Consider the following 57,671-nt stretch of genomic DNA (forward strand, 5'->3'; position numbering starts at 1 on the left):
ACCATGAAATTGACTGATTTTTATCGATATCTGAGTAGTAATCACTATGAAGTCCATTAATTATAGTATAAATATTCCTAAAAAGGAGGTGCCTTGTGGCAAAACATAAACAAGAAGAACATCCAGAAGATGTAGAAGTAAAAGAGGAAGCTGTAGAAACAGCTGAGCAGGTTGAATCAGTAAGTCCTGAAAAAACAGAATTAGAACTAGCCAATGAGCGGGCAGAAGATTTTGAAAATAAATATCTCCGTGCTCATGCAGAAATGCAGAATATCCAGCGTCGGGCGAGTGAAGAACGCCAGCAGCTGCAAAAGTACCGCAGTCAGGATCTGGCAAAAGCAATCTTGCCATCGTTGGACAATTTAGAGCGAGCTCTGGCTGTCGAAGGGTTGACGGATGATGTCAAAAAAGGCTTAGAGATGGTGCAGGAAAGCTTGATTCATGCTCTCAAAGAAGAAGGAATTGAAGAAATCGCAGCGGACGGAACGTTTGATCATAACTATCACATGGCCATTCAAACAGTTCCAGCTGACGACGAGCACCCAGCAGATACCATCGCACAGGTCTTCCAAAAAGGCTACAAACTTCACGATCGTATTCTTCGACCAGCAATGGTGGTTGTTTATAATTAGGCGGTAAGTCAGAAATCTGTGATTTCGTTGACGCAGCCCCGCAAGGGTGATTAGGCTGGTCACGAGCGTTTGCGAAGTGAACTGCCAATCAGCTACTGCGTAAAGCTTGTCCGAAACGACAATAAACTATGAAGGAAGAAAACATTCGTTTAGCTTTGCTTCTGATGAGCGAAGCGAACCAAAGACGATACTCTTTGTCGTGGCGCTACTTACGCAAACTTTGAGACTTTAGGCTCAAAGTTTAGTCAAAGAGATTGACGAAGTCAAGCTCTGACGGCGTCGCCACCTAAGAAGAGTATCAAAAAGAAAATTAAAGTAAAAATAGGAAATAAGAAAGGATTTGAACCCGAACGAAATGCTCGGAAAATAGATAAACCGTCTGGCATTCATCGAATGCTTCGTTGGTTCCCTAATTTTCAGTCGCATTGTCGGCGTTCTTGGTATCATTATTATGTCTAAAATTATCGGTATTGACTTAGGTACAACAAACTCAGCAGTTGCAGTTCTTGAAGGAACTGAAAGCAAAATTATCGCAAATCCAGAAGGAAATCGCACAACTCCGTCTGTCGTATCATTTAAAAATGGTGAAATCATCGTTGGTGATGCCGCAAAACGTCAAGCAGTGACAAACCCAGATACAGTGATTTCTATCAAATCAAAAATGGGAACTTCTGAAAAAGTTTCTGCTAACGGAAAAGAGTACACTCCACAAGAAATTTCAGCCATGATTCTGCAATACTTGAAAGGTTATGCAGAAGATTATCTTGGCGAAAAAGTAACTAAGGCAGTTATCACTGTGCCAGCTTACTTTAACGATGCACAACGTCAAGCGACCAAAGACGCTGGTAAAATCGCTGGTCTTGAAGTAGAACGGATTGTCAACGAACCAACAGCTGCAGCTCTTGCTTACGGTTTGGACAAGACTGAAAAAGAAGAAAAAATCTTGGTATTCGACCTTGGTGGTGGTACATTTGACGTCTCTATCCTTGAATTGGGTGATGGTGTCTTCGACGTATTAGCAACTGCAGGGGACAACAAACTCGGTGGTGACGACTTTGACCAAAAGATTATTGACCATATGGTAGCTGAGTTTAAGAAAGAAAACGGCATTGACTTATCAACTGACAAGATGGCGCTTCAACGTTTGAAAGACGCAGCTGAAAAAGCAAAGAAGGATCTTTCAGGTGTGACTTCAACGCAAATCAGCCTGCCATTTATCACAGCTGGTGAAGCTGGACCGCTCCACTTGGAAATGACCCTGACTCGTGCTAAATTTGATGATTTAACACGTGATCTTGTAGAACGTACAAAAGGTCCTGTTCGTCGTGCTTTATCTGACGCTGGACTTTCTCTGTCAGAAATCGATGAAGTTATCCTAGTTGGTGGATCAACTCGTATCCCTGCCGTTGTGGAAGCTGTTAAGGCTGAAACTGGTAAAGAACCAAACAAATCAGTAAACCCTGACGAAGTAGTTGCTATGGGTGCAGCTATTCAAGGTGGTGTCATCACTGGTGATGTCAAAGACGTTGTCCTTCTTGACGTAACACCATTGTCACTTGGTATCGAAACAATGGGTGGTGTCTTCACTAAACTGATTGACCGCAACACAACGATTCCAACATCTAAATCACAAGTCTTCTCAACTGCAGCAGACAACCAACCAGCTGTTGATATCCACGTTCTTCAAGGGGAACGCCCAATGGCAGCAGATAACAAGACTCTTGGACGTTTCCAATTGACAGATATCCCAGCTGCTCCTCGCGGAATCCCTCAAATCGAAGTAACATTTGACATTGATAAGAACGGTATCGTGTCTGTTAAAGCCAAAGACCTTGGAACTCAAAAAGAACAACACATTGTCATCCAATCTAACAGCGGCCTGACTGACGAAGAAATCGACCGTATGATGAAGGATGCAGAAGCGAACGCTGAAGCAGATAAGAAACGTAAAGAAGAGGTTGACCTTCGTAATGAAGTTGACCAAGCTATCTTTGCGACTGAAAAGACTATCAAGGAAACAGAAGGCAAAGGCTTCGACGCAGAGCGTGACGCTGCCCAAGCTGCTCTTGATGAACTTAAGAAAGCGCAAGAAGATAATAACTTGGACGACATGAAAGCGAAATTGGAAGCTCTTAACGAAAAAGCTCAAGCACTAGCAATGAAACTTTACGAACAAGCTGCTGCTGCTCAGCAAGCCCAAGCAGGAGCAGAAAGCGCACAAGCAACAGGAAACGCAGGCGATGACGTCGTAGACGGAGAGTTTACTGAAAAATAAGATGCAAAGCCCGTTAAAACCTCACAGTGAAAATAGGAAATCTGACGCAGAAACTTTAGTTTCTAGAAAGATTTATCTTTTTCACCAAGAGGTTAGGGCGTGCTCGATTCAATAAGATGTTGAGGCGTTAGGAAAACGAAAGAAAAATAGGAAGCCATCGCCTTGTGCGATGCACAAAAGATAGCTTATCTTTTTTCCGAAGTTTTTAGCCGAAACTCAATTCAGCCTAACTCGTTAAGAATGATTAATCACTAAAGTGCTTGTCATTCTACGGCAATCGCTATGGCGCCTTGCCTAAACGCCGTACTACTTCTAAAACAAAGTGTAATCGACTTTGTTGTAGAACGTCGTAATGATAAGAAGAAATCCAGAGGTTGCAGCCCAGCCTCTGTTTTTCGGTAAGAAAGAAATTGGAATGGAAACTTCCGGTTCTTTCTTATACTAAATTAGAAAGGAACTGAACCCGACCTAAATTCTCAGAAAAAAGAGAAATCAGCCTAGGAGCATCGCTCCGTCGCTTGATTTCCTATTTTTCAGTCGAATTTTACGGTCTTGGTATCTTAAATGAATAATACAGAATATTATGACCGTCTAGGTGTCTCTAAAAATGCATCTCAGGATGAGATCAAGAAAGCCTATCGGAAATTATCAAAGAAATATCACCCAGACATCAATAAAGAACCGGGTGCTGAAGAGAAATACAAGGAAGTCCAAGAGGCTTATGAAACCTTGAGTGATGAGCAAAAACGGGCAGCCTATGACCAATATGGTGCTGCGGGTGCCAATGGAGGATTCGGTGGTGGAGCTGGCGGTTTCGGTGGCTTTGATGGTTCTAGCTTTGGTGGCTTTGAAGATATTTTCTCTAGCTTCTTTGGTGGAGGCGGTGCAAGTCGCAATCCAAACGCACCTCGTCAAGGAGATGATCTGCAATATCGAGTCAACCTTAAGTTTGAAGAAGCGATTTTTGGTACAGACAAAGAAATTAAATACAATCGTGAGGCGACCTGTCATACTTGTCATGGCTCTGGTGCGAAACCAGGAACCAATCCAGTCACTTGTGGCCGCTGTCATGGGGCAGGCGTGATCAATGTGGATACACAAACACCTCTTGGAATGATGCGCCGTCAGGTGACCTGTGATGTCTGTCATGGACGTGGACAAGAAATCAAAGACCCTTGCCAAACTTGTCACGGAACAGGGCATGAAAAGCAAGCTCATAGTGTTCATGTTAAAATTCCAGCAGGTGTTGAAACTGGTCAACAAGTTCGCTTATCTGGGCAAGGTGAAGCTGGTTTCAATGGTGGACCTTATGGTGATTTGTATGTCGTCGTTCAGGTGGAATCAAGTGACAAGTTTGAACGGGATGGATCAACCATTTATTATAAGCTCAATCTCAATTTTGTTCAAGCAGCTTTAGGTGACAGCGTGGAAATACCAACCGTTCACGGTGATGTGGAATTAACCATTCCAGAAGGAACACAAACTGGCAAACGCTTCCGCCTGCGTGGAAAGGGAGCACCGAGCCTTCGTGGCGGCAGTATGGGAGACCAGTATGTCACAGTCAATGTTGTAACACCGACAGGACTTAACGACAAACAAAAAGCAGCGTTGAAAGAGTTCGCAGAAGCTGGTGATATGAAAATCAATCCAAAGAAAAAAGGTTTCTTTGATAAAATGAAAGATGCCTTTGAGCAATAAGAAAAGAGCAGTTTGACGCTGCTCTTTTATATTATAAGGATAAAATTGTGTGTTTTTCATCTTTGGTGATGACGCGCTTGATACCAGTTGGTTGTGTGGAAACAAGTTTTGCTAGAAAATTTGGGTAGGCTTGATACTCATCCATTCGATCTAGTGGAATCCATTCAACTGTTTCGGCAGCAGAAAAGCTTGGGAACTGCTGGCCTTTTGACTTCATCAAGTAATAAAAGGAAATTTCATGGCAATTCAGACCGGCTAATTTGCCAGAACTTTGTTGGAAAAAATTTTCGTGAATGAACAGCAATCGATCGATTTCGTAGTCCTGTCCAGTTTCTTCCTTAATTTCTCGAAGAATAGCTTCTTCTGAAGTTTCTCCTAGCTGAACAGCTCCACCTAAAGGATAAAAATAATCCTCGTTTGGATTGGTCATAAAAGCAAGCGCGCCTTCTTCAATAATGACGGCAGCAGCTTTGTAACGAAATCGAAATTTCTTTTCGCAAAAAGTAATATCAGTCATTTATCTTTCCTCCGTATTCTAGTGTAGCATATTTTTAATGAAAATCTGTCCCCGGACAGTTGGGTTTTTAGTTTCTTGTTTTCCAATTTATTTCTTGTTACAATAAACACATGACACGATATAAAGCGATTATTTCTTACGATGGTCATGACTTTGCTGGTTTTCAGCGGCAACCTCATGCTCGCAGCGTTCAAGAAGAGATTGAAAAGACTTTAACTAAAATCAATAGAGGAAAGCCTGTCATCGTTCATGGAGCTGGACGCACAGACAGTGGCGTTCATGCTTTGGGGCAGGTAATTCATTTTAATTTACCACAAAAAAGGGATGAAGAAAAACTACGTTTCGCACTTGATACGCAGACACCAGAAGACATTGATTTTATTAGCGTAGAAGAGGTGAATGAAGATTTTCATTCAAGATATTGTAAACACAGCAAGACCTATGAATTTATAGTGGATATCGGGCGTCCTAAAAATCCTATGATGCGCCATTATGCAACCCATTACCCTTATCCGCTTGATTTGAGTTTGATTGAAGAAGCTATTGAAAAGTTAGAAGGAACTCATGATTTTACGGGTTTTACAGCTTCAGGGACTAGTGTGGAAAATAAAGTTCGGACGATTACAAAAGCATACTTAGACTTTGATGAGAAACGCAACTTTCTGATTTTTACTTTCTCTGGCAATGGCTTCTTGTATAAGCAAATTCGCAATATGGTCGGTACTTTATTGAAAATTGGAAATAAACGAATGCCAGTTGAGCAAATTGATAGAATTTTAACAGAGAAAAATCGTCATTTGGCTGGACCAACAGCAGCACCAAACGGACTTTATCTAAAGGAGATACGATATGAGGAATAATCTTATTCTGGCAATTTCAGGGAATGATATCTTTAGCGGTGGCGGATTGCACGCTGATTTAGCCACTTATACAGTCAATCAACTACATGGTTTTGTGGCAGTGACTTGCCTGACAGCCATGACAGAGCAAGGTTTTGAAGTCATTCCTGTTGATTCTACTGTTTTTTCTCAGCAGCTTCATTCTCTCAAGAATGTGCCTTTCTCAGCCATCAAACTAGGACTCTTACCAAATGTTGAAATAGCAGATTTGGCCTTGGATTTTGTGAAAGCTCATGCAGGCATTCCTGTCGTATTAGATCCTGTCTTGGTTTGCAAGGAAACTCATGATGTCGAGGTCTCAGCACTTCGAGAGGAACTGATTAAATTTTTCCCTTATGCAAGTATTATCACGCCTAATTTACCAGAAGCCGAACTATTGGCTCAAAAAGAGTTGCGAACACTGGAGGATGTAAAAGAAGCGGCTAGAATTTTCCATTTCTTAGGTGCTAAATCCGTTGTTATCAAAGGAGGGAATCGTCTAGATTCTCAAAAAGCAGTTGATGTTTTTTATAATGGAGAGCAGTTTCAATTTCTGGAATCACCTGTTTTAGACAACAATAACACGGGCGCTGGCTGTACCTTTGCTTCTAGCATTGCCAGTCAGTTAGTGTTAGGAAAATCAATTGTTGAAGCTGTTCAAATTTCAAAAAAATTTGTTTATCAAGCTATCCAACATTCAGATCAATATGGGGTTGTTCAATATGAAAAAAAATCAGACATATAAACTTGTCCTTTTGTCCATGATTGCTGCGTTGACAGTTGTTTTGGGCTACTATTTAAAAATTCCAACACCAACGGGGATTTTAACGTTCCTTGATGCAGGTATTTTCTTTACCGCCTTTTATTTTGGCAGAAAAGAAGGAGCCATCGTCGGTGGTTTAGCTGGGTTTCTCATTGATTTGCTTTCGGGTTATCCACAGTGGATGTTCTTTAGCTTGATTTTTCATAGTTTACAAGGATATTTTGCAGGTTTTAAAGGAAGAAGTCGTTATCTCGGTTTGGTGTTGGCTACGCTTGTTATGGTAGGAGGTTATGCTGTTGCTTCCACTATCATGCATGGTTGGGGAGCGGCTTTTCCAGAAATATTTCCTAACTTTTGCCAAAATACCTTAGGGATAATTGTCGGATCTATTTTGAATAAACTGTTGACAGATGTTTTGAAAAAGTCAAACAAATAAGGGCGGTGTCCTCTTGGGCTTCTAAAAGCTCTATTTGTAAATATATTCAGAAGTATTTATGACAAAATGAAACGAGGTAAAATGATGAATTTACAAGAATTGAAAAAACAAACTCAAACCATTTTAGCAGATGTTTTAGAGAAATCAGCACTATCTTCCGGTGATATTTTTGTACTGGGCTTGTCTTCCAGTGAGGTGATTGGAGGGCATATTGGAAAAAATTCCAATCAAGAAGCGGGAGAGGCTATTGTCAAAACTATGTTGGATATGTTGTCACTTCGCGGAATTTACTTGGCAGTTCAGGGATGTGAACATGTCAATCGTGCTTTGGTCGTGGAGAAAGAATTGGCGCAGAAACAAAATCTGGAAATTGTCAATGTGTTGCCAACTCTTCATGCTGGTGGAAGTGGTCAATTAGCAGCTTTTAAATATATGAACAACCCAGTTGAAGTGGAATTTATTACGGCTCAAGCAGGGATGGATATCGGAGATACAGCAATTGGTATGCATATTAAGCACGTCCAAATTCCAGTACGACCAATTTTGAGAGAACTCGGAGAAGCGCATGTGACTGCGCTTGCCAGTCGTCCAAAGCTAATCGGTGGAGCGCGAGCTGCTTACCAAAAAGATAAAATTCGAAAAGCATAAAGAGCAAAATCAGCAAATGGACGGAAAAATCGTTAAATTTTTCATTAGAAAATTTGTGAAATAACGTGTATTTATGGTATAATTGATTGTATTCAATAAATTTTAAGGAGAAATGACAGAATGTCTGTATCATTTGAAAGCAAAGAAACAAATCGCGGAGTTTTGACATTTACAATTAGTCAAGAACAAATCAAGCCAGAATTGGATCGTGTATTTAACTCAGTTAAGAAAAATCTGAATGTACCAGGTTTCCGTAAAGGTCATCTTCCTCGTCCAGTGTTTAATCAAAGATTTGGTGAAGAAGCTCTTTACCAAGATACATTAAATGCTCTTCTCCCAGCTGCTTATGAAGCTGCTGTTAAAGAAGCAGAGATCGAAGTTGTTGCTCAACCACAATTTGATGTGGCGTCTATGGAAAAAGGTCAAGATTGGACCATTACTGCGGAAGTGGTTACAAAACCCGAAGTAAAATTAGGTGAGTATAAAAACTTAGAAGTATCTGTTGATGTCTCTAAAGAAGTATCTGATGCAGATGTAGATGCAAGAATTGAACGCGAACGCAATAATTTAGCAGAACTTGTATTGAAAGAAGATAAGGCTGCTAATGGTGATACAGTTGTGATTGATTTTGTTGGAACAGTTGACGGCGTTGAATTTGATGGTGGTAAAGGAGATAACTTCTCACTTGAACTTGGAAGCGGTCAATTCATTCCAGGTTTTGAAGACCAATTAGTTGGACATGCTGCTGGTGAAACAGTAGAAGTAAACGTGACATTCCCAGAAGACTATCAAGCAACAGATCTTGCAGGTAAAGATGCTAAATTTGTGACTACGATTCATGAAGTCAAAGAAAAAGAAGTTCCAGAAGTAGATGACGAACTTGCCAAAGACATTGATGAAGATGTTGAAACACTGGATGAATTAAAAGAAAAATACCGCAAAGAATTGGCTGAATCAAAAGAAATTGCGTTTGATGATGCAGTTGAATCTGCGGCACTTGACCTTGCAGTAGAAAATGCAGAAATCGTTGAATTGCCAGAAGAAATGGTTCACGAAGAAGTTCATCGCTCTGTAAATGAATTTCTTGGGAACATGCAACGTCAAGGTATTTCACCAGACATGTACTTCCAAATCACTGGTACAACTCAAGAAGATCTTCATAAACAACATGAAGCTGACGCTGAAAAACGTACTAAGACTAATCTTGTGATTGAAGCTGTTGCAAAAGCAGAAGGATTTGAAGCGAGCGATGAAGACATCGAAGCAGAAATTTCTTCACTTGCAACTGACTACAATATGGAAGTGGAGCGTGTTCGTCAACTTCTTTCAACAGATATGTTGAAACATGATATTGTTATTAAAAAAGCCGTTGAATTGATTACAAGTACTGCAAAAGTAAAATAATCTAATGATACATAAGGCAAATTCAGTCGGAGATTCGGCTGAATTGCCTTTTTGCTTCTTTTATATAAAAGTAGAAGTCATTTTGATGAAAAAGAGTGATTTTCTTGATTGGAAAATAAAATTCTTTTTGACGAAAGAAGATTTTTATCGTACAATAAAAAGTAGCGAAAATTCAACAAATTAATTTTTAAGAGCAAGTCTAAAAAAGCTCTTAAACCTTAAAAGGAGATCAATTTTGGAATTAGAAGTATTTGCTGGACAAGAAAAAAGTGAACTTTCTATGATTGAAGTGGCGCGTGCTATTTTAGAGACACGTGGTCGCAATCATGAAATGTATTTTAATGACCTTGTCAATGAAATTCAAAATTACCTTGAAAAATCAAATAGTGATATTCGTGAAGCCTTGCCGCTTTTTTATACAGAGTTAAATGTAGACGGCAGTTTCATTCCTCTAGGAGATAACAAATGGGGCTTGCGTTCATGGTATGCGATTGACGAGGTGGATGAGGAAATTATCGCCCTTGAAGATAACGATGAAGAAACTCCTAAGAAACGGAAGAAAAAACGTGTGAATGCCTTTATGGACGGAGATGAAAATGCCATTGATTACAATGACGATGATCCAGAAGATGAAGACTCATATGAAGCAGATCCTGCCCTTAATTATGACGAGGATAATCCGGACGACGAAAAGAGTGAAGTAGAAGCGTATGATGCTGAAATCAATGAAATTGCACCTGATGATTTAGGTGAAGAAGTCGAACTCAATGAAGAGGATGAAGACTATTCAGATGATGAGGTGGATTCAGAGGATGAAGAATAGTTAAGTCCGCTAACGTTTGCTTCTGTTCTTATTTGACAAAAAATTTATTCTGCGATATTATAATATCGGGCACTTCTTTTAAGAAGTCAAAAGCTCCCTAGCTCTAGGGAGCTGTTTTTGTTTTTGCTATTAGAAGTGAACACGCCTGAAAACATCGAAAAAGCAAAGGTTGATTTATGAATAGTCGTTTCCCATTTTCGTGTGTTTTCTAAATGAGTTTTGTATCTTAGATAAGGAGAATGTATGGCAACAAAATATATTTTTGTTACAGGTGGTGTAGTTAGTTCGATCGGTAAAGGGATTGTGGCAGCAAGTCTTGGTCGTCTTTTGAAAAATCGTGGTCTTAAGGTAACCATTCAAAAGTTTGACCCCTATATCAATATTGACCCAGGAACGATGAGTCCTTACCAACACGGGGAAGTATTTGTGACGGATGATGGTGCAGAAACTGACTTAGACCTCGGGCATTATGAACGCTTTATTGATATCAACTTAAATAAATATTCAAATGTGACAACGGGTAAGATTTATAGTGAAGTTCTTCGTAAAGAACGTAAAGGTGAGTACCTTGGAGCAACTGTTCAAGTCATTCCACACATTACAGATGCTCTAAAAGAAAAAATTAAACGCGCTGCAACGACAACAGACTCTGACGTGATTATCACAGAAGTAGGAGGAACTGTTGGAGATATTGAAAGTTTGCCATTCTTAGAAGCACTTCGTCAAATGAAGGCAGATGTTGGTGCAGATAATGTGATGTATATCCACACGACATTGCTTCCTTATCTGAAAGCTGCTGGGGAAATGAAAACGAAGCCCACTCAGCATTCTGTAAAAGAATTGCGTGGTCTTGGAATTCAACCGAACATGCTTGTTATTCGTACTGAAAAACCGGCTGGCCAAAATATTAAGAACAAATTGGCACAATTTTGTGATGTAGCACCAGAAGCAGTGATTGAGTCCTTAGATGTGGAACATTTGTACCAAATTCCGCTCAATCTGCAAGCGCAAAACATGGATCAGATCGTTTGTGATCACTTGAAGTTGGATGTGCCAGAAGCAGATATGACGGATTGGTCTGCTATGGTTGATAAAGTCATGAACTTGAAGAAACAAGTAAAAATTGCACTGGTTGGGAAATATGTGGAATTACCAGATGCTTACATTTCTGTTGTGGAAGCTCTCAAACATTCTGGTTACGCCAATGATGCAGAAATTAAACTGAGCTGGATCAATGCGAATGATGTCACAACTGAAAATGTCGCCGAGTTGCTGAATGATGCGGACGGGATTATTGTGCCGGGTGGATTTGGTCATCGTGGAACGGAAGGAAAGATTGCGACGATTCAATATGCGCGTGAAAATGATGTGCCAATGCTTGGAATTTGCCTTGGTATGCAGTTGACTTGTGTTGAGTTTGCTCGCCATGTGCTAGGATTTAATGACGCTAATTCTTCAGAATTGAACCCTGATACGCAACATCCTGTTATTGATTTGATGCGTGATCAGATTGATGTGGAAGATATGGGAGGGACACTTCGCTTAGGACTTTATCCGTCTAAACTAAAACGTGGATCCAAAGCCGCTGCAGCTTATGATAATCAAGAAGTTGTTCAGCGTCGCCACCGCCACCGTTACGAATTTAATAATGAATTCCGTCAACAATTTGAAGATACCGGTTTTGTATTCTCAGGAGTTTCACCGGACAATCGCTTGGTGGAAATTGTTGAAATTCCAGAAAATAAATTCTTTGTGGCTTGTCAATACCACCCAGAATTATCTAGCCGTCCTAATCGTCCAGAAGGACTTTATACAGCTTTTGTTACAGCAGCAGTTGAAAATAGTGAGAAATAAGATTGGAAGCAATTCCAGTCTTTTTAGCATTTCTCATAGGAGAAAAATTTGTCAATATGAATGAAAGACAGCATTTTAAAACTAAAGTAAGAAATTTTCTCCTAAAAATGATACAATTTGAATAGTTGATGAGCTCAATAAATAATGAAACGGAGGTGGATCATGATGAAATTTATACTGAATGAAAGTCTCGCAATGCTTGGGATTAAAAATGTGGTTATTGGCATCGCTAAAAATGTAGACCCACATGCACCTTTACCTGCTTCATTTTTGAAAAAGCAAAAAGAGATGGAAAAGTGGGCATTGAATTGCGATATCGATGAGGTGTCTGATACTCCAGTCATTCAAGGCTACAAGGATTTGTTGCAAAGTGTCGGACGTAGTGTCAAGAAGAATCCTCCTACCGTTTTGGCGCTTATTCGGAATATTCGACATCGTGGCTCCTTCCCGAATATTAATAGTATTATTGATATTTATAATGTTGAATCTTTACATTCTTTATTAGCCATCGGTGGGCATGATTTGGATAAAATAGCGGGGCAAATTGAATTTACGGTTAGTCAAAAAGAAGATGTTTTTCTACCTATTTTATCTACGGAAAAACACGTTTCACAGACTGATTATGTTTATCGTGATCAAAAAGGAATTTTAGCATGGCTAGATGTTCGTGACGGAGAAAACTATAAATTTGATGACGAGACAAAGAATGCTATTTTTATCATTCAAGGAAATGCTCATACATCTGTTGAAATGCGTTTAGAAGCACTGAAGCGCATTGAGAACGATTTAGCAGAATGTATGCCGAATCTGGAGTTTGAAACGTATGTCATTTGTTCAGAGAAAAAGACATAAAAACAGTGTATTCACTGATAAGATACGAGAAGCAAATCTATTTTTTGAAGGCATTTGGAATACAATCACATTTTTTAGTAAAAGATTTGTTTGAAAATTCTTTACTTTTTAGTAAGATATAGTATAATTAGAATATATCATAGTTTTCGGAGGTACCTATGAAAAAAAGTAAAATTATTGCAGTAGCAGGGGTAGCCCTACTAACTGCTGGTTTTTTAACAGCTTGCTCGGGTTCGAAATCGAACTCGGCTGAAACAAAATTTGGTTATGTGTATTCTGGTGATCCAGAAACTTTGGATTATGTAACGTCAGGAAAAGCAACCACTAGCGATCTTGTGACAAATGGAGTTGACGGATTGTTAGAAAATGACAAATATGGAAATCTTGTACCATCAATGGCTAAGTCATGGACTGTATCAAAAGATGGTTTAACCTATACTTATAAACTTCGTAAGGGTGCCAAATGGTACACATCAGAAGGTGAAGAATATGCTGAAGTCAAGGCGCAAGATTTTGTAACTGGACTGAAACATGCTGCCGATAAAAAATCTGAGGCTCTTTATTTGGTTCAAAACTCAATTAAAGGTTTAGATGCTTACGTGAATGGTCAAACAAAAGACTTTTCAACGGTAGGTGTGAAAGCGGTTGATGACTATACTGTTCAGTATACATTGAACAAGCCAGAACCATATTGGAATTCTAAGACAACCTCTGCCATTATGTGGCCAATCAATGCCGAATTTTTGAAATCTAAAGGAAATAAATTTGGCCAATCAACAGACCCTAACTCAATCCTTTATAATGGACCATTCTTGATGAAAGCTATCACAGCAAAATCTGCGGTAGAGTATGTTAAAAACAAACATTATTGGGATAAAGATAAAGTAAAAGTTGATAGCATTAAACTTGCTTACTATGATGGTCAAGACCAAGACTCATTGGCTCGTAATTTCAAAGATGGGGCATACTCATACGCACGCCTCTTCCCAACAAGTTCAAACTTTGCAACTTTTGAAAAACAATTCAAGGACAATATCTATACAGCAGAAGCAGGCTCTGGAACGGCTGCTTTAGCCCTTAATATTGACCGTCAATCTTACAACCATACGGCTAAGAAAACAGATGAAGAAAAAAATTCAACGAAAAAGGCATTGTTGAACAAAGACTTCCGTCAAGCTTTGAACTTTGCACTTGACCGCGAATCTTATGCAGCACAAGTAAATGGTAAAGATGGTGCTGCCACAGCAATCCGTAATATGTTTGTACCATCTAATTTTGTTCAAGTTGGTGAAAAATCATTTAGTGATGTTGTAGAAGAAAAATTAGCAAGCTATGGCGATGACTGGAAGGGTGTCAAACTAGCTGATTCACAAAATGGCTTGTACAATCCAACAAAAGCAAAAGCAAAATTTGCAAAAGCAAAAGAAGCTTTGCAAGCTCAAGGTGTGAAATTCCCAATCCACTTAGACGTTCCTGTTGTAGAAACTTCTAAGAACTACGTTGCTCGGATGCAGTCTTTAAAACAATCTGTTGAAAAAGTACTCGGCAAAGAAAATGTTGTCATGGACTTGAATATGATGTCAGAAGACGACTTTAATAACGTCACTTACTATGCTCCAAATGCAGCTGGAGAAGACTGGGATATTTCAGGTGCTGTTGGTTGGAGTCCTGATTATCAAGATCCATCTACTTATCTTGATATTTTGAAATCAACGGCTTCTGACAATACGAAGACTTGGTTTGGTTTTGACTCTGGTAGTGAAAATGCCGGTGCTAAAGCAGTAGGCTTGGACGAATATAATAAATTAGTCGATGAAGCAGGTGCAGAAACAACAGACATTGCAAAACGTTATGAAAAATATGCAGCAGCACAAGCTTGGTTAACAGACAGTTCGCTTGTCTTGCCAACAATGGCTTCAACAGGTGCCGGAACTTTTGTGTCACGCATTCAACCGTTCTCAGGTGCATTTGCGCAAACAGGTAGTAAAGGTAGCTCAACCTACTATAAATACATTAAAGTCGGTAAAGATGCTGTCACGAAGAAAGACTATGAAGCAGCTAAGAAGAAATGGCAAAAAGAAAAAGCCGAGTCTAATAAAAAAGCGCAAGATGAATTAGCTGATCATGTAAAATAATACAATGATAAAAGCAGGTAAAACTCACTAAAAGGTGAGGAAAACCTGCTTTTTTAATTTCTAAAGGTTAATAGATTAATATAAACCTTATTAAATCAGCTTTCAAAATATGTCATAAAATTTAGAAAATTCTATTTACTTTTTACTGTTTGTGTGCTAGAATGTATAAAAATAATGAATTTGGGAGGAATATTCATGAAGAAAAGTAAAATCATTGCTTTAGCGGCTGTTACCCTACTTACAGCAGGAGCCTTAACGGCTTGTTCTGGCTCTAAAACAAGTTCTAGCAACAAAACATTTTCATATGTTTATGAGCAAGATCCAGATAATTTGGATTATTTGACAACTGGGAAGGCTTCTACTTCAAATATTACAAGTAATGTCATTGATGGACTTTTAGAAAATGACCGTTACGGAAATTTAATCCCTTCTGTGGCAAAGGATTGGACGGTTTCCAAAGATGGCTTGACTTACACTTATAAACTTCGTAAAGGTGTCAAATGGTATACATCCGAAGGTGAAGAGTATGCCGAAGTCAAAGCGCAAGACTTTGTGGCTGGTTTGAAACACGCTGCAGATAAGAAATCCGATGCTATTTATTTGGTACAAGATTCAATCAAAGGCCTGGATGCTTACATGAAGGGTGAAAATAAAGATTTCTCTTCTGTCGGTATCAAAGCGGTTGATGATTATACGGTTCAATATACTCTGAATCGACCAGAAAGCTTTTGGAACTCAAAAACAACAATGGGCGTTTTAGCGCCAGTTAATGCAGAATTTTTGAAATCAAAAGGAAATAAATTTGCACAAGCAACAGACCCATCTAGTCTTCTTTATAATGGACCATACTTGCTAAAATCTATCACTGCAAAATCATCTGTTGAATTGGCTAAAAATCCAAACTATTGGGATAAGAAAAATGTACACATTGATAACATCAAATTGTCTTACTATGATGGTCAAGACCAAGATAAACTTGCTAAAGGATTTAGTGACGGTTCATTTACCAATGCAAAAGTATTTCCAACTAGTCCAAGTTATGCTTCCGTCAGCAAGAAATACAAAAACAACATCGTTTATACTCCACAAGATGCAACCACTTATCTAGTGGCTACAAACATCGATCGTCAATCTTACAATCATACATCAAAGACAACGGATGCTCAAAAGATATCTACTAAGAAAGCATTATTGAATAAAGATTTCCGTCAAGCAATTACCTTTGCATTTGACCGTACTGCTTATGCTTCACAGGTGAATGGTAAAGATGGTGCGACAAAGATGCTTCGTAATCTCTTTGTACCACCAACTTTTGTTCAAACAGATGATAAGAACTTTGGAGAATTGGTCAAAGAAAAATTAGTCAGCTACGATGAAAGTTGGAAAGATGTCAACTTAAATGATGCGCAAGACGGTCTTTACAATCCAACGAAAGCCAAGGAAAAATTAGCCAAAGCGAAAGCAGTGCTTCAAGCAGACGGTGTTCAATTCCCGATTCACATTGATATGCCAGTTGACCAAACGGCAACGAATAAAGTTCAACGTGTACAATCATTGAAACAATCGATTGAAAAAAATCTTGGCAAAGAAAATGTTGTGATTGACATTCAACAAATGTCTAAAGACGATGTAAATAATATCACTTACTTTGCTGAATCTGCAGCTGCAGAAGATTGGGATCTTTCTGATAATGTTGGTTGGAGTCCAGACTTCCAAGATCCATCTACCTATCTTGATATCATCAAACCTTCAAGCGGTGAAAGCACAAAGACCTATCTAGGATTTGATGCAGGTACGAATAACGCTGCAGCAGCACAAGTTGGTATGAACGAATATGAAAAGCTGTTGAACGAGGCTGAAAAAGAAACCACTAATACGAATGCACGCTATGAAAAATATGCGGCAGCCCAAGCTTGGTTGACTGATAATGCATTAGTTATTCCAACAACAACGCTAACGGGTCGCCCAATTCTTTCTCGCACAGTGCCATTTACTAATCCATTTGCTTGGTCAGGAAACAAAGGGAATAGTGAAATCATTCTATATAAATATCTTGAACTCCAAGATGAGCCTGTTACACAAGATCAGTACAAGAAAGCTATGACTAAATGGAATAAAGAGCGATCAAAATCTAATAAAAAAGCTCAAGAAGAACTTGCAGATCATGTTAAATAATTGAAAAAAATTTAACAGAAAAACAAAAAAGGTTCATTTATGATAAAAATATTCTGACAATTGATTTTACAATTGACTAGAATTGTGGTATAATTTTAAACAATCAGTTTAAAATTGAAGGTATTCTAAAATCGAAAATAGGTATTTGTCGTAACGCGTGACATTTTTCTATCCCTTCCTTCGGTCTTGACTGACAGGTTAGGTTTAATAACTTAATCATAGTGATTGAAGTAGAATATCTGATGTGACTCATGCTAAATCAGTAAATACCAAAGAATTAGCAGATCATGTAAAATAAACTTCTCATCAGAACTTTCTCTAACAGGGGAGAAAGTTCTTTTGGGATTTTAAAGGAAACGGTAAATGAAGAAATATATTTTTATGCGTATCTTACGCTCTTTAGTATCTATTTTCATGGTAACAACATTGACTTACACCATTATCTATACTATGGTGCCAAGAAAGTTGATTTTCAAGCAGGATCCAAACTATAATAAAATAGCTACAACTCCTGATAAAAAGACTAATTATGAAAATACAATTTTTGAGCGTATGGGTTACATTGACTACTATGATACGAAGGAATTACAAGAAAAAGCTAGTAAAGAGAATCCTTCTGTAACAGTAGAACCTACTAATGCAAATAAAAAAATCTATGAAGCTTACATCAAAAAGTTGGGGCGTGGTTGGAAATTGCAGCAATTCAAAGAAAGTAAGCAATTTTATGCAACTCGAGAGGTTCCAGTTTATGAACGCGTTCTTGGTTTCTATGGCAATTTGATTCAAATTGACCATACAGGTGCTGTGAAAGATGCTTCTAATCCAAACTTGAAGCGTTATCTTCGTATTGAAAATGATCCTGCTATTGGTTGGTCTGTTGTTGGTTCTGGAACGAAACATAAATACTTGTTATATTTCAACAGTCAATTTCCATTTATCCATCAAAATTTTGTAAGATTAAATCTAGGTATTTCTTATCCAACTTATGCGAATCTTCCTGTTTTACAAGTTATTTCGCAAGGGCAAGGACAAACGAAAACTTCTGAAGTTCAATTCCCGACAGGTAAGAAAACTTCGTCTGTCAACATTTATACAAGAACTTATAAATCTCCAAAACAAGCCGATGCGCGTGATGTTGCTAATTATGGAAAAGATGATCCATATACGGCAACAGAAAGTAACTACCAATATCCATCAATGATTGTAAGTTCTTCAATTGTTGGTTTGATTGGTCTGGCTTTATCTTACTTAATTGCTGTTCCGCTTGGATCTTACATGGCTCGCTTTAAGAATACATTGTTTGATAGTATTTCAACAGGAGCCTTGACATTCTTGATGTCATTGCCAACCATCGCTTTGGTTTATATCATTCGGTTGATTGGTTCGGCTCTTGGATTGCCGGATTCCTTCCCTATTTTGGGAGCGGGAGATTGGCGTTCCTATGTTCTTCCGGCAGTTATTCTTGGGCTTTTGAGTGCGCCTTGGACAGCTGTTTGGATTCGTCGTTATATGATTGACCTGCAATCACAAGACTTTGTTCGTTTTGCACGGGCAAAAGGTCTCTCTGAACAAGAAATTTCAAATAAACATATTTTTAAAAACGCCATGGTACCACTTGTATCCAGTATACCTGGTGCTATTATCGGAGTTATCACAGGTGCGACTTTGACCGAAACAATCTTTGCTTTCCCTGGAATGGGTAAAATGCTGATTGACTCTGTTAAAGCATCTAATAATTCTATGGTCGTTGGTCTTGTATTTATCTTTACATGTCTTTCTATTTTCGCTCTTCTATTGGGTGATATTCTGATGACCATGCTTGACCCACGTATTAAATTAACATCAAAAGGAGGTAAATAATGGCTACAATTGATAAAAGTAAGTTCACATTTGTAAAACGCGATGATTTTGCCTCTGAAATAATTGATGCGCCAGCTTATTCTTACTGGAAATCTGTTATGCGTCAATTCTTAAGGAAAAAATCAACAATTGCTATGTTGGGTATTCTTGTTGCAATTGTTTTGATGAGTTTCATCTATCCGATTTTTTCAAATTTCGATTTTAATGATGTAAGTAAAGTAAATGATTTTAGTGCTCGTTATATCAAACCGAATTCCCAATATTGGTTTGGTACAGATAGTAACGGAAAATCCCTCTTTGACGGAGTGTGGTTTGGAGCACGTAACTCTATTCTTATTTCAGTTATTGCAACCATGATTAACCTTGTGATTGGTATTGTTATTGGTGGTATCTGGGGAATTTCAAAGACTGTCGATCGTGTGATGATTGAGATTTATAATATCATTTCTAACATTCCACCGCTTTTGATTGTCATTGTCTTGACTTACTCAATCGGTGCAGGTTTCTGGAATTTGATTTTTGCTATGACCATCACTGGTTGGATTGGGATTGCTTACAATATTCGTATCCAAATTCTACGTTATCGTGATTTAGAGTATAACCTTGCCAGTCGCACTTTGGGAACACCGACTGTTAAAATCATTGTAAAAAATATTATGCCACAGTTGGTTTCTGTGATTGTGACAACTGCTTCACAATTACTTCCAAGTTTCATTTCATACGAAGCCTTTCTGTCTTTCTTTGGTTTGGGACTTCCTGTGACGGTGCCAAGTTTAGGGCGTTTGATTTCGGATTATTCACAAAATGTTACAACAAATGCATATCTTTTCTGGATTCCATTAACAACGTTGATTTTGGTTTCCCTTTCCCTATTCGTTGTCGGTCAGAACTTAGCGGATGCTAGTGATCCACGTACACATAGATAGGAGTAAATATGACACAAGAAAAAAATGTAATATTGACTGCCCGCGATATTGTCGTGGAATTTGACGTTCGTGATAAAGTCTTAACCGCCATTCGTGGTGTATCACTTGACCTCATCGAAGGTGAAGTTCTTGCTCTCGTAGGAGAGTCAGGTTCTGGTAAATCTGTTTTAACAAAGACTTTTACTGGAATGTTAGAGGATAATGGTCGAGTAGCGCAAGGATCGATTAACTATCGTGGACAAGATTTGACAAAATTGAAATCCAATAAAGATTGGGAACCTATTCGTGGTGTTAAAATTGCGACTATTTTCCAAGACCCAATGACAAGTTTAGACCCAATTAATACGATTGGTAGCCAGATTACAGAAGTTATTGTAAAACATCAAAAGAAAACGGCAAAAGAAGCGAAGGAAATGGCTATTGACTATATGAATAAAGTCGGTATTCCTGATGCTGAAAAGCGTTTTAGTGAGTATCCTTTCCAATATTCAGGAGGAATGCGTCAACGGATCGTTATTGCCATTGCGCTTGCTTGTCGTCCTGATATTCTAATCTGTGATGAACCTACAACAGCACTTGATGTTACCATTCAAGCACAAATCATTGATTTGTTGAAATCATTGCAACAAGAGTATCAATTCACTACTATTTTTATCACCCACGACCTTGGAGTGGTAGCAAGTATTGCGGATAAAGTTGCCGTTATGTATGCTGGAGAAATCGTCGAGTATGGTACAGTAGAAGACGTCTTTTATGATCCACGTCATCCTTATACTTGGAGCTTGTTATCAAGCTTGCCACAGTTGGCAGATGATAAAGGAGAGCTTTACTCTATTCCTGGCACACCGCCGTCTCTTTATTCACACTTGCAAGGAGATGCTTTCGCTCTTCGTTCAGATTATGCGATGGAAATTGATTTTGAGGAAAAACCACCTCAAATCTATGTATCAGATACACATTGGGCAAAAACATGGTTGCTTCATGAAAATGCTCCAAAAGTGAATAAACCTGCTGTTATTGATGATTTACATGAAAAAATTAGCTCAAAAATGGGTTTTGCTCATTTAGACGCTTAGGAGGAAGGAAATGCCTGAAAAATTAGTAGAAGTTAAAGATTTGGAAATTTCCTTCGGTGAAGGAAGCAAGAAATTTGTTGCTGTAAAAAATGCTAATTTCTTTATCAATAAAGGAGAAACGTTTTCACTTGTAGGAGAATCCGGCTCTGGTAAGACAACAATCGGTCGTGCCATTATTGGTTTGAACGATACTAGCAAGGGAGATATCTTCTTTGATGGAAAGAGAATCAATGGTAAGAAATCAAAAGAGGAAGAATCAGAAGTGATTCGCAAGATTCAAATGATTTTCCAAGACCCTGCTGCTAGTTTGAATGAACGTGCGACGGTTGATTATATTATTTCAGAGGGTCTGTATAATTTCCATCTGTTTAAAGATGAAGAAGAACGTCAGAAAAAGGTGAAAGATATTATTCATGAGGTAGGGTTGTTATCAGAGCATTTGACCCGCTATCCGCATGAATTTTCTGGTGGTCAGCGTCAACGGATTGGGATTGCTCGTGCGCTTGTTATGGAGCCAGATTTTGTGATTGCAGATGAGCCGATTTCAGCACTTGACGTTTCTGTGCGCGCACAAGTTTTGAATCTTCTTAAGAAATTCCAAAAAGATCTAGGCTTGACTTATCTTTTCATTGCCCATGATTTATCAGTTGTACGTTTTATCTCAGACCGTATTGCTGTTATTTATAAGGGTGTGATTGTAGAAGTGGCTGAAACAGAAGAACTCTTCAATAATCCAATCCATCCTTATACGCAGTCATTGCTATCTGCTGTCCCAATTCCAGACCCAATATTGGAGCGGAAGAAAGTATTGAAGGTTTATGATGCTGCTCAACATGATTATTCAGTAGATAAGCCAGAAATGGTTGAAATTCGTCCAGGACACTTTGTCTGGGCTAATAAAGCAGAAGTTGAAAAGTATAAAAAAGAATTGTAAATAGATCTTCAACTTTGTTGACAATTAAAGAGGTTAAATAAGAACTTAGTCTCTAGTTAAAATTAAGGAATGAACGACAATAAAAAAGCTTAAAACCAACGTTTTTGATAACATGGTTTTAAGCTTTTTTACTATTTTTGAGCTTTTATGCTATACTAATTTTAGTAAAAAAAGGAGAAATGTTATGTATCAATTGATTGCATTTGACATGGATGGAACGCTTTTAACCAGTCAAAAGACGATTGCTAAAAGTAGTATTGCAGCTATTGACAGAGCGCATTCAGCTGGAAAACAAGTTGCACTTTCAACAGGGCGCTCTCTGTCAGAACTAGGTCTTTATAAAAAAGATTTGCAAGGGATTCGCTATGCCGTTCTTGCTAGTGGTGCATTGATTTATGATTTGGAAATGAAGCAAACTTTAGCGGAGCAAACATTACCTGCTGTTGTGGTGGATAAAGTGAAGGCGTTGGCAGAAGCTCACGATTTAATGGTGGTCGGTATGATCAATGGACAAGGCTATCTTCAGCGCTCTCATTTTGAGAACATTGCGAACTACTATATGGAAATTTATACTGAACTGTATGATGAAACAGCGGTATTAGTAGATAATATCTGTGATTTGTTAGCAAAGGAAAGAGAAAATTTTGGTAAGATCAACATCTATCACTTAACAGCTGATGAACGAGATCAATCGTATGGAACTTTGTTATCTGAGGATATTGCCATGATAAAATCAGAAGTAAGTGGTCTTGAACTAACAGCGCGGGGTGTTGAAAAAGGGCAAGGTTTAGCTCACCTGGCTCAATATTTGCAACTTCCTATGGAACAAATCATTGCTGTTGGTGACGCAGATAACGATGAAAGTATGATTCGTGAAGCAGGCTTGGGCATTGCTATGGGAAATGCTAATGAGAGTATTAAAGGATTGGCGGATGTCATCGTAGCTGATAATGATCATGATGGCTGCGCGCAGGCAATTGATAAGTTTCTTCTTGAAGAAAAATATAAGAACAAGGAATAAATGCTAAACCCACTTAAGTATGGAGAAATTAAGTGGGTTTTCACTATTTACAGTATTAAATACTTTTTCCTGAAGAAAGGTGAACAGGTAAGAAGTAGCCCGTTGTTGGAACTTTTTCTCCTTCAATTTTTCGCAGCAATAAATCGACCAGTAAGCAAGCTATATCTTTTAATGGTTGCTGAATAGTGGCGAGCTGTGGATAGTAATTTTCCACAAAATAAGTTCCGTCATAACCAATAACTTTTAGTTCCTCTGGGATGTTGACCCCTAGTTCTTGAGCGACTTTCATGATTAAAATGGCAGTTAAATCATCTGAAGCAAAAATAGCATCAGGCTTCTTATCTTTTAAGATATTTTTGATTTCCATTTCTTTGCGAATGGGGGAGAAGTCGCTAGATACATTAATAATAGGAGCGGTTGGTAGGACAGAGGCAAAGCCTGCATGGCGGAGACCTGTTGGTGAATTGGAATTATCATTTCCGGTAATCATAATGATCTTTTTAGCTCCAGATTTGACCAACGTTTCTGCGGCTAGGGTTCCACCAGCATAGTTGTCAGAAGATACAACAGGGATAGAAGGAGACAAGTTGCGGTCAAAAGAGATAATAGGGGCTGTTACGCGGTCATAATCCGAAATTCCCAAGTTATGGCTGCCAGAGATAATGCCATCGACTTGATTGGCTTCTAGCATCTCCAGATATTCTTTTTCTTTGTTCGAATTGTGTTCGCTGTTGCAGATAATTGTTTTGTAACCTCTATTAAATAACTCGTGTTCTAATTTATCAATGAGTTCAGCATAAAATATATGACTAATATTTGGAAAGATCAATCCAATTAATTTAGCGGATTTTCCTTGTAAGCTGCGAGCGAGATTATTAGGTTTGTAGCCTAATTCTCGCATAGCTTCAGTTACTTTTGTGATTGTTTTTTCTGAGAGGTAGCCTTTTTTGTTAATCACACGGGAAACGGTTGTGGGGCTGACCCCTGCCAGTTTTGCTACATCAGTTAGTTTTGCGACCATAATCTAATTCATAATAAGTTCCGGTTGGATTTCCCTCAGTGATAAAAATGCCGTTTTGGTCATTATGTGGGAAAATGCGACCTGAAAATACTTTCTCTCCTTTGTTAATAAAAATTTCAAAAACTGACTTATCAATGAAAATTGAGGCAGTTGTAGTTTGGTTTTCAATCATACAGCGGCGAACTGTCCCAAATTCAAGAGCATATTGTTCGCCAACTTCACTACGGTCAATTGTTACTTGACCATTTTTGATGTCGAAGCGAATACGGAGGCCTTTGTGTTTTTGATCTGCAAAGAGGACGATTTCAGTTTGTGAACCACTTGCAAATTCTAATTCCAGTTCATAGCTATTTTTTGTTTTTGCTTGGTTGGTGAATACTTTATTCTCTTTCCGCAGGTTTTGGATTGCTTGAACAGGATATTGATAGAGTTTTCCTTTTTTTAGTGTTAATTCCTTGACAAGCGAGAAAATTCCTTGATGATCAAAACGATCAGATGGGTAAGCAATATCCGGCAAACCTAACCAGCTGACTGCTAAGACACGGCCATCTGGAGCATTGAAAGCTTGGGTTGCATAGCAATCAAATCCATAATCTAAATTTTGCAGAGGACTAGGATCGACAATTGCTGTCTTTGCTATGTCAAACGATTGACCTATCTTATACATGTTTGGGAAAATATTGTCGTAAGGAGCAACTTTTTTTGATAAACCTTGAGGGCAGTAGAGCAAAACAGGTGTTTCATCAATAAAGACAAGATTGGGGCATTCCATCATATAGGCTGTATTGTCATTTTCAAAGTCTAAATCGCCGACTTCTTCCCAGTTTATATAGTCGTTTTCAACTGCTTTATAAAGCTTGATAAACCCTTTTTTGTCCAGAGTTTGTCCGCCGACAATGGCATAGTTCTGGCCTTTATAATTGAAAATCTGTGGATCGCGAAAGTGATCCGTAGCTTCTTTTGGTTGCTCAATCAAGACTTTATCAATCTTCTCGAGTTTCCCTTCTTTATCCAGCAATGCTCCAATTTGGTATGGGTGGCGTACCCAATTTTCATCGCGAACATTTCCGGTATAAAAAAGGAAAAGCTTGTCATTAAACTGCATAGCAGAGCCAGAGTAGGCGCCGTGGCTATCCAATTTCGTATCTGGTAGAACTCGTACACCAGTTTCTGTGAAATGGACTAAATCATCACTTTCGAGCTGTACCCAGCATTTTAGACCGTGGGTTGCTCCAAAAGGGAAGTTCTGATAGAACACAATCCATTTACCATTAAAATAAGAGAAGCCGTTTGGATCATTGAGTAATCCTGTCTGAGGTTCTACATGGTAACTAGTATGCCAAGGGGATTTTTCAATATTTTCTTTTATTTGATTGATTTCATCTGTTGTCCAGTTTTCATAACGTTTGTAGCGTTGTTCGGTTGTCCAAGCCAATCTTTTATCCTCCAATATAGTTTTCTTACTTATATAGTAAACGTTTTCTTTAGAAAAATCAACTTTTTAGCAGAAAAAAATAAAATTTCTGTAAAACGCTTGACATATTTTTAAATCATGTTAAAATAATAGTCGTAGGAGCGATTAAATCGCTTTCATAAAAGTTAATTATTTTCAATAAGGAGATGCAAATGGAAAATAAAGACATTGCAAAAGCGGTCATTGAAGCCATCGGTGGACGAGACAATGTAAGTAGTGTTGCTCACTGTGCAACCCGTCTGCGTATTATGGTCAAGGATGAAGCTAAAATTGCTAAAGACAGGGTTGAGAATCTTGAGAAGGTTCAAGGAGCATTCTTTAATTCAGGTCAGTATCAAATTATTTTTGGGACTGGTACCGTTAATAAAATATATGATGAAGTGGTTGCACTTGGCTTACCAACTTCTTCAACTGGTGAACAAAAAGCAGAAGCTGCTAAAAAAGGAAATTGGTTCCAACGTGCTGTTCGTACATTTGGTGATGTATTTGTACCTATCTTACCAGCCATTGTAGCAACAGGTCTTTTCATGGGGATTCGTGGTGCGATTAATAATGATACGATTCTTGGATTATTTGGAACAACCTCAAAAGCTTTTGCTGCATCAGATTTCTATACTTATACAGTCGTTTTGACAGATACAGCTTTTGCTTTCTTCCCTGCTTTGATTTCTTGGTCGGCTTTCCGTGTATTTGGTGGGAATCCGGTTATTGGTATTGTACTTGGCTTGATGCTGGTAAATACAGCTCTTCCAAATGCTTGGGCTGTTGCTTCTGGTGATGCCAAGCCGATCATGTTCTTTGGTTTTATTCCGGTCGTTGGTTATCAAAATTCAGTTTTGCCAGCCTTCTTCATTGGTCTACTTGGTGCGAAGCTTGAAAAATGGTTGCATAAGAAAATTCCAGATGTGCTTGATTTGCTTGTTGTGCCATTCTTGACTTTCCTTGTGATGTCAGTTCTGGGTCTCTTTATCATTGGTCCAATTTTCCATTCACTTGAAAATGTCATTCTTGCTGCAACAAAAGCTATTCTTGCCTTACCGTTTGGCTTAGCAGGTTTGATTCTTGGGGGTATTCATCAACTAATTGTGGTAACAGGTGTGCACCATATCTTCAACTTATTAGAAGCGCAATTGATTGCCAATGAAGGAAAAGATGCCTTTAATGCGATTATTACAGCTGCTATGACAGCCCAAGCCGGTGCAACTCTTGCAGTTGGTGTAAAAACAAAATCTAAAAAATTAAAAGCTCTTGCATTTCCAGCAGCTCTTTCTGCAGGTCTTGGAATCACTGAGCCAGCTATTTTCGGGGTGAACTTGCGTTATGGTAAACCATTCGTTCTGGGTCTTGCTGCCGGTGCTATTGGTGGTTGGTTAGCCTCTATTCTTGGACTTGCTGGGACTGGATTTGGGATTACCATCATCCCAGGTACGCTTCTCTATCTGAATGGTCAAGTTCTTCAATATATCTTTATGGTACTTGTAACAACTGGTCTTGGATTTGGTTTGACTTATGCATTTGGTTATAAAGATGCTGAAGAAGAAGCTACTGAAGCAAAAGAAGTAGTCGAAGCGAATGAAGCTGCTGCGCCAGTTCTTACTGACGAAACAATCCTTTCTCCAATCGTTGGTTCAATCGTTGATTTGAAAGATGTTAATGATCCAGTGTTCTCAAGTGGTGCTATGGGACAAGGAATCGCAGTAAAACCTAGCGAAGGTGTGGTATATGCTCCTGCTGATGCAGAAGTGACAATCGCATTTGCAACTGGTCATGCTTACGGATTGAAAACGACAAATGGAGCTGAGATTTTGATTCATATTGGTATCGACACAGTTTCTATGAACGGTGATGGATTTGATCAAAAAGTTGCTCAAGGTATTAAAGTCAAAGCAGGTGATGTTCTTGGTACATTTGACGTTGCCAAAATTGCAGCCGCTGGTCTTGATGACACAACCATGGTGATTGTTACCAACACGGCTGATTACGCTTCTGTCACTCCTGTTGCAGAGGGTGCAGTAACTAAGGGAGAGGCTGTCATTGAGTTGAAAGTCTAATGTAAGATAAAGCGAGCAAATGAATGTTTGTTCGCTTTTCTTTGAAAAAGAGAAGAATAACTGAAATTTGTACTCAGAAGTGACATGAAGATATGCTATAATGAATAGAGAATAAAACAAAATATAAAGAGGTTTTGAAATGACAAAATTGTATGGAAGCTTAGAGGCTGGTGGTACAAAATTTGTTTGTGCAGTTGGTGGCGACAATTTTGAAGTGGTTGAGAAAACACAATTTCCAACGACTACACCGATTGAAACATTGGATAAAACAATTGCATTTTTCTCACGCTTTGAGAATTTGACGGGATTGGCAATTGGTTCTTTTGGACCGATTGATATTGATCCAAATTCAAAAACGTATGGTTTTATTACAACTACACCCAAGCCACACTGGGCAAATGTTGATATTGTTGGTGCTTTGCGGCGTGCATTGAATGTGCCGATTTTCTTTACGACAGATGTTAATAGCTCTGCGTACGGTGAAATAGTAGCACGAAACAATGCTGGTGGTCGTATTGAAAATTTGGTTTATTATACGATTGGAACAGGTATTGGTGCTGGTGCTATTCAACGTGGTGAATTTGTTGGTGGAACAGGTCATCCTGAAATGGGGCATTATTATGTTGCGAAACACCCGATGGATGTAGAGAAAGAATTTAATGGTGTTTGTCCATTCCATAATGGTTGTTTGGAGGGATTGGCTGCTGGACCTAGCTTAGAGGCTCGTACTGGCATTCGAGGAGAAAATATAGAACTCAACAGCTCTGTCTGGGATATTCAAGCTTATTACATTGCGCAAGCAGCGATTCAAGCGACAGTGACTTTCCGTCCTGATGTGGTTGTCTTTGGTGGAGGGGTCATGGCGCAACAACATATGCTGGATCGAGTTCGTGAAAAATTCACTGTTCTTTTGAATGGTTATCTGCCAGTACCTGATGTGCGTGACTATATTGTGACACCAGCTGTTGCTGGAAATGGCTCAGCAACACTTGGAAATTTTGTTTTAGCTAAAAAAGTCAGTGAAAAAGTCAAAGGATAATTAAGTGAATTGAGAGCAAGTAAAAGGATATTGAATGAACTTGCTTTTTTCTTATGAGGAGGAAAATGCTTAAACCAATTGTAAAAGATCTATTATTTTTACAACAGAAAGCGCAATTAGCGACCGAAAAAGATATCGAAATTGGGCAGGATTTATTAGATACTTTAAAAGCAAATCAAGATAGGTGTGTCGGAATGGCGGCCAATATGATTGGGGTGCAAAAACGAGCGATTATTTTCATGTATGGTATAGTGCCTGTTATCATGTTCAATCCTATTTTGAAAAGGAAGTCCTCTCCTTATCAAGCAGAAGAATCGTGTTTATCACTTTCGGGAAGTTGCTTGACGACTCGTTATAAGGAAATTATGGTTGAATATTTGGACCAGAATTGGCAAAAACAAACGCTAACTTTGAAAGATTTTCCAGCACAAATTTGCCAGCATGAATTGGATCACTTGGAAGGTATTTTGATATAGAAAAACGTGTAATATATGCTATGTCGGAGAAAATCGACTAATAGTGAAGAAATGCTAGAATTTTGTAAGTTTTGTCGAATGAATCTTGATGAACAATGTTTATAGTTTAAAAAAGCGTAGGGAATGGTTGATTTGTGATGCAAAAAGTGGATTTGCTGGAAATGAAGTCTGGGGAATATGCTTAGCTAAATGAGTTATTATCTGCGATGATGGTTTTAATAAAATAATAGTGGAATCAAAAATTTAAATTTTAAGGAGGATTTGTCATGTCAAAGAGTCTTATAGATACGGTTCAATTCCGTCATGGTGCTCAGCTCTCTAGTCGTTTGGTTATGCCACCAATGCTAACCTTTAGTGGTTTGAAAGGTGGTTTCGTTTCTGATGATACCTTGCGCTATTATCATGCTCGTTCACAGGCGGCAGGATTATTGATTGCTGAGTACCATTATGTGAGTGAGTCAGGTGGACCTTGCTCTAGACCAGGTTATCCTGAACAATTAGGAATTTACTCCGATGAGCATCTAGAGGGAGCTAAAAAGATTGCGGCAGCCTTGCAGAAAAATGGCAACAAAGCTATTTTGCAGATTCATCATGGTGGGCGCGAAGCTTCTGGTCGCGCTGTTAAAGGTGAGGAGGTTTTGGCACCCAGTGCTCTTGATTTTTCATTTTTGTCTTATCCAGTTCGTGAAATGACGAATGCTGAGATTGAAGGAATTATTAAAGATTTTGGACGTGCCACTAAGCGTGCTATTGAGGCTGGTTTTTCAGGAGTGGAAATTCATGGTGCAAATCATTATCTCTTGCAGCAATTTTTTTCAAGTTTCTCAAATGTGCGTGAGGATAAATGGGGCGGTTCTTTAGAAAAACGTATGGCTTTTCCTCTTGCGGTCGTAAAAGAAGTGAAACGAGTAGTGGAAAAATATGCACCAAAAGATTTTATCGTAGGCTATCGGATCAGTCCTGAAGAAATTCACGGAGATGAGGCCGGTTATAGTTATAGAGAAGCCCAAGCCTTGATTCGAGAGGTCATCAAATATGAGTTGGATTACATTCATCTGTCGCTCTGGGAAGGATATGCGTCAAAACCTGTTGGCTCTGATCGGACTTATGCTGAGCATTTTAAATCCATTCTAGATAATCAAACTAAGCTAATTATTGTTGGCGGTGTCTTTAGTGAGGAAGATGCGCAGGATGCGATTGCACAGAATCCGACTGATTTGATTGCAGTTGGTCGCGGAACATTGATTGATCCGTTGTTTGGGCAAAAGATAAAAGAAGGTCGTGGTGATGAAATTGTACACCAAATTAGTCCAGAACAACTAGAGCAAACCGCCTGGACATCTGGTTTGCGTGAAGCCTTTACTCGTGAGGATTCTTTAGGTTTACCAGAGTTGCCGGGACATGATAGTATCACAGAGTTTCATACTGGAAAATATGACAGTGCTGAAAAGTAAACGTCTTATATAAAAAATAGGGATAGCTGGCTGAATTTTTGGTCAGCTATTTTATTTTAATAAAAATAGTTCTCATAGAAACTTATTACTTGACATTCATTTGAATTATAGTAAAATAGTTCTCATGAAAACTAACTGGTTCTCTAGAGAACTATTTGAAAGGAAATCAAATGGAAAAACCATTATTGGAATTCAAGCGATTTGGACGGAAGACACATCTGATGATTCAAAAAATTGCCAAAGAGCGAGGGATTGAATTTATGGCGGGTCCACAAGGGCAAGTATTGCATTTTGTGAATCATCGAGAAGATTGTGGCAAGATGACCTTTATTAAAGATATTGAGCAGGAGTTGGGAATTACCAAGTCAGTTGCTAGTAATTTAATGAAGCGAATGGTTAAAAATGGCTTGATTTATCTGGAAGTGAGTGAAGCAGATAAACGCGCTAAGATTATTCGTTTGACATCGGAATCAAAAGAGCGCATGAATAAAATTCGGGATTTCTTTGATGAGATGGATCGCTGCTTATTGACTGGCATTTCAGAAGAAGATTTGGTGACTTTTTTTCAAATAATGGGGCGATTTTATCAGAATATTGAAAAATTAGAAAAAGGAGAAGCGAATGGTTAAATTGTTTAAACGTTTAACTGTCAAAGAAGTAGGGTTGATTATCATCAGTATCTTATTTACTTGTTTGGCAGTTTATTTGGACTTAGAGGTTCCAACCTATATTTCAAAAATTACGGAACTCCTACAGACGAAAGGAACAGTTATTTCTGATTTGTGGAATCCGGGCTTGAAAATGATTGGATTGTCATTTGCTAGTTTTCTCAGTGCTGTGGTAGTTGGTTTTATTGCGGCTAGATTGGCAGCTAGCTTTACAACGAGCTTGCGCTCAGATATTTTCAATCGTGTACTGGATTATTCAAATGCTGAGATTAAGAGATTTTCTATTCCAAGTCTTTTAACGCGGACAACCAATGATCTTACGCAAATTCAGCTTATGATTACTATGGGCTTGCAAGTCGTGACTCGTGGGCCGATTATGGCGATTTGGGCGATTACAAAAATCATTGGGAAATCAGAATACTGGTTGTGGGCAGTTATTGTCGCAGTTATTGTGAATATGATTATGACGACAGTTTTGATGACGTTGGCCTTTCCAAAGCAATCTGTTATTCAACGGTTGACTGATAAGTTAAATAGTATTACGCGTGAAAGTCTAACAGGGATTCGTGTTGTTCGGGCTTACAATGCTGAAGACTATCAAGATGATAAATTTGCAGGGGCAAATGCTGAAGTGACTCGGTTGAATCTCTTTGTTAGTCGGCTCATGGCTATTTTAAATCCGATTATGATGGGGATTTCGAGTGGTTTGACCTTGGCAATATACTGGATTGGTGCTTACTTGATTCAAGATGCAGCTTTACCAGGACGTTTGCCAATCTTTAGTGACATGGTTGTCTTTATGTCCTATGCTATGCAGGTCGTAATGGGCTTCATGCTCATGGCTGCTCTGTTTATCGTTCTTCCTCGTACCTTGGTGTCTGCGGGGCGGATTAATGAGGTACTTGATTTGCATTCCACGATTGAATCTCCAATGCAACCCAAAACAGCTAAAGATGTCAAAGGTGAAGTGGTATTTGACAATGTTTCTTTCCGCTATACTAAAAACTCTGAGGCTGTCATTGAACATGTTAGCTTTACAGCTAAAGCGGGCGAAACGGTAGCTTTCATCGGATCAACTGGTTCCGGGAAATCAACCTTAATTAGTTTAATTCCTCGTTTCTATGATGTGACAGAAGGAAGAATTTTAGTAGATGGCGTGAATGTAAAAGATTATCAGTTGGAAGATTTGCATAATAAAATTGGCTACATTCCACAAAAAGCTATTCTCTTTTCTGGTGATATAAAGAGTAATTTAGATTTTGGACAAAGCAATGAAAGTCCATTGGATGATGAAAAAATGTGGTCTGCGTTGGACTTGGCACAAGCGAAATCATTTGTTGAAGAAAAAGAAGATGGTCTGCACTCAGAGGTCGCACAAAGCGGAACCAATTTCTCTGGTGGTCAAAAGCAGCGGCTGGCGATTGCGCGTGCACTTGCTAGGAAACCTGAAATTCTGATTTTTGACGATTCATTTTCAGCACTGGACTATAAGACAGACCGTATTTTGCGAGAAGAATTGGCGAAAAAAGTGAAAGCTACAACCAGATTGATCGTAGCTCAGCGGATTTCAACGATCATGGATGCCGATCAGATCTTGGTGTTGGATAAAGGGAAAGTTGTTGGGCAAGGAACTCACAAAGAGCTGCTAGCGACAAACGAAGTTTATCAAGAAATTGCTTACTCACAATTATCAAAGGAGGAATTGGAAAATGGAAAATAAAAAATCATCTTTATTTAGCCAAGTGAAACCTTATCTCAAAGGTTTTCAGCTTCCATTGCTCATTGCATTTGTGGGAGCGGCAGTGTCTAGTATTATTACAGTTTATGGACCGGACAAATTAAAAGAAATTACCAACCTTATCACAGAGGGGATGCGAAGTCAGATTGATTTGAAATCAATCTCCAACATTGCTCTTTTCTTAGCGATGTTGTACGCAGCAGGTGCTTTGTTAAATTACGTTCAATCTTTTATCATTTCATCTGTTATTCAGCATTTTGCCAAGCGCTTGCGGACAGCTATTGCTGAAAAAATCAATAAATTACCTCTACGCTATTTTGATAGCCATTCCCAAGGGGACACTCTTTCACGGGTCACAAATGACGTGGATACTGTCGGACAATCTTTGAACCAAAGTTTAGGAACGGTGATTTCATCAAGTTTGCTTCTTATTGCGGTTCTCTTTATGATGTTTTACAATAATGTGGTCTTGTCCTTTGTAACGATTGGTTCAGTCTTGATTGGCTTTGTCTTTGTTGCGTTGATTATGGGTAAATCACAACGGTTTTTCCGCGCACAACAAGAGAATCTTGCTAGTGTCAATGGATATGTGGAAGAGATGTATTCTGGTCACAATGTCATTGTCAGCTATAATGCTACCGAGGAATCAAAAAAAGCCTTTCAAATGCTTAATACGAATCTTTATAGTAGTATGTGGAAGTCCCAATTTATTTCTGGAATTATGATGCCGTTAATGATATTTACAGGGAACTTTGGTTATGTGATGGTCGTATTGGTTGGAGCGAGCATGGCATTGAATGGTGATGTCACGATGGGGACGATTGTTGCCTTTATGGTATATGTACGGATTTTTTCTCAACCCTTGTCCCAAATTGCACAAGGGATTACTACTCTTCAACAAGCTAGCGCTGCTATGGGACGCGTATTTGAATTTTTAGCAGAGCCTGAAATGGAAAATGATGAACACAAAGCGCAACAACTCACGACCCTAAAAGGAGATGTTGCCTTTGATAAGGTATTCTTTGGTTATAATCCAGATCGAACGATTATTCATGATTTCTCTGCCAATGCCAAAGCAGGGCAAAAGATTGCCATTGTCGGTCCGACCGGTGCTGGGAAAACGACGATTGTCAATCTGTTGATGAAATTTTATGAAATTGAGAAAGGGCGGATTACTATTGATGGTGTTGATACCAAGCAAATGAAACGCTCTGAAGTGCATGATGCTTTCTCAATGGTCCTTCAAGACACTTGGTTATTTGAGGGAACGATTAAAGAAAATTTGATTTACAATCAGAAGAATATTTCTGATGAAGCGGTTGTGGCAGCGACTAAAGCTGTCGGGGTTCATCACTTTATCAAGACTTTGCCAAAAGGATACGATACAGTGTTGGATGACACAGTCAGTCTTTCTGTTGGGCAAAAGCAATTGCTGACTATCGCGCGTGCACTTCTTAAGGATGCTCCCTTACTTATCTTGGATGAAGCGACTTCATCTGTTGATACGCGGACAGAAGAATTGATCCAAAAAGCGATGGATAAGTTGATGGAAGGAAGGACTTCTTTCGTCATTGCTCACCGCTTGTCGACCATTCGTAATGCTGATTTGATTTTGGTCATGCGAGATGGCAATATCATTGAACAAGGAAATCATGATCAATTGATGGAAGAAAATGGCTTCTATGCTGATCTTTACAATAGTCAATTCGATGAAGATGCAGAGTATGCGTAAAGGAAATGACAAACGATAAATTACAATAGGGACTCTTTCTAGTCAAACTTTGACCGGAAAGAGTTTTTGATGCGGAGGAAAATAATGGAACAAGAAATTGAAATCAGAAGCAGTAAAGAAGCTCTTTCTCGAGTTAAGAAAAATGGAACAGAAGTCCAATATTTTTTATACCCAGAATTTGAAGTACATACAAACAAGATCCTACCAGGGAGTATTCAAGATTGGCATCGCCACCAACAGGTTGAAGAAGTGATTGTTGTTACTAGTGGAAAAATATCTATAGAGACAATAGAAAATGCGACATTAGAAAGAGCAGAAGTGAAACAAGGCGATGTCCTACGTGTTAAAAATAGCATTCATCGACTGGTGAATAGAAATCGCACATCAGCCTCTTTTATAGTGTTTCGATTTGTTCCTCAAGGGGTTAGCCAAGCTGATATCATAAAGAATGATAAATGCGATTGTGAAGAATTCGTTAAAAAAATATTGGGAGATTGAGTAGAATGCTCTCTCCGTAGATAGTTGTGATAGGAATTTTAACCATTAAATTTCCTGTTTCAAAGATCATAACTTTGTCAGTCAGGTAAAAAATAGCAAAAGAAGCTGAGTACATTTTGTACCAGCTTCTTCTGCTATTATCAACTCGTTAGTCCTCAAAACCATTTTTGTCAGACAACTCTTTAAAGAAATAACCTGATTTTTTAATCGTTCGTTTTCCTTTCTTATCAAGGTCAACGGCAATGAGACCATAGCGATTTTTGTAGGCATTGCACCAGGACCAATTGTCCATACAAGTCCAAAGATGATAGCCGATGCAGTTAGCTCCTTCTTCAATGGCTTGGTGTAGGTAACGGAGGTGATCTTTGATGAAGTCAATACGGTAGTCGTCCTCAATTTGACCATTGGCGTTGATATAGCGCTCCTCACCTTCGACGCCCATGCCGTTTTCTGAGATATAGTAAGGAAGATTTCCATAGTTATCACGGACATTCATCATAATATCATAAATTCCTTTTTCATAGATTTCCCAACCGCGATAAGGGTTCATTTTTTTACCTGGCATATCGTAGTAGTCAAAGAAATCATCTGGCATAGGATTCTGCGGGTCTTTATCGGCAGGGTTTTCCTTTGCTTTAACTCGGCGTGGCTGGTAATAATTGACACCAAGCAAGTCAATGGTATTTTCTTTAATGGTCTGCAAATCTTCAGCTGTGTATTCTGGCATCATATCCAATTCTTTAATGATAGCAATTAAATCAGCAGTGTATTCGCCTTTGATGGCAGGATCTAAGAAAGAGCGATTAAAGAAAGCATCTGCAATTTGAGCAGCTTTGACGTCTTCAGGATTATTCTCATCACGCGGATAGCTTGGGGTTAAGTTGAGGATAATCCCAATTTTACCATCTTGCTTTTCGTGATAGGCTTTGACAGCTAAGCTGCTGGCGAGCATTTCGTGAAAAGCCACCTGTACAGCGTGTTTCATGTTGATTTCATTTGGATAGTGGAAATTGTAGAGGTAACCACCTTCGACGGGGACAATGGGTTCATTGTGAGTGAACCAATATTTGACGCGGTCACCAAATAGGTTAAAGCAGGTTTTTGCAAAGTTTACATAAGCATCAACCGTTTCCCGATTAAGCCAACCACCTTTTGCTTGTAGTGCCATTGGCATGTCAAAATGGTATAAGTTAATAAATGGTTCAATTCCATTTGTAATCAGTTCATCAATGAATGAATTGTAAAAATCTACGGCTTGTGGATTAACAGCACCAACGCCTTCTGGGATTAGACGACTCCATTGGATAGAAGTGCGGAAAGAATTGTGTCCAGTTGCTTTCATTAGTTGCACATCTTCTTTGTAATACTGATAATTATAGGAAGCTTTATCAGGTCCAATATGGTTGAAGAATTTTTCAGGTTCTTTGTTGTACCAATAGTCCCAGATATTCTCTCCTTTTCCATCGCCGTCAAATCGACCTTCTGTTTGCGGTCCACTGGAAGCAGTTCCCCAAAAGAAGCCTTTTGGAAATGTTAAAAATGTCATATATTTTCTCCTTTTTAAAAATAGTCTACAATATAATACTATACTTGTTTCAAAAAAAGTCAATCTTTTATATAAAAAGTATAGACATTTTATAAAAAATATAGTATAGTTAGAGTATCAAAAAAGAAAAAGAGGGAAGATTGATGAACAAGTTTCTAGATCAAATCGGTGATAAGTTGTTGCCATTGGCAAACAAACTCGCTTCCAATCGTTATTTGGCTGTTTTACGAGATGCCTTTATGCTCTCCTTTCCATTAACGATGTTTGGCTCAATTGTAGTGGTATTTAACAATTTGCCATTTTTTAATGATGCAACGAAAGCTACTTTGTCTAATCTGTTTGGCAGTGGACAAAATGCAACGATGTCAATTATGACAATCTTTGTAACGTTTGGTATTGGCTATTATTTATCAAAATCTTATGATGTGGAAGGAATTTTTGGAGGAGCAGTTTCCTTTTCTAGTTTTCTTCTTTTGACACCTTTTTATACCATGTCAGAAAAAGGTGAAAAAATTTCAGGCATCTTGAGTTTAGACCGTTTAGGGGCAAAAGGGATGTTCCTTGGAATGCTGGTTGCATTTTTGGCAGCGGAAATCTACTGCTGGGCAACGAAAAAAGGTTGGCAGATTAAAGCCAGACAGCGTTCCGCCTGCAGTAGCCAAGTCGTTTGCGGCTTTGATTCCTGCCGTATTGACTCTTTCCATATTCTTGTTTGTCAATGCTGGTTTGACAGGATTTTTCAATGCAAATCTTCATGATATTATTTATAAGGTTATTCAAACGCCGCTGGTTGGCTTGGGAAGTAGTATCTGGGCAACTTTACTTGCAATCTTCTTTGTTCAATTTTTATGGTTCTTTGGACTTCATGGACAAATTCTTGTTAATTCTGTCATGGATCCAATTTGGAATACATTGATGTTGGATAACTTAGAGGCTTATCAGGCTGGCAAGCATTTGCCACACATTATTTCCAAATCATTTATGGAAACATTTACTGTTGGTTTAGGTGGTTCTGGGATGACGCTAGCTGTAGTTATCATTATGGCTTTTATTCTGAAAAAGAAAATGTATAAGGACGTTGGACGACTTGCTCTTGGCGCGGGGTTATTCAATGTCAATGAACCAGTTATCTTTGGCTTGCCAATCGTTTTGAATGCGACTATTCTGATTCCATGTGTTTTAGCACCGATTGTTGTGACTGCGTTTAACTATATCGTGATGGCAGTAGGAATTGTTCCAGCTCCAACAGGAGTGGCAGTTCCTTGGACGGTGCCCGTATTCTTTAGCGGAATGCTAGCAACCAATTCCATTTTAGGTGGTGTCCTTCAGTTAGTGGATATGGTGATTGTTGGATTTATCTGGTATCCATTCCTTCGTATGCTGGACAAACAACCTGATTCTGTATTATAATGAGATGAATGACAGATTTGCAGGAGCTATCATATGCCTAAATACGAAGAAATAGCAAATATACTTCGAGATAGAATCGCAAATGGAGTCTACCCAGTAGACTCCATGTTGCCTATTCAGTCTGAATTATCAAAAGAGTTCGGTGTTAGCCGAATGACTATAAAAAAAGCTGTTGAGATTCTAACCATTGAGGGATTGATTTTTTCCAAACAAGGAAATGGAACGAGAGTGTTAAATTCCTCTTTTTGGGATAAAGAAGATTCAAAATTTCGCTTGAATAATTACAATGGCTTGAGTCAAGATTTCAAAAATGATGACCGAAAATTAACGAGCCAGATTATTCAGTTTGCAGTTGAATTCCCAGAAGCCGAGATTGCAGAGCGCCTGCAAGTGGAAGTGACGACGCCAGTTTATAAAATCATACGTTTGCGTCTGCTTGATGAGAAGCCCTATGTGTTGGAACACACTTATATGCCGTGTGATTTGGTGCCAGGATTGGATGAGACTATTTTACTTCAGTCTATCTATGCTTATTTATGGGATGAATTAAACTTAAAATTTGCCGGAAGTTATCGCCATATCACAGCTGAAAAGCCAGATGAATATGATAAAATGTATCTGGACTGTCAAAATGACGATCCACTTTTGCAGGTTGAACAAGTCGTTTATCTCGAAAATGGGCGTCCGATTGAGTACTCGAGAAGTCGCAATCGCTTTGACACGAGAGGGTATTCGCTTTTAGATGTTAAAAATATTTAAGTTGTTTGTACAATATTAAAGGAGGAAATGATGTCAGAACCATTATTTTTACAATCTGTTATGCAGGAAAAAATCTGGGGCGGAACGAAGCTACGAGATGAATTCGGCTATGAAATTCCCAGTGATAAAATAGGCGAATACTGGGCGATTTCAGCTCATCCACACGGAGTATCTACTATAAAAAACGGTCGATTTGCAGGACAAGGATTGGATAAAGTCTATGCTGAGCACCGTGAATTGTTTGGCAATAGCAACGAGCCTGTTTTTCCGCTTTTAACCAAAATTTTGGATGCCAATGATTGGCTTAGTGTTCAAGTTCATCCAGATGACCACTATGCTATGAAGCACGAAGGAGAATTAGGAAAGACCGAGTGCTGGTATGTGATTGCGGCAGATGAAGGAGCAGAAATCATCTATGGACACAGTGCTCAGTCACGAGAAGAGTTGCGCCAGCAGATTGAAAAGAAAGAATGGGAGAAGCTCTTAACCAAGGTGCCAGTCAAGGCTGGGGACTTCTTCTATGTTCCAAGTGGCACCATGCACGCCATTGGCTCAGGTATCTTGATTTTAGAAACGCAACAGTCCAGTGATACTACCTATCGTGTTTATGATTTCGACCGAAAAGACGCTCAAGGCAATTTGCGCGAGCTTCATCTAGAAAAATCCATTGACGTACTCAATATCGGTGCGCCGGCCAATAGTCGACCAGTTACTGTGAAAGCAGATGATTTGCAATCAACCCTTTTGGTTGCCAGTGATTTCTTTGCCGTTTACAAATGGGAAGTGTCAGGGAAAGTTGCGATTGAGAAAACAGCTCCTTATTTATTGGTGAGTGTGTTGGCAGGACAAGGGATGTTGACAGTAGATGAGAAAGCTTATCCGATTGCAAAAGGAGACCATTTCATTTTACCAAGCGATCTGGAGGCTTGGACTTTTGAGGGACAAGATCTTGAAATGATTGTCAGTCATCCTTAATAACTTTTATATAGAAAATCAGAGGTTGGGAAAAAGTTCGCAACCTCTTTAAAAGCATAAGTCTAAAGCATCATGATGTAGTGGTTCATTAGTTTACTCATTTTTACAGATGATTTCAAAGGAATTATAGCAGTCTATTTTATTCTCTTTTATGCAGAAATTATCAGTTATATTAAAAAATGATGTCATTTTCAGAAAACATTGATACTATTTCAGAAAAGCGTTATAATGGCTGATATTGAAAAATTTAGGAGAAAAATATGTTTTCCAAGTTGAAAAATATTTTTATTGGTCGACCTTTGAAATCAAGCGATGAGGGAGAAGAAGGGAACTTATTAACAAAACTGCAAGCTCTGGCTATGTTGTCAAGCGATGCTCTATCTTCGATTGCCTATGGTCCTGAACAAGTTGTTTTGGTTTTGGTATCCGTATCTGCTGGCGCAATTTGGTGGTCGTTACCAATTGGTATTGTGGTGCTGATTTTGCTGGCCAGTTTAACCATTTCATATCGTCAGGTGATTCATGCTTACCCACAAGGCGGTGGGGCTTATATGGTTACAACGGAAAATCTTTCACCAAAAGCTGGTCTAGTTTCAGGTGGTAGTTTGCTAGTTGATTATATGCTGACAGTAGCGGTATCTGTTTCTTCTGGAGCGGATGCGATTACGTCAGCAATTCCTGCTTTGCATCCGTACAATTTGCACATTTCGATTGTTTTAGTGCTGATTTTAATGTTAATGAATTTACGTGGCTTGCGGGAATCGGCGGTTTCGCTGATGATTCCAGTTTATTTGTTCATCGCAAGTACTGTTTTCTTAATTGGCTTTGGTTTATTGCAATTATTGCTGGGGAATTTATCCTACCATGCAACAGCTCCGATTGGAAAATCTATTTCAGGTGTCAGTTTAGTTCTTCTGCTTCGTGCATTTACGAGTGGTTCGGCTTCTCTGACAGGTGTGGAAGCTATTTCAAATTCTGTACCATTTTTCAAAACACCCAAAGCTGAAAATGCAGCGAAAACCTTGGCAATTATGGCAGCCATTTTAGGTTTCATGTTTGCTGGCATTACCTTTTTGAATTACTGGATTGGAATCGTTCCGGTAAAAGGTGTTACAACGCTCGCTCAAATGGCGCAAGCTATTTTGGGAAATTCACCTGTTGGGCAGCTTCTCTTTTATATTTTCCAACTGTCAACAGCTCTCATCCTTGCTGTAGCAGCTAATACAGGCTTTTCAGCCTTTCCTATGTTGTCATACAATATGGCAAAAAATAAATATATGCCACACATGTATATGGAAAAAGGTGCTCGCCTTGGCTACTCAAACGGGATTTTGACTTTAGCTATCGGTGCTATTCTTCTTTTGCTAATTTTTAATGGGAATACCGAACGGCTCATTCCACTTTACACTATTGGTGTATTTGTGCCTTTTGCTCTTTCTCAAACGGGAATGGTCGTGCCTTGGCGCAAGCAGTATGGAAAACATTTCTTGAAATATTCAGTAGCAAATATTTTAGGCGCTGCGATTTGTTACACCATTGTAGCGATTTTGCTACTTTTTCGTTTGCGAGATATTTGGCCATTCTTTCCGATTATCATTGTTTTATTATGGATTTTCTTGAGTATTAAAAATCATTACAATAAAGTTGCTAAACAATTGCGTTTAAATGAAAAAATTGAACGCGTGGACTATGCAGGAAATCTGGTTTTGGTCCTTGTTGGGAATGTTACGCGTGTTAGTGCCGGTGCGATGAATTATGCTTGTAGTATTGGTGATGAAGTGATTGCTATGCACGTATCTACTAAAGAAACACAAGAAAAAGATGAGGAAGTAGCAAGTGAATTTAAACACTATTTTTCAGATATCCAATTTGTCAATGTAGAAACAAGTTACCGTAATATCATCAGACCAACAGTACAGTATGTGACAAAAGTCGCTCGTAATGCGCAGAAGAAAGGTTATACCGTAACGGTATTAGTGCCACAGTTCATTCCAAATCATAGCTGGCAAAATATGCTACACAATCAAATGAGCTTGAAATTGAAATATTTTCTCAGATGGCATGAAAATGTTGTTGTAGCTAGTTATTCTTATCACTTAAAAGAGTAAGGACATAGAACGGTAGTTTTGAATGGAACTGCCGTTTTTATCCTTTTATTTTCTTGAAAGATATAGTGAAAAATGCTATAATGAAAAGAACATTTTAAAATAAGAATTATTACAAGTAAGGAAAGAAATGGCGAATATTTTAAGAACAATTATCGAAAATGATAAAGGCGAATTAAGAAGATTAGAAAAAATGGCGAAGAAAGTCATGGCTTATGAAGATGAAATGGCTGCTTTGTCAGATGAGGCTTTGAAAGCAAAGACAGATGAATTTAAGTTGCGGTATCAAAATGGTGAGTCATTAGATGATTTGCTTTATGAGGCCTTTGCAGTTGTTCGTGAAGGCGCAAAACGTGTGTTGGGCCTCTTCCCTTACCCCGTACAGATTATGGGCGGGATTGTCTTACACCATGGAGATGTACCAGAAATGCGCACAGGGGAAGGAAAGACTTTGACTGCGACCATGCCGGTTTATCTGAATGCTTTGTCTGGTGAAGGTGTACACGTTGTCACAGTAAATGAGTACCTGACAGAACGTGACGCAACTGAAATGGGTGAATTGTACTCTTGGTTGGGACTTTCTGTTGGTATTAACCTTGCCGCAAAGTCATCAGCAGAAAAGAAAGAAGCCTATGCTTGCGATATTACCTATTCAACGAATGCAGAGATTGGGTTTGACTATTTGCGCGACAATATGGTAGTGCGTGCTGAAAATATGGTGCAACGCCCACTTAACTATGCTTTGGTTGATGAAGTGGACTCCATTTTGATTGATGAAGCTCGTACCCCTTTAATTGTGTCCGGACCAACTTCGTCTGATACAAATCAGCTTTATCATATGGCGGATAGCTTTGTAAAATCATTAAACAAAGATGATTATATTATTGATGTTCAGTCTAAGACTATTGGACTTTCTGATTCGGGGATTGATAAGGCAGAAAGTTATTTCAAACTAGAAAACCTGTATGACATTGAAAATGTAGCACTGACTCACTTTGTTGACAATGCTCTTCGTGCAAATTATATTATGCTGTTGGACATTGACTATGTGGTTAGTGAAGAACAGGAAATTTTGATTGTTGACCAATTTACAGGTCGGACAATGGAAGGTCGCCGCTATTCTGATGGACTCCACCAAGCAATTGAAGCTAAAGAAGGTGTACCAATTCAAGATGAAACGAAGACCTCAGCTTCTATCACTTACCAAAATCTGTTCCGTATGTATAAGAAATTGTCAGGAATGACGGGAACGGCCAAGACAGAAGAAGAAGAATTCCGCGAAACTTATAATATTCGAGTGATTCCGATTCCTACAAACCGTCCGGTGGCTCGTATTGATCACCCAGACCTTCTTTATCCAAGTATTGAATCAAAATTTAAAGCAGTTGTCCAAGATGTGAAAGCTCGTCATGAAAAAGGGCAACCTGTACTTGTGGGGACGGTTGCTGTTGAAACGAGTGATTATATTTCTAAAAAATTAGTCGAAGCTGGAGTTCCTCATGAAGTATTGAATGCGAAAAATCACTATAAAGAAGCGCAAATCATTATGAATGCTGGTCAGCGAGGTGCTGTAACGATTGCAACCAATATGGCTGGTCGTGGTACGGATATTAAACTTGGTGAAGGCGTTCGCGAGTTAGGTGGGCTTTGTGTCATTGGTACAGAACGTCATGAAAGTCGTCGTATCGATAATCAGCTTCGTGGTCGTTCCGGACGTCAGGGAGATCCAGGGGAGTCGCAATTTTATCTGTCACTTGAAGATGAGCTCATGCGTCGTTTTGGTTCAGAGCGGATTAAAGCAGTTATGGAACGCTTCAAAATGAGTGAAGAAGAGTCGGTTATCAAATCCAAAATGTTTACTCGTCAAGTGGAAGGAGCCCAAAAGCGTGTTGAAGGGAACAATTACGATACACGTAAACAAGTCCTTCAATATGATGATGTCATGCGTGAGCAACGTGAGATTATCTATGCACAACGTTATGATGTCATTACGGCTGATCGTGATTTAGCACCGGAAATTCACGCTATGATGAAGCGGACTATTAATCGCTTTGTAGATGGCAATAGTCGTGCCGAACAGCAAGAAAAAATTGAAGCTATTGTGAATTTTGCTAAATATAATCTGGTGCCCGAAGATTCTATCAACATATCAGACTTAATCGATTTATCAGATGATGAAATAAAGGAAAACTTGTATCAACGAGCACTGGAAGTATATGACAATCAGGTCGCAAAATTGCGAGATGAAGAATCAGTCAGAGAATTCCAAAAAGTTTTGATTCTGCGTGTAGTGGACAATAAATGGACTGACCATATTGATGCTTTAGATCAATTACGTAATGCCGTTGGACTCCGAGGTTATGCACAAAACAATCCGGTTGTTGAATATCAAGCAGAAAGTTTCCGCATGTTTAATGATATGATTGGTTCGATTGAGTTTGATGTTACACGGCTGATGATGAAAGCTCAAATTCATGAGCAAGAGCGTCCACGGACGGAACACCATATCAGTACAACGGCAACACGTAATATTGCAGCACAAAAATCTGGCTTACCTAGTGATATTGATTTGACAAAAGTGAAGCGCAATGACTTATGTCCATGTGGTTCAGGGAAGAAATTCAAAAATTGTCACGGACGCCACAGATAAGTAGTGTAAAGAGAGGGAGATTATGACATTTAAAGCAACTAGTCAGCCAATTGACGTAGCAAAGGTTCGCAATCTATCGAAATTAAAAGGAGATGCTTTAGCCAAAAAAGAAGCACGAGATTGGGAACTAAATGCAATTATTCGCGGAGAAGATGACCGCATTCTGCTAGTCATTGGTCCGTGTTCTTCTGACAATGAAGCGGCTGTTCTAGAATATGCAAAACGTTTATCTGCCCTTCAAGAAGAGGTAAAAGACCGTATTTTTATGGTGATGCGTGTGTATACGGCAAAACCTCGTACCAATGGTGACGGCTATAAAGGCTTGATTCATCAACCAAATGCGAAAGCAGCCCCAAGTTTAATCAACGGCATTAAAGCAGTACGCAATTTGCACTATCGTGTGATTACAGAAACAGGAATGACGACTGCTGATGAAATGCTGTATCCGGAAAATCTTCCTTTGGTAGATGATTTGATTTCTTACATGGCTGTTGGAGCGCGTTCTGTGGAAGATCAGCAACACCGTTTTGTAGCTAGTGGAGCTGACGTTGCGACTGGTTTAAAAAACCCCACTTCTGGAAATCTTAATGTTATGTTTAATGGGATTTATGCAGCCCAAAACAAACAAAGTTTCTTGTTTGCTGGTAAGGAAGTAGAAACTTCAGGTAATCCCTTAGCGCATGCTATTTTGCGCGGTGGTCTTGATGAATACGGAAAGAACATCCCAAATTATTACTATGATAATTTACTAGATACGATTGCTCAATATGAAAAAATGGGCTTGGAAAATCCTTTTATCATTATTGATACCAACCATGATAATTCTGGAAAACAGTATTTAGAACAGGTACGAATTGTCCGTCAAACTTTAATCAACCGTGATTGGAATGAGAAAATCAAAAAAGTTGTACGCGGCTTTATGATCGAGTCTTACTTAGAAGATGGCCGTCAAAATGAGCCTGAGGTGTTCGGAAAATCCATCACAGACCCTTGTTTGGGTTGGGATAATACAGTCAGATTAGTCAAGGAAATTTACACTACCCTATCTAAAAATGAAAAATAAAAAGGATGGAGTTGAGACTAGTCTCAACTCTTTTTAAAAAGATGATTAAAGGACATGGTATTGATATAGAGGAAATTTCTTCTATTCAAAAAGTTTATGAAAAAAATGCTCGCTTTGCTAAGAAAGTTTTGACAGCCGCAGAATTTGACCGATTTGAAAAACTGACTGGTAAGCGAAAAATGGAATATTTGGCGGGGCGTTGGTCTGCTAAAGAGGCTTTTTCTAAAGCGTGGGGGACTGGTATCGGCTGTGTCACTTTTCAGGATTTAGAAATTTTAAACGATGAAAAGGGAGCGCCTATTTTTAGCAAATCACCTTTTTCTGGCAAGGTCTGGGTGTCACTCAGCCACACAGATAATGTCGTCACAGCTAGTGTTATTTTGGAGGAACATCATGAAAACGAGTAATCATCGGCCTACCAAGGCTATTGTTGATTTGGCTGCTATTCAATTTAATATTAAACAAATTGCAGCGCATATACCAGACAATGTAGAAAAATGGGCTGTTGTCAAGGCAGATGCCTATGGTCACGGTGCAGTTGCTGTTACGCAATCTATTGAGTCAATTGTGGATGGCTTTTGTGTTTCCAATATTGATGAAGCGGTAGAGCTGAGAGAAGCAGCTATTTTAAAAAAAATTCTGGTTCTGGGAGTATCAACTATCCAGTCTGTTCCGTTGGCAATTAAATACAAGATTACTTATACGGTGGCTAGTTTAGAATGGATTGATTTACTCTTGAAGTCAGACATAGACCTAACTGGACTGGTTGTTCATATAAAAATTGATTCTGGAATGGGGCGGATTGGTTTTCGAAATAGCCAAGACGCTCAAGAAGCGATTCATCGTTTGGAAAAGGCAGGTGCTCAGGTCGAAGGAATTTTCACCCATTTTGCGACAGCTGATGAAGCAGATACGCAAAAATTTGAGGCACAGTTAGCACGTTTTAAAGAAATTTTAGGGCAATTAGAAACTATTCCACCGATTGTTCATGCTAGTAATTCGGCAACGACTCTGTGGCATAGTGAGACGATTATGAATGCAGTCCGTTTGGGCGATGTCATTTATGGGCTTAATCCAAGTGGAACTGTTTTGGAGCTGCCTTATGACATCAAACCAGCTCTTTCATTGGTTTCAGAATTGGTTCATGTCAAGCAATTAGAAGTAGGGGCAGATGTAGGGTACGGAGCTACTTACACTAGCGATAGCCCACAGTTCATTGGAACGATTCCACTGGGCTATGCTGATGGCTGGACGCGAGATATGCAAGGCTTTAATGTTTTAGTTGACGGGAATCCTTGTCCCATTGTTGGACGCGTATCTATGGATCAGATTACTGTTCGTTTATCTCAGTTTTATCCTATTGGAACGTCAGTTGTTTTCATCGGAAAAAGCGGGGAAGAGGTTATTTCTGCAACAGATGTGGCAGAAAAACGGGAAACCATCAATTACGAGGTGGTTTGTTTGATCAGCGACCGCGTCCCTAGAGTTTACAAAGAATGAGTTGAAATCTAAAAGTAGTCGGAAACAATCCAAAGAGCTATTGGAGGGTGTCTGTTTTAGCCTGCTTTTATAAATTCTTAAGAAACAGAACTGAAAGAGGAATTATGAATTTACACCAACCTTTAACGGTTCTGCCGGGTGTAGGACCGAAATCTGCTGAAAAGTTTACTAGGCTGAGAATTGAAAACCTACAGGATTTACTACTCTATTTTCCATTTCGCTATGAAGATTTTAAAAGTAAGAATGTGTTAGAACTGGAAGATGGTGAAAAGGCGGTTATCTCAGGACTTGTCGTTACGCCAGCCAATGTGCAGTATTATGGCTATAAACGTAATCGTCTACGTTTTACTATAAAACAAGGTGAAGTGGTGCTTGCAGTCAATTTTTTTAACCAACCCTATCTGGCAGACAAAGTGGAGGTTGGTTCAACCATTTCTATTTTCGGGAAATGGGATAAAGCAAAAGCGAGTCTGACAGGTATGAAAATCTTAGCACAAGTGGAGGATGACTTACAGCCTGTCTATCGAGTGGCACAAGGGATTAGTCAAGCTAGTTTGGTGAAAGTCATTAAGACAGCTTTTGACCAAGGCTTAGAACTTCTGTTGGAAGAAAATCTGCCTCAAATTCTGCTGGAGCGCTATCAGTTAGTGGAACGCAGTCAGGCCGTACGAGCAATGCATTTTCCAAAAGACTTAACAGAATACAAACAAGCCTTGCGTCGGGTCAAGTTTGAAGAGCTTTTTTACTTTCAAATGCAGTTACAAGTCCTAAAGAGCGAAAGCAAGAATGCGAGTCAAGGGTTAGCTATTCCTTGGCGAGATGATTTATTAGAAAAAAAGCTGACACTGCTACCTTTTGAATTGACAGCTGCCCAGAAGCGGAGTCTTGATGAAATTCTACAAGATATGAAAGCACCAACCCACATGAACCGGCTTTTGCAAGGAGATGTGGGTAGTGGAAAGACGGTGGTTGCAGGTTTAGCTATGTACGCTACCTATACGGCTGGTTTTCAGTCTGCTCTTATGGTACCGACTGAAATTTTGGCAGAGCAGCATTTTGATAGCTTGAGCCAACTTTTTCCTGAACTACGGATAATTCTGTTGACAGGAGGAATGAAGCCGACAGAACGCAGACAAGCACTAGAAGCGATTGAGGCTGGTCAGGTAGATATGATTGTCGGTACTCATGCTTTGATTCAAGAAAGTGTGACATATCATCAGCTTGGTCTGGTGATTATTGATGAACAGCACCGCTTTGGAGTGGGACAGAGACGAATTTTGCGAGAAAAAGGAAATAATCCTGATGTGCTCATGATGACTGCAACACCGATTCCGAGGACACTTGCGATCACTGCCTTTGGCGATATGGATGTGTCGGTTATTGATCAAATGCCAGCGGGGCGTAAGCCGATTATCACTCGCTGGGTCAAGCACGAGCAGCTGAATGTGGTTCTCAATTGGTTGGAGAAAGAGCTGCAACGAGGTGCTCAGGTCTATGTCATCTCTCCTTTGATTGAGGAGTCGGAAGCGCTGGATCTGAAAAATGCTATTGCTTTGGAAGAGGAATTAAAGGCTTATTTCGGTGACAAAGCACAAGTAGCTCTGCTACATGGTAAAATGAAGAGCGAAGAAAAAGATACTATTATGCAGGATTTTAAGAAAGGAAAAATTGACATTCTGGTTTCCACGACTGTTATTGAAGTCGGTGTCAATGTCCCCAATGCTACGGTCATGCTAATCATGGATGCGGATCGATTTGGGCTCAGTCAGCTCCACCAGTTACGTGGTCGGGTAGGACGTGGAGACAAGCAATCTTATGCGGTTCTCGTGGCTAATCCTAAGACAGAATCCGGCAAGAAACGCATGAAAATCATGACGGAAACGACTAACGGTTTCGTCTTGGCTGAGGAAGATTTGAAAATGCGTGGCTCTGGTGAAATCTTCGGCACGCGTCAATCAGGGATTCCAGAGTTTCAAGTGGCGGATATTGTAGAAGATTATCCAATTTTAGAAGAAGCCAGAAAAGTCGCTAGTCAAATTGTGTCCATTTCTGATTGGAGAACGCATGCAGACTGGCATATCGTAGCTCTTCATTTGGACACGCAGGACTACTTGGATTAGAAGATGAAACGAAAAAGAGGCTGGAACAAAATCCAGCCTCAAAGCATACTGTGTAATAAAGCAACGACGAAGTAACTAATTACGCAAAACACTGCGTCGTTGCAGATAAAACTTGAAAGTAAGTCACTTTTCGTTTGCTTTTCAAGCTTGAAAAAGTGCTGTTGACAAAAACTTTGTTTTCTTCATTCATTACCTCAATAGTCCAGGAGACAGTTGAGCAGCTTTGTAGGAGAGACTACAAACTAAATTTTAGATTAAGTTTTCTGAAAGAAATCTATAAGCCTGTTTTAAGTTTTTCGGACTATACTAAATTCATCAAAAAGAAAGAGGTAAGTCCAATGACAGTAAACATTAAAGTGAATTATAACAAAATATTCAAAAAAACAGGAAAGGAATTAGAAATATATGGTAGATAACTAAAAAAACAAGCGAGTTAAAAAACTTTTTTTCATAAATCTCCTAAGAAGCTTCGAATTAATCGAGGCTTTTTATTTATATAAGAATCTAGCCTTCTATGTAGTTTTTTAATGTCTGCCCTTGAAGTCCAGCGTTAAGGGCGATGAGAAGTTTGATACGAGCTTTAGGAGCATTTAATTCTTTAACAAACATAATTCCTGCTTCACGAAGCATCACGCCACCTCCTTCATAAGCATAAACTGGCTCTGCAATGCCGTTGAAGCAACGAGACACCAATGCAATTGGGAGACCACAAGCAGTCATATGACTGAGCTTTTGTGCCACTTCTTGTGGTAGATTCCCAGCTCCGAAGGCTTCAATGACGAGACCATCTATTCTCTTCAAATCTAACATATCCAGCAATTCGGTTGTCATTCCAGCATAGGTGGGGATAATAGGAATCAAGCCAGTAATCTTATTCAAATGAAAATGCACGCGTGGTTCAGCAGTTTTAAAATAGAGGATTTCTTTTTTCATAATCAATCCAAGTGGACCATGAGTTGGCGTTTGAAAGGTACTGACATTTGTTGTATGTGTTTTTGTTACGTATTTTGCAGAATGGATTTCATCATTCATAACTACTAGAACGCCCTTTCCGCGTGCCTTTTCATCACTTGCAACACGAAGTGCAGACAAGTAATTGTAAACCCCATCACTCCCTAGTTCATTAGAGCTTCGCATGGCACCAGTCAAAACAACAGGAATATTTGGAAGTTCCATCGTATCCAAAAAATATGCTGTTTCTTCTAGAGTGTCCGTTCCGTGAGTAATCACAACACCGTCAAATTGCTTTCCATCTGCCCTGATTTTTTTGTACAATTGCAGCATGTGCTGTGGTGTCATGTGAGGACTAGGAATATTGAATATATCAAGAGCAGTCACTTGAATGCCTTCTAGAGGAACTGCGACATGGTTCATGGGATTATGTTCATTTGTGACGACTTTTCCAGTGGTGTCAGCTTGCATGGAAATAGTACCGCCAGTATGTAAAACTAGAATTCTTTTAGTCATAAGTGAGCTTCTCCTGAATCTATGCTATAATTATTGTATCATAAAAGAAAGAGATGAGAAATGAATGGAAATCAAAGCAGTCTTTTTTGATATTGACGGGACATTAGTAAATAATAGTCGGACGGTCTTGAAATCCACAGAACAAGCGATCCATAGTTTAAAACAGCAAGGTATTTTAGTTGGTTTAGCAACAGGAAGAGGCCCCTTTTTTGTCCAATCCTTTATGGAACAGTTGGATTTAGATTTTGCAGTAACCTATAATGGACAATATATTTTTTCAAAAGATAAAGTCATTTCTGCTAAGCCAATTGATAAAACCAGCTTACGTCACTTGATTCAATATGCGCATCAGCATAAAATAGAAATTTCATTTGGGACAAAATCAGGAGTGGTTGGTTCAAAAATCATGAGCTTTGGCATGAGCAAGTTTTCTCAATGGACTAGCCGTTTTGTTCCGAAAAAGATGACACATTTGGTCAATAAAAGTTTCAATCATGTAATCAGTAAGGCGCTCCCTCAACAACAGAATGATTTATTTAAATCTATTCAAGAGCCGATTTATCAAGTGTTAATGTTGGCAACCCCGAGAGAAACACAATCTATAGAAGCCGATTTTCCAAATTTAAAATTTACTCGCAGCAGTCCTTTTGCGGCTGACATTATCAATCAGGGTATGTCCAAGCTAGAGGGAATTAAGCTGGTTGGAAAAGAATATGGCTTTGATATCAATCAAGTCATGGCTTTTGGTGATTCTGATAATGATGTTGAAATGTTAGCGGGGGTTGGTATGTCCATCGCCATGGGAAATGGAACTAGTCGAGTGAAAGAAGTTGCGAAACACACTACTAGCAGTAATAGTCAGGACGGAATTCATAAGGCTTTGGAGCATTTTGGTATTTTGGCGAGTGAAAAAGTCTTTGTCAGTAGCGACCACCACTTTAATAAGGTCAAAGAATTTCATGGGATAATGGATGAATGCACGCAGGAAGAGCCCATCCTGTGGACAACAGAGGGTGCTCGTCATCGTGCAGGCTTCAAGGTAGAAGAACTAGTGGAATTTTTACGAGCAGCCAGTCCTTCAGAAGAAATTTTCAATCAGTCTATTCAATCTTTGCATAAAGCGATAGATAAAGCTTCCGATAAGGTTAAACAGAAGAGTAATGCAGAGATGTCTCTCGTTGGACAAGTAGATGCACTGATTGATATGCTATATTTTACTTATGGTAGTTTTGTTTTAATGGGAGTAGATCCTGAGCGCTTATTTGAAATTGTACACCAAGCGAATATGGGGAAACTCTTCCCAGATGGTAAAGCGCACTTTGACCCAGTTACTCATAAAATTTTAAAACCAGATGATTGGGAAAAAAATTATGCACCGGAGCCTGCTATCAAAAAAGAACTTGAACGTCAAATTCAAGCTTATCAACGGAATTGTGAAAAAAATGAAGAATAAAAAAGAGGAGAGACTGGTTATGCCAATCTCTCTTTATCTTTGGATTATAATGTTTTTTCCTTATCACGAACAACAAGTAAGTCAACTTTTGCATGACGCAAGATGTATTCAGATGAGGAACCGACCAATAAACGTTCAAAGGCATTGAGCCCAGTAGCACCGACCATGATGAGATCGACTTTTTGTTCATCTGGAATATCTGTTGCAAGTAAGGTTTTAGGGTTACCCATTTCAACAATTGTGACAACGTCTGTGACGCCAGCTTCTTTTGCTTTTTGGGCATACTCATCCATTAATTTTTTAGCATCTGCCTGTAATTCTTCATAAACTTCGGCATCGAATGTGGAAACACTTTGCAATGCACGTGTATCAATAACGTGAGCGATTGTGAGACGTGAATTATTTCTTAGTGCCACATTTACCCCTTTTTCAAAAGCAAGCTCAGCTTCGTGAGAACCATCAACAGCGACCATAATGTTTTGATATCTTTGTAGCATAGGGATACCTCCATTCTTTCTTTACTAATATTGTAACCCTTTACATGAAAAAAGTAAAGCATTTTCAGGTAGACTTTACAAGAACTTTTTTAGATTTTTTAGAAAAATTGCGTTATAATAAATTGACTCTTTTGAAATGAGGAAAAGTTCGATGAAAGAATTTAATAAATCGACAAAGTTAGAACATGTAGCTTATGATATTCGTGGTCCAGTCCTAGAAGAAGCCATGCGAATGCGTGCAAATGGTGAGAAGATCCTCCGTTTGAATACAGGAAATCCTGCCGAATTTGGTTTTACGGCACCAGATGAGGTGATCCATGACTTGATTATGAATGCGCGTGATAGTGAGGGTTATTCAGACTCGAAAGGAATTTTTTCTGCTCGGAAAGCCATTATGCAGTATTGTCAGTTGAAGAATATTCCAAATGTCGATATTGAGGATGTTTATCTTGGTAATGGGGTTAGCGAGCTGATTGTTATGTCAATGCAGGGCTTGCTGGATAATGGGGACGAAGTTCTAGTGCCAATGCCTGATTATCCGCTCTGGACAGCTGCTGTTAGCTTAGCAGGAGGCAATGCGGTTCATTATCTTTGTGATGAGCAGGCGGATTGGTATCCAGATATAGAAGATATCAAATCAAAGATTACTTCTAATACAAAGGCTATTGTCGTTATCAACCCAAACAATCCGACAGGAGCTTTGTATCCGAAAGAGGTGTTGGAAGAACTTGTTGAAGTTGCGCGGCAAAACAATTTGATTATTTTTGCAGATGAGATTTATGACCGTTTAGTGATGGACGGTGAGAAACATACGGCTATCGCAAGTTTGGCTCCTGACCTTTTTTGTGTCAGCATGAACGGCTTGTCTAAATCACATCGTATTGCTGGTTTTCGTGTCGGATGGATGGTACTGTCTGGTCCTAAATATCACGTAAAAGATTATATTGAAGGCCTGAATATGCTATCCAATATGCGTTTGTGCTCAAACGTCTTATCTCAGCATGTGGTCCAAACATCTCTTGGAGGTTATCAGTCAGTAGACGAATTGTTACTTCCTGGTGGTCGCATTTATGAGCAACGGAATTTTATTTACAAGGCTATCAATGAAATTCCAGGTTTGTCTGCGACCAAACCTAAAGCAGGACTGTATATTTTTCCAAAAATTGATAGAGAAATGTATCAAGTGGATGATGACGAACAATTCGTGCTGGATTTCTTAAAGCAAGAAAAGATTTTGCTGGTGCACGGACGCGGATTTAATTGGAAAGACCCAGATCATTTCCGTATCGTTTATCTGCCACGTGTAGATGAATTAGCACAGATCCAAGAAAAGATGACGCGTTTCTTAAGGCAATATCGAAGATAATCATACAGGCAGCCGAAAGGTTGCTTTTTTGGTATTGGAAATGGGGATTGAGGAGTTTTGAAAAAGTTAATGAGACTTAATTGTGTTTCAATAAACAATTTTCAGATAATTGTTGAAGAATAAAGCGTTTTATGGTATAATCAATAAGATTATATGCGAGGTAAATTATGGCAAACTTATTAGCAAAAACACGAAAAATTACATCTATTTTGCGTCGTTCAGATGAGCGCTTACAGGAAGAATTGCCTTACAATGCTATTACTCAGCAGTTAGCTGAGATTATGGATTGCAATGCTTGTATTGTAAACAGCAAGGGGCGTCTTTTGGGGTATTTTATGCGCTACAAGACGAATAATGACCGGGTGGAAGCATTTTATCAAACAAAAATCTTCCCAGAAGAGTATGTTCGCACAGCGAATTTGATGTATGATACAGAAGCTAATCTTCCTGTCAATCATGCTTTATCTATTTTTCCAGTCGAAACCAAAGATGAATTTCCAGATGGCTTGACGACGATTTCGCCTATTCATGTATCAGGGATTCGCTTAGGAACATTGATTGTTTGGCGAAATGATAAAGAATTTGATGATGATGACTTGATCTTGGTTGAAATTGCAAGTACAGTAGTTGGGATTCAGCTACTCAACTTCCAACGAGAAGAAGATGAAAAAAATATTCGACGTCGAACAGCCGTAACCATGGCTGTAAATACTTTGTCTTATTCAGAATTACGAGCTGTTTCAGCTATTTTAGGTGAACTAAATGGTAATGAAGGACAGTTGACAGCATCGGTCATTGCAGATCGTATTGGGATTACTCGCTCAGTGATTGTCAATGCTTTGCGTAAACTAGAGAGTGCAGGCATTATTGAGAGTCGTTCTTTAGGAATGAAAGGAACCTACCTTAAAGTCCTTATTCCCGATGTCTTTGAAGAGATTAAAAGGAGAGACTACTGATGACAAAAGCATTGATTTCGATTGATTATACGGTGGATTTTGTGGCAGATGATGGCAAGTTGACAGCTGGAGCTCCAGCTCAGGCAATTTCTGAAGCTATTGCCCAAGTGACCGAGGCAGCTTTTGAGCGAGGAGATTATATCTTTTTTGCAATTGATGCGCATGACGAAGGAGATACTTTCCACCCAGAAAGTAAACTCTTTCCACCACACAATATCAAAGGAACTAGTGGACGCAATCTTTATGGACCATTGGCTGACTTTTATGAAACCTATCAAGCGGACTCTCGAGTCTTTTGGATGGATAAGCGTCATTATTCTGCCTTTTCCGGCACAGATTTGGATATACGTCTGCGAGAAAGAAAAGTAGACACGGTGATTCTGACAGGAGTCTTGACGGATATTTGCGTCCTGCATACGGCAATCGATGCCTACAATTTAGGGTATCAAATTGAGGTGGTAGAACCTGCGGTAGCTTCTCTTTCTGAAGAAAATCATAAATTTGCTCTCAATCACTTGCAAAATGTTTTAGGTTCGACTATAATAGATAACAATTTAAAAGTAAAAAAGCAGTAGAGTAGGCTTGCTGACTTGCACAGAAAGTGCTGAAAGCTGAGAGCAGCACCAAGAAAGCAAAATCCGAAGAACATACTGTCAATGATAAAATGGTTTTTTCTATGCTATTTATGACAAAAGATAATATTGTTTAAAACTATTATATTGTTGCGAATGATTTGTGTGAATCAAAGCACAAACGGCTGCTCACGTTACGAGCCAGAGGTTGCAATGCAACGAATAACAGTGGTACCACGGCTTTCGTCTGTTTTACAGGCGAAAGCCGTTTTTCCATAGTTCTTAATGCTTTAGAGTCTAGAGCTATGGACATAGATTTACGCAGTAAAGTCTATGTTCCTTATAATTCTTAGCACATAGAGGAGTGGATGCAGTTTTGTCCTTTGGACAAAATCTGTAACCCCAAATTGCTTAATGCTTTATAGCATTAGATCTATGGGCGTAGATTTCTATATGTAATTTGTGGTAAATTGGTGATTAAACTGAACATGAATTTAGAAAGAGGTAGAGAACATGAAAGAAGTTTTTATCGGAAACTACGGTTTAGAACAGGTTGGTCAGAAAATGACAGCGACCGGATGGGTTGCCAATATCCGACATCATGGGAAATTAGCTTTTATAGAGCTAAGAGACCGAGAAGGACTACTTCAAGTTTTTGTCGCAGGCGATAGCCCAGCTTTTGCGGGAATTGATCATCTACATAAGGAAGATGTTATCTCTGTTACGGGAGAGGTTGTCAAACGAGAAAATCGCTTTGTCAACAAAGCTATCAAGTCTGGACAGGTGGAGCTACGAGCGGAGGCTATTCAAATCCTTGCAAACAGTAAGTCTCTTCCCTTTGAACTCGATCAGCACGCCCATACAGGAGAAGACTTGCGACAGAAATATCGCTATCTAGATTTGCGTCGGAGTAAGATGACAGAGAACCTCAAACTTCGTCATCAAGTAACCAGCACAATTCGTGACTACTTGAACGGTAAGGATTTTCTGGAAGTGGAGACACCTTATTTGACGAAATCCACACCAGAAGGAGCCAGAGATTTTTTGGTTCCTAGTCGAGTTTTTAAAAATCAATTTTATGCTTTACCTCAAAGTCCGCAAATGTTGAAGCAACTTTTAATGGGAGCTGGTCTGGAACGTTATTATCAAGTTGTTCGCTGCTTTCGAGATGAGGATCTACGGGGAGACCGTCAGCCTGAATTTACTCAGGTCGATATGGAAATGAGCTTTGCTAGTGAAAAAGACATTCGCAGACTTGTTGAAGGCATGCTCAAAGCTGTTGTTAAGAAAACTCATGGTTTAGAGCTAACAGAAGCTTTTTCGACTATTAGCTATGAAGAGGCTATGAGCCGCTTCGGCTCTGATAAGCCAGATACGCGCTTTGGTTTAGAGCTGAATAGTTTGACGGATTTGTGCCAAGCAAATGAATCGCTTCTCATCAAGAAAGCCTTGGATAATCAAGAGGAAGTGATGGGTATCTGTGTTCCTAATGCTGCGAACGCATTTACTAAAAAGCAGCTTAGTCATTTCTATCAGGAAATGAAAGGATTTGGAGCTAGTAGGTTTGCAAGCGTTACGGTGGAAGCTGGTGGGTTTCAAGGGGATTTGGCTTCGACTTTTGAAACAGAAGTAGCTGCCTTCATAGAGCGATTTAAAGCACAAGACGGTGATTTACTTTTGCTAGTTATTGCCAAGAAAAGACAAGCTCAAGAAGCTCTAGGGTACTTGCGTTTAGAAGTAGCAAAACATCTTGATTTGATCGACCAGAGCTTGCTGAACTTTCTCTGGGTTGTGGACTGGCCCCTGCTGGAGTGGAATGAGGACCAAAACCGCTATCAAGCCATGCACCATCCTTTCACACAGGGGATTTTTGAAGATGGGCAAGAGCCAGGTCAATTTCGCAGCCATGCCTACGACATTGTCTTGAATGGCTATGAAATTGGTGGAGGAAGCCTTCGTATTCACGACCGGAAAGCTCAGGAGGCCATGTTTGAGCTATTAGGCATGAGCCGAGAAGACTATGAGCGGGACTTTGGTTTCTTCCTGGAAGCCTTGGAATACGGCTTCCCACCGCACGGCGGCTTGGCTCTAGGCTTAGATCGTTTGGTTATGATTTTAGCTGGGGAAGAAAATATCCGCCAAGTCATCGCCTTTCCGAAGAATGGTACTGGCTT

The 57,671-nt window shown here is 39.1% G+C and carries 46 protein-coding genes and 1 pseudogene (2 of these 47 cut by a window edge); 41 read left to right on the plus strand and 6 right to left on the minus strand.

The window, feature by feature from the left end; translation table 11 throughout:
• From hrcA to dnaJ, 4 genes are all read left to right on the plus strand, one after another.
• A protein-coding gene (gene hrcA, locus PCY71_RS11085) for a heat-inducible transcriptional repressor HrcA (protein ID WP_006270270.1) crosses the window boundary here: on the plus strand, positions 1-60 show its 3' portion. The gene continues 975 nt to the left of window position 1, outside the view; the window shows 60 of its 1,035 coding nt (coding positions 976-1,035); its start codon lies beyond the left edge, outside the window; its stop codon occupies positions 58-60.
• Between the two features lie 35 nt (positions 61-95).
• Positions 96-632: a nucleotide exchange factor GrpE gene (gene grpE, locus PCY71_RS11090; protein WP_049477126.1), complete on the plus strand. Its 537-nt coding sequence runs from the start codon at positions 96-98 to the stop codon at positions 630-632.
• Between the two features lie 451 nt (positions 633-1,083).
• A complete protein-coding gene (dnaK, locus tag PCY71_RS11095) occupies positions 1,084-2,907 on the plus strand; it encodes a molecular chaperone DnaK (RefSeq protein WP_247950568.1) in 1,824 nt (607 codons plus the stop codon).
• A gap of 564 nt (positions 2,908-3,471) precedes the next feature.
• Positions 3,472-4,605 (plus strand): molecular chaperone DnaJ, encoded by a 1,134-nt coding sequence (gene dnaJ / locus PCY71_RS11100; protein ID WP_301412626.1) that lies wholly within the window; start codon positions 3,472-3,474, stop codon positions 4,603-4,605.
• A 31-nt stretch (positions 4,606-4,636) separates the two neighbouring features.
• Here dnaJ and PCY71_RS11105 read toward each other — a convergent pair whose 3' ends face one another.
• Positions 4,637-5,122, minus strand: coding sequence for an NUDIX hydrolase (locus PCY71_RS11105; RefSeq protein WP_301412627.1), 486 nt, complete (start codon positions 5,120-5,122; stop codon positions 4,637-4,639).
• A 110-nt stretch (positions 5,123-5,232) separates the two neighbouring features.
• On the opposite strand from PCY71_RS11105, the gene truA reads away from it, so the two are divergent.
• From truA to PCY71_RS11180, 15 genes are all read left to right on the plus strand, one after another.
• Positions 5,233-5,982 carry a tRNA pseudouridine(38-40) synthase TruA gene (gene truA, locus PCY71_RS11110; protein ID WP_003070588.1) on the plus strand — a complete coding sequence of 250 codons (750 nt, stop codon included), beginning with the start codon at positions 5,233-5,235 and terminating at the stop codon, positions 5,980-5,982.
• Entirely contained in the window at positions 5,972-6,745 is a 774-nt protein-coding gene (locus PCY71_RS11115; protein WP_247927540.1) for a bifunctional hydroxymethylpyrimidine kinase/phosphomethylpyrimidine kinase, read from the plus strand. The genes truA and PCY71_RS11115 overlap by 11 nt, the downstream gene beginning before the upstream one ends.
• Positions 6,723-7,199, plus strand: coding sequence for an ECF transporter S component (locus PCY71_RS11120; RefSeq protein ID WP_301412628.1), 477 nt, complete (start codon positions 6,723-6,725; stop codon positions 7,197-7,199). Before PCY71_RS11115 ends, PCY71_RS11120 begins: the two co-directional genes overlap by 23 nt.
• Before the next feature lie 84 nt (positions 7,200-7,283).
• A complete protein-coding gene (locus PCY71_RS11125; RefSeq protein WP_134971641.1) occupies positions 7,284-7,847 on the plus strand; it encodes a TIGR01440 family protein in 564 nt (187 codons plus the stop codon).
• A 120-nt stretch (positions 7,848-7,967) separates the two neighbouring features.
• Positions 7,968-9,251 (plus strand): trigger factor, encoded by a 1,284-nt coding sequence (tig, locus tag PCY71_RS11130; RefSeq protein WP_037597966.1) that lies wholly within the window; start codon positions 7,968-7,970, stop codon positions 9,249-9,251.
• Positions 9,252-9,486: 235 nt separating this feature from the next.
• A complete protein-coding gene (rpoE, locus tag PCY71_RS11135; RefSeq protein WP_003070583.1) occupies positions 9,487-10,074 on the plus strand; it encodes a DNA-directed RNA polymerase subunit delta in 588 nt (195 codons plus the stop codon).
• Positions 10,075-10,317: 243 nt separating this feature from the next.
• Positions 10,318-11,928, plus strand: a complete 1,611-nt coding sequence (locus PCY71_RS11140; RefSeq protein ID WP_301412629.1) for a CTP synthase — start codon at positions 10,318-10,320, stop codon at positions 11,926-11,928.
• A gap of 162 nt (positions 11,929-12,090) precedes the next feature.
• Complete coding sequence (locus PCY71_RS11145) at positions 12,091-12,780, plus strand: B3/4 domain-containing protein (RefSeq protein ID WP_037597959.1); 690 nt, start codon at positions 12,091-12,093, stop codon at positions 12,778-12,780.
• Positions 12,781-12,938: 158 nt separating this feature from the next.
• Entirely contained in the window at positions 12,939-14,915 is a 1,977-nt protein-coding gene (locus PCY71_RS11150; protein ID WP_003070579.1) for a peptide ABC transporter substrate-binding protein, read from the plus strand.
• Positions 14,916-15,110: 195 nt separating this feature from the next.
• Positions 15,111-17,090 (plus strand): peptide ABC transporter substrate-binding protein, encoded by a 1,980-nt coding sequence (locus tag PCY71_RS11155; RefSeq protein WP_301412630.1) that lies wholly within the window; start codon positions 15,111-15,113, stop codon positions 17,088-17,090.
• A gap of 363 nt (positions 17,091-17,453) precedes the next feature.
• Positions 17,454-18,950, plus strand: coding sequence for an ABC transporter permease (locus PCY71_RS11160; protein ID WP_003070574.1), 1,497 nt, complete (start codon positions 17,454-17,456; stop codon positions 18,948-18,950).
• Entirely contained in the window at positions 18,950-19,876 is a 927-nt protein-coding gene (oppC, locus tag PCY71_RS11165) for an oligopeptide ABC transporter permease OppC (RefSeq protein ID WP_003070571.1), read from the plus strand. Before PCY71_RS11160 ends, oppC begins: the two co-directional genes overlap by 1 nt.
• Before the next feature lie 8 nt (positions 19,877-19,884).
• Positions 19,885-20,952, plus strand: coding sequence for an ABC transporter ATP-binding protein (locus PCY71_RS11170; protein ID WP_006268109.1), 1,068 nt, complete (start codon positions 19,885-19,887; stop codon positions 20,950-20,952).
• A 10-nt stretch (positions 20,953-20,962) separates the two neighbouring features.
• Entirely contained in the window at positions 20,963-21,886 is a 924-nt protein-coding gene (locus tag PCY71_RS11175) for an ATP-binding cassette domain-containing protein (protein ID WP_003070566.1), read from the plus strand.
• A 184-nt stretch (positions 21,887-22,070) separates the two neighbouring features.
• Positions 22,071-22,907: a Cof-type HAD-IIB family hydrolase gene (locus PCY71_RS11180; RefSeq protein ID WP_301412631.1), complete on the plus strand. Its 837-nt coding sequence runs from the start codon at positions 22,071-22,073 to the stop codon at positions 22,905-22,907.
• 55 nt (positions 22,908-22,962) lie between these two features.
• Here the strand turns inward: PCY71_RS11180 and PCY71_RS11185 are convergent, their stop codons facing one another.
• Complete coding sequence (locus PCY71_RS11185) at positions 22,963-23,928, minus strand: LacI family DNA-binding transcriptional regulator (RefSeq protein WP_006270237.1); 966 nt, start codon at positions 23,926-23,928, stop codon at positions 22,963-22,965.
• The gene (locus tag PCY71_RS11190) at positions 23,909-25,363 is read right to left on the minus strand and encodes a sucrose-6-phosphate hydrolase (RefSeq protein WP_301412632.1); all 1,455 of its coding nucleotides are present in this window, start codon (positions 25,361-25,363) and stop codon (positions 23,909-23,911) included. Before PCY71_RS11190 ends, PCY71_RS11185 begins: the two co-directional genes overlap by 20 nt.
• A gap of 191 nt (positions 25,364-25,554) precedes the next feature.
• On the opposite strand from PCY71_RS11190, the gene PCY71_RS11195 reads away from it, so the two are divergent.
• The 8 genes from PCY71_RS11195 to PCY71_RS11230 all read left to right on the plus strand — a co-directional run bounded on the left by PCY71_RS11195 (position 25,555) and on the right by PCY71_RS11230 (position 35,058).
• The gene (locus tag PCY71_RS11195) at positions 25,555-27,453 is read left to right on the plus strand and encodes a sucrose-specific PTS transporter subunit IIBC (protein WP_037597951.1); all 1,899 of its coding nucleotides are present in this window, start codon (positions 25,555-25,557) and stop codon (positions 27,451-27,453) included.
• 139 nt (positions 27,454-27,592) lie between these two features.
• The gene (gene scrK, locus PCY71_RS11200) at positions 27,593-28,492 is read left to right on the plus strand and encodes a fructokinase ScrK (RefSeq protein WP_003074417.1); all 900 of its coding nucleotides are present in this window, start codon (positions 27,593-27,595) and stop codon (positions 28,490-28,492) included.
• A gap of 65 nt (positions 28,493-28,557) precedes the next feature.
• Positions 28,558-28,968 (plus strand): peptide deformylase, encoded by a 411-nt coding sequence (locus tag PCY71_RS11205; protein WP_301412633.1) that lies wholly within the window; start codon positions 28,558-28,560, stop codon positions 28,966-28,968.
• 266 nt (positions 28,969-29,234) lie between these two features.
• Entirely contained in the window at positions 29,235-30,422 is a 1,188-nt protein-coding gene (locus PCY71_RS11210) for an NADH-dependent flavin oxidoreductase (protein ID WP_301412634.1), read from the plus strand.
• Positions 30,423-30,592: 170 nt separating this feature from the next.
• Entirely contained in the window at positions 30,593-31,051 is a 459-nt protein-coding gene (locus PCY71_RS11215; RefSeq protein ID WP_003070542.1) for a MarR family winged helix-turn-helix transcriptional regulator, read from the plus strand.
• Positions 31,044-32,810, plus strand: coding sequence for an ABC transporter ATP-binding protein (locus tag PCY71_RS11220; RefSeq protein ID WP_301412635.1), 1,767 nt, complete (start codon positions 31,044-31,046; stop codon positions 32,808-32,810). Before PCY71_RS11215 ends, PCY71_RS11220 begins: the two co-directional genes overlap by 8 nt.
• Positions 32,800-34,560, plus strand: a complete 1,761-nt coding sequence (locus PCY71_RS11225; RefSeq protein ID WP_301412636.1) for an ABC transporter ATP-binding protein — start codon at positions 32,800-32,802, stop codon at positions 34,558-34,560. Before PCY71_RS11220 ends, PCY71_RS11225 begins: the two co-directional genes overlap by 11 nt.
• A gap of 84 nt (positions 34,561-34,644) precedes the next feature.
• Positions 34,645-35,058: a cupin domain-containing protein gene (locus tag PCY71_RS11230; RefSeq protein ID WP_301412637.1), complete on the plus strand. Its 414-nt coding sequence runs from the start codon at positions 34,645-34,647 to the stop codon at positions 35,056-35,058.
• A 148-nt stretch (positions 35,059-35,206) separates the two neighbouring features.
• Here the strand turns inward: PCY71_RS11230 and PCY71_RS11235 are convergent, their stop codons facing one another.
• The gene (locus PCY71_RS11235; RefSeq protein ID WP_301412638.1) at positions 35,207-36,604 is read right to left on the minus strand and encodes a glycoside hydrolase family 1 protein; all 1,398 of its coding nucleotides are present in this window, start codon (positions 36,602-36,604) and stop codon (positions 35,207-35,209) included.
• A 143-nt stretch (positions 36,605-36,747) separates the two neighbouring features.
• Between PCY71_RS11235 and celB the strand changes: the two are divergent.
• The 9 genes and pseudogenes from celB to recG all read left to right on the plus strand — a co-directional run bounded on the left by celB (position 36,748) and on the right by recG (position 49,186).
• A pseudogene (gene celB, locus PCY71_RS11240) lies at positions 36,748-38,014 on the plus strand (PTS cellobiose transporter subunit IIC).
• A 33-nt stretch (positions 38,015-38,047) separates the two neighbouring features.
• Positions 38,048-38,773 carry a GntR family transcriptional regulator gene (locus PCY71_RS11245; protein WP_037597932.1) on the plus strand — a complete coding sequence of 242 codons (726 nt, stop codon included), beginning with the start codon at positions 38,048-38,050 and terminating at the stop codon, positions 38,771-38,773.
• A 30-nt stretch (positions 38,774-38,803) separates the two neighbouring features.
• Positions 38,804-39,748 (plus strand): mannose-6-phosphate isomerase, class I, encoded by a 945-nt coding sequence (gene manA, locus PCY71_RS11250; RefSeq protein WP_301412666.1) that lies wholly within the window; start codon positions 38,804-38,806, stop codon positions 39,746-39,748.
• 260 nt (positions 39,749-40,008) lie between these two features.
• Positions 40,009-41,856 carry an APC family permease gene (locus PCY71_RS11255; RefSeq protein WP_301412639.1) on the plus strand — a complete coding sequence of 616 codons (1,848 nt, stop codon included), beginning with the start codon at positions 40,009-40,011 and terminating at the stop codon, positions 41,854-41,856.
• A 127-nt stretch (positions 41,857-41,983) separates the two neighbouring features.
• Positions 41,984-44,503, plus strand: coding sequence for a preprotein translocase subunit SecA (secA, locus tag PCY71_RS11260; protein WP_006267982.1), 2,520 nt, complete (start codon positions 41,984-41,986; stop codon positions 44,501-44,503).
• Positions 44,504-44,525: 22 nt separating this feature from the next.
• A complete protein-coding gene (locus PCY71_RS11265; RefSeq protein ID WP_301412640.1) occupies positions 44,526-45,566 on the plus strand; it encodes a 3-deoxy-7-phosphoheptulonate synthase in 1,041 nt (346 codons plus the stop codon).
• A 41-nt stretch (positions 45,567-45,607) separates the two neighbouring features.
• Positions 45,608-45,973: a holo-ACP synthase gene (gene acpS / locus PCY71_RS11270; protein WP_025271655.1), complete on the plus strand. Its 366-nt coding sequence runs from the start codon at positions 45,608-45,610 to the stop codon at positions 45,971-45,973.
• The gene (alr, locus tag PCY71_RS11275; RefSeq protein ID WP_301412641.1) at positions 45,960-47,066 is read left to right on the plus strand and encodes an alanine racemase; all 1,107 of its coding nucleotides are present in this window, start codon (positions 45,960-45,962) and stop codon (positions 47,064-47,066) included. The genes acpS and alr overlap by 14 nt, the downstream gene beginning before the upstream one ends.
• Before the next feature lie 104 nt (positions 47,067-47,170).
• Positions 47,171-49,186 carry an ATP-dependent DNA helicase RecG gene (gene recG, locus PCY71_RS11280; protein ID WP_301412642.1) on the plus strand — a complete coding sequence of 672 codons (2,016 nt, stop codon included), beginning with the start codon at positions 47,171-47,173 and terminating at the stop codon, positions 49,184-49,186.
• A gap of 504 nt (positions 49,187-49,690) precedes the next feature.
• Here the strand turns inward: recG and PCY71_RS11285 are convergent.
• Entirely contained in the window at positions 49,691-50,653 is a 963-nt protein-coding gene (locus PCY71_RS11285) for an asparaginase (protein WP_049493153.1), read from the minus strand.
• 64 nt (positions 50,654-50,717) lie between these two features.
• Between PCY71_RS11285 and PCY71_RS11290 the strand changes: the two genes are divergently transcribed.
• Positions 50,718-52,106 (plus strand): Cof-type HAD-IIB family hydrolase, encoded by a 1,389-nt coding sequence (locus tag PCY71_RS11290; RefSeq protein ID WP_301412643.1) that lies wholly within the window; start codon positions 50,718-50,720, stop codon positions 52,104-52,106.
• Positions 52,107-52,150: 44 nt separating this feature from the next.
• Here the strand turns inward: PCY71_RS11290 and PCY71_RS11295 are convergent, their stop codons facing one another.
• Positions 52,151-52,603: a universal stress protein gene (locus PCY71_RS11295; protein ID WP_048801206.1), complete on the minus strand. Its 453-nt coding sequence runs from the start codon at positions 52,601-52,603 to the stop codon at positions 52,151-52,153.
• Between the two features lie 151 nt (positions 52,604-52,754).
• Between PCY71_RS11295 and PCY71_RS11300 the strand changes: the two genes are divergently transcribed.
• The 4 genes from PCY71_RS11300 to aspS form a co-directional block, all read left to right on the plus strand.
• Complete coding sequence (locus PCY71_RS11300) at positions 52,755-53,969, plus strand: pyridoxal phosphate-dependent aminotransferase (protein ID WP_301412644.1); 1,215 nt, start codon at positions 52,755-52,757, stop codon at positions 53,967-53,969.
• Positions 53,970-54,136: 167 nt separating this feature from the next.
• On the plus strand, positions 54,137-54,925 hold the full coding sequence (gene codY, locus PCY71_RS11305) for a GTP-sensing pleiotropic transcriptional regulator CodY (protein ID WP_003070508.1): 789 nt from the start codon (positions 54,137-54,139) through the stop codon (positions 54,923-54,925).
• Positions 54,925-55,500, plus strand: coding sequence for a cysteine hydrolase family protein (locus PCY71_RS11310; RefSeq protein ID WP_003031209.1), 576 nt, complete (start codon positions 54,925-54,927; stop codon positions 55,498-55,500). Before codY ends, PCY71_RS11310 begins: the two co-directional genes overlap by 1 nt.
• A 510-nt stretch (positions 55,501-56,010) precedes the next feature.
• Positions 56,011-57,671 carry the 5' portion of an aspartate--tRNA ligase gene (gene aspS / locus PCY71_RS11315; RefSeq protein WP_301412645.1) on the plus strand. 76 nt of this gene lie beyond the right edge of the window, so the window shows 1,661 of its 1,737 coding nt (coding positions 1-1,661); it begins with the start codon at positions 56,011-56,013; its stop codon lies beyond the right edge, outside the window.

The organism is Streptococcus sp. SN3 (genome assembly GCF_030439905.1).

Excerpts from the sequence above, each read along its gene's own strand:
- dnaK (WP_247950568.1), top strand. The coding sequence starts at position 1,084 with ATGTCTAAAATTATCGGTATTGACTTAGGTACAACAAACTCAGCAGTT.
- dnaJ (WP_301412626.1), top strand. The coding sequence starts at position 3,472 with ATGAATAATACAGAATATTATGACCGTCTAGGTGTCTCTAAAAATGCA.
- PCY71_RS11105 (WP_301412627.1), bottom strand. The coding sequence starts at position 5,122 with ATGACTGATATTACTTTTTGCGAAAAGAAATTTCGATTTCGTTACAAA.
- truA (WP_003070588.1), top strand. The coding sequence starts at position 5,233 with ATGACACGATATAAAGCGATTATTTCTTACGATGGTCATGACTTTGCT.
- PCY71_RS11115 (WP_247927540.1), top strand. The coding sequence starts at position 5,972 with ATGAGGAATAATCTTATTCTGGCAATTTCAGGGAATGATATCTTTAGC.
- PCY71_RS11120 (WP_301412628.1), top strand. The coding sequence starts at position 6,723 with ATGAAAAAAAATCAGACATATAAACTTGTCCTTTTGTCCATGATTGCT.
- PCY71_RS11125 (WP_134971641.1), top strand. The coding sequence starts at position 7,284 with ATGAATTTACAAGAATTGAAAAAACAAACTCAAACCATTTTAGCAGAT.
- tig (WP_037597966.1), top strand. The coding sequence starts at position 7,968 with ATGTCTGTATCATTTGAAAGCAAAGAAACAAATCGCGGAGTTTTGACA.
- PCY71_RS11140 (WP_301412629.1), top strand. The coding sequence starts at position 10,318 with ATGGCAACAAAATATATTTTTGTTACAGGTGGTGTAGTTAGTTCGATC.
- PCY71_RS11145 (WP_037597959.1), top strand. The coding sequence starts at position 12,091 with ATGATGAAATTTATACTGAATGAAAGTCTCGCAATGCTTGGGATTAAA.
- PCY71_RS11150 (WP_003070579.1), top strand. The coding sequence starts at position 12,939 with ATGAAAAAAAGTAAAATTATTGCAGTAGCAGGGGTAGCCCTACTAACT.
- PCY71_RS11155 (WP_301412630.1), top strand. The coding sequence starts at position 15,111 with ATGAAGAAAAGTAAAATCATTGCTTTAGCGGCTGTTACCCTACTTACA.
- PCY71_RS11160 (WP_003070574.1), top strand. The coding sequence starts at position 17,454 with ATGAAGAAATATATTTTTATGCGTATCTTACGCTCTTTAGTATCTATT.
- oppC (WP_003070571.1), top strand. The coding sequence starts at position 18,950 with ATGGCTACAATTGATAAAAGTAAGTTCACATTTGTAAAACGCGATGAT.
- PCY71_RS11170 (WP_006268109.1), top strand. The coding sequence starts at position 19,885 with ATGACACAAGAAAAAAATGTAATATTGACTGCCCGCGATATTGTCGTG.
- PCY71_RS11175 (WP_003070566.1), top strand. The coding sequence starts at position 20,963 with ATGCCTGAAAAATTAGTAGAAGTTAAAGATTTGGAAATTTCCTTCGGT.
- PCY71_RS11180 (WP_301412631.1), top strand. The coding sequence starts at position 22,071 with ATGTATCAATTGATTGCATTTGACATGGATGGAACGCTTTTAACCAGT.
- PCY71_RS11185 (WP_006270237.1), bottom strand. The coding sequence starts at position 23,928 with ATGGTCGCAAAACTAACTGATGTAGCAAAACTGGCAGGGGTCAGCCCC.
- PCY71_RS11195 (WP_037597951.1), top strand. The coding sequence starts at position 25,555 with ATGGAAAATAAAGACATTGCAAAAGCGGTCATTGAAGCCATCGGTGGA.
- scrK (WP_003074417.1), top strand. The coding sequence starts at position 27,593 with ATGACAAAATTGTATGGAAGCTTAGAGGCTGGTGGTACAAAATTTGTT.
- PCY71_RS11205 (WP_301412633.1), top strand. The coding sequence starts at position 28,558 with ATGCTTAAACCAATTGTAAAAGATCTATTATTTTTACAACAGAAAGCG.
- PCY71_RS11210 (WP_301412634.1), top strand. The coding sequence starts at position 29,235 with ATGTCAAAGAGTCTTATAGATACGGTTCAATTCCGTCATGGTGCTCAG.
- PCY71_RS11215 (WP_003070542.1), top strand. The coding sequence starts at position 30,593 with ATGGAAAAACCATTATTGGAATTCAAGCGATTTGGACGGAAGACACAT.
- PCY71_RS11220 (WP_301412635.1), top strand. The coding sequence starts at position 31,044 with ATGGTTAAATTGTTTAAACGTTTAACTGTCAAAGAAGTAGGGTTGATT.
- PCY71_RS11225 (WP_301412636.1), top strand. The coding sequence starts at position 32,800 with ATGGAAAATAAAAAATCATCTTTATTTAGCCAAGTGAAACCTTATCTC.
- PCY71_RS11230 (WP_301412637.1), top strand. The coding sequence starts at position 34,645 with ATGGAACAAGAAATTGAAATCAGAAGCAGTAAAGAAGCTCTTTCTCGA.
- PCY71_RS11235 (WP_301412638.1), bottom strand. The coding sequence starts at position 36,604 with ATGACATTTTTAACATTTCCAAAAGGCTTCTTTTGGGGAACTGCTTCC.
- PCY71_RS11245 (WP_037597932.1), top strand. The coding sequence starts at position 38,048 with ATGCCTAAATACGAAGAAATAGCAAATATACTTCGAGATAGAATCGCA.
- manA (WP_301412666.1), top strand. The coding sequence starts at position 38,804 with ATGTCAGAACCATTATTTTTACAATCTGTTATGCAGGAAAAAATCTGG.
- PCY71_RS11255 (WP_301412639.1), top strand. The coding sequence starts at position 40,009 with ATGTTTTCCAAGTTGAAAAATATTTTTATTGGTCGACCTTTGAAATCA.
- secA (WP_006267982.1), top strand. The coding sequence starts at position 41,984 with ATGGCGAATATTTTAAGAACAATTATCGAAAATGATAAAGGCGAATTA.
- PCY71_RS11265 (WP_301412640.1), top strand. The coding sequence starts at position 44,526 with ATGACATTTAAAGCAACTAGTCAGCCAATTGACGTAGCAAAGGTTCGC.
- acpS (WP_025271655.1), top strand. The coding sequence starts at position 45,608 with ATGATTAAAGGACATGGTATTGATATAGAGGAAATTTCTTCTATTCAA.
- alr (WP_301412641.1), top strand. The coding sequence starts at position 45,960 with ATGAAAACGAGTAATCATCGGCCTACCAAGGCTATTGTTGATTTGGCT.
- recG (WP_301412642.1), top strand. The coding sequence starts at position 47,171 with ATGAATTTACACCAACCTTTAACGGTTCTGCCGGGTGTAGGACCGAAA.
- PCY71_RS11285 (WP_049493153.1), bottom strand. The coding sequence starts at position 50,653 with ATGACTAAAAGAATTCTAGTTTTACATACTGGCGGTACTATTTCCATG.
- PCY71_RS11290 (WP_301412643.1), top strand. The coding sequence starts at position 50,718 with ATGGAAATCAAAGCAGTCTTTTTTGATATTGACGGGACATTAGTAAAT.
- PCY71_RS11295 (WP_048801206.1), bottom strand. The coding sequence starts at position 52,603 with ATGCTACAAAGATATCAAAACATTATGGTCGCTGTTGATGGTTCTCAC.
- PCY71_RS11300 (WP_301412644.1), top strand. The coding sequence starts at position 52,755 with ATGAAAGAATTTAATAAATCGACAAAGTTAGAACATGTAGCTTATGAT.
- codY (WP_003070508.1), top strand. The coding sequence starts at position 54,137 with ATGGCAAACTTATTAGCAAAAACACGAAAAATTACATCTATTTTGCGT.
- PCY71_RS11310 (WP_003031209.1), top strand. The coding sequence starts at position 54,925 with ATGACAAAAGCATTGATTTCGATTGATTATACGGTGGATTTTGTGGCA.